Annotated in this window: 45 protein-coding genes (1 of these 45 only partly in view); 8 read left to right on the top strand and 37 right to left on the bottom strand. The window is 68.3% G+C overall.

Annotated elements, in window-relative coordinates; genetic code table 11:
• Window positions 1-270: 270 nt before the first annotated feature.
• The 26 genes from ENE75_RS00715 to ENE75_RS00590 all read right to left on the bottom strand — a co-directional run bounded on the left by ENE75_RS00715 (window position 271) and on the right by ENE75_RS00590 (window position 27,029).
• Window positions 271-1,221: a polysaccharide deacetylase family protein gene (locus ENE75_RS00715; RefSeq protein ID WP_199232181.1), complete on the bottom strand. Its 951-nt coding sequence runs from the start codon at window positions 1,219-1,221 to the stop codon at window positions 271-273.
• A gap of 9 nt (window positions 1,222-1,230) precedes the next feature.
• Window positions 1,231-2,649, bottom strand: coding sequence for a putative O-glycosylation ligase, exosortase A system-associated (locus tag ENE75_RS00710; protein ID WP_128194616.1), 1,419 nt, complete (start codon window positions 2,647-2,649; stop codon window positions 1,231-1,233).
• Complete coding sequence (locus ENE75_RS00705; RefSeq protein ID WP_128194614.1) at window positions 2,642-4,021, bottom strand: phenylacetate--CoA ligase family protein; 1,380 nt, start codon at window positions 4,019-4,021, stop codon at window positions 2,642-2,644. Before ENE75_RS00705 ends, ENE75_RS00710 begins: the two co-directional genes overlap by 8 nt.
• The gene (locus tag ENE75_RS00700; RefSeq protein ID WP_199232180.1) at window positions 4,018-5,112 is read right to left on the bottom strand and encodes a glycosyltransferase family 4 protein; all 1,095 of its coding nucleotides are present in this window, start codon (window positions 5,110-5,112) and stop codon (window positions 4,018-4,020) included. The genes ENE75_RS00705 and ENE75_RS00700 overlap by 4 nt, the downstream gene beginning before the upstream one ends.
• Window positions 5,109-6,323: a TIGR04063 family PEP-CTERM/XrtA system glycosyltransferase gene (locus ENE75_RS00695; protein ID WP_128194609.1), complete on the bottom strand. Its 1,215-nt coding sequence runs from the start codon at window positions 6,321-6,323 to the stop codon at window positions 5,109-5,111. The genes ENE75_RS00700 and ENE75_RS00695 overlap by 4 nt, the downstream gene beginning before the upstream one ends.
• A gap of 13 nt (window positions 6,324-6,336) precedes the next feature.
• Window positions 6,337-8,295 carry an XrtA/PEP-CTERM system amidotransferase gene (locus ENE75_RS00690; RefSeq protein ID WP_128194607.1) on the bottom strand — a complete coding sequence of 653 codons (1,959 nt, stop codon included), beginning with the start codon at window positions 8,293-8,295 and terminating at the stop codon, window positions 6,337-6,339.
• 224 nt (window positions 8,296-8,519) lie between these two features.
• Window positions 8,520-8,813 (bottom strand): type II toxin-antitoxin system RelE/ParE family toxin, encoded by a 294-nt coding sequence (locus ENE75_RS00685; protein WP_128194605.1) that lies wholly within the window; start codon window positions 8,811-8,813, stop codon window positions 8,520-8,522.
• Window positions 8,810-9,034: a hypothetical protein gene (locus ENE75_RS00680; protein ID WP_128194603.1), complete on the bottom strand. Its 225-nt coding sequence runs from the start codon at window positions 9,032-9,034 to the stop codon at window positions 8,810-8,812. The genes ENE75_RS00685 and ENE75_RS00680 overlap by 4 nt, the downstream gene beginning before the upstream one ends.
• An 83-nt stretch (window positions 9,035-9,117) precedes the next feature.
• Window positions 9,118-9,339 (bottom strand): hypothetical protein, encoded by a 222-nt coding sequence (locus ENE75_RS00675; RefSeq protein WP_128194601.1) that lies wholly within the window; start codon window positions 9,337-9,339, stop codon window positions 9,118-9,120.
• 50 nt (window positions 9,340-9,389) lie between these two features.
• Window positions 9,390-10,550 carry a TIGR03088 family PEP-CTERM/XrtA system glycosyltransferase gene (locus ENE75_RS00670; RefSeq protein WP_128194599.1) on the bottom strand — a complete coding sequence of 387 codons (1,161 nt, stop codon included), beginning with the start codon at window positions 10,548-10,550 and terminating at the stop codon, window positions 9,390-9,392.
• Window positions 10,547-10,744, bottom strand: a complete 198-nt coding sequence (locus ENE75_RS00665) for a DUF2283 domain-containing protein (protein WP_128194597.1) — start codon at window positions 10,742-10,744, stop codon at window positions 10,547-10,549. The genes ENE75_RS00670 and ENE75_RS00665 overlap by 4 nt, the downstream gene beginning before the upstream one ends.
• Complete coding sequence (locus tag ENE75_RS00660; RefSeq protein WP_128194595.1) at window positions 10,741-10,977, bottom strand: hypothetical protein; 237 nt, start codon at window positions 10,975-10,977, stop codon at window positions 10,741-10,743. The genes ENE75_RS00665 and ENE75_RS00660 overlap by 4 nt, the downstream gene beginning before the upstream one ends.
• A 25-nt stretch (window positions 10,978-11,002) precedes the next feature.
• A complete protein-coding gene (locus tag ENE75_RS00655) occupies window positions 11,003-12,283 on the bottom strand; it encodes a nucleotide sugar dehydrogenase (protein ID WP_128194593.1) in 1,281 nt (426 codons plus the stop codon).
• Window positions 12,284-12,318: 35 nt separating this feature from the next.
• Complete coding sequence (gene xrtA / locus ENE75_RS00650; RefSeq protein WP_199232179.1) at window positions 12,319-13,833, bottom strand: exosortase A; 1,515 nt, start codon at window positions 13,831-13,833, stop codon at window positions 12,319-12,321.
• The gene (locus tag ENE75_RS00645; RefSeq protein ID WP_128194589.1) at window positions 13,830-15,011 is read right to left on the bottom strand and encodes a TIGR03087 family PEP-CTERM/XrtA system glycosyltransferase; all 1,182 of its coding nucleotides are present in this window, start codon (window positions 15,009-15,011) and stop codon (window positions 13,830-13,832) included. Before ENE75_RS00645 ends, xrtA begins: the two co-directional genes overlap by 4 nt.
• 2 nt (window positions 15,012-15,013) lie before the next feature.
• Complete coding sequence (locus tag ENE75_RS00640; RefSeq protein ID WP_233258868.1) at window positions 15,014-16,051, bottom strand: FemAB family XrtA/PEP-CTERM system-associated protein; 1,038 nt, start codon at window positions 16,049-16,051, stop codon at window positions 15,014-15,016.
• 10 nt (window positions 16,052-16,061) lie between these two features.
• On the bottom strand, window positions 16,062-16,967 hold the full coding sequence (locus tag ENE75_RS00635) for an XrtA system polysaccharide deacetylase (protein ID WP_128194585.1): 906 nt from the start codon (window positions 16,965-16,967) through the stop codon (window positions 16,062-16,064).
• A 3-nt stretch (window positions 16,968-16,970) separates the two neighbouring features.
• Window positions 16,971-18,140: an XrtA/PEP-CTERM system-associated ATPase gene (locus ENE75_RS00630; RefSeq protein WP_128194583.1), complete on the bottom strand. Its 1,170-nt coding sequence runs from the start codon at window positions 18,138-18,140 to the stop codon at window positions 16,971-16,973.
• A 3-nt stretch (window positions 18,141-18,143) separates the two neighbouring features.
• On the bottom strand, window positions 18,144-19,691 hold the full coding sequence (locus ENE75_RS00625; RefSeq protein ID WP_158288816.1) for a TIGR03016 family PEP-CTERM system-associated outer membrane protein: 1,548 nt from the start codon (window positions 19,689-19,691) through the stop codon (window positions 18,144-18,146).
• A 10-nt stretch (window positions 19,692-19,701) separates the two neighbouring features.
• Complete coding sequence (locus tag ENE75_RS00620; protein WP_128194579.1) at window positions 19,702-20,667, bottom strand: XrtA-associated tyrosine autokinase; 966 nt, start codon at window positions 20,665-20,667, stop codon at window positions 19,702-19,704.
• 20 nt (window positions 20,668-20,687) lie between these two features.
• Window positions 20,688-22,268 (bottom strand): XrtA system polysaccharide chain length determinant, encoded by a 1,581-nt coding sequence (locus ENE75_RS00615; protein WP_128194577.1) that lies wholly within the window; start codon window positions 22,266-22,268, stop codon window positions 20,688-20,690.
• A gap of 35 nt (window positions 22,269-22,303) precedes the next feature.
• Entirely contained in the window at window positions 22,304-22,951 is a 648-nt protein-coding gene (locus ENE75_RS00610; RefSeq protein WP_128194575.1) for an XrtA/PEP-CTERM system exopolysaccharide export protein, read from the bottom strand.
• 147 nt (window positions 22,952-23,098) lie between these two features.
• Window positions 23,099-23,956 (bottom strand): ThiF family adenylyltransferase, encoded by an 858-nt coding sequence (locus ENE75_RS00605; RefSeq protein WP_128194572.1) that lies wholly within the window; start codon window positions 23,954-23,956, stop codon window positions 23,099-23,101.
• 25 nt (window positions 23,957-23,981) lie between these two features.
• Window positions 23,982-24,647, bottom strand: a complete 666-nt coding sequence (locus tag ENE75_RS00600) for a class I SAM-dependent methyltransferase (protein WP_128194570.1) — start codon at window positions 24,645-24,647, stop codon at window positions 23,982-23,984.
• A gap of 238 nt (window positions 24,648-24,885) precedes the next feature.
• Window positions 24,886-25,719 (bottom strand): flocculation-associated PEP-CTERM protein PepA, encoded by an 834-nt coding sequence (gene pepA / locus ENE75_RS00595; RefSeq protein ID WP_128194568.1) that lies wholly within the window; start codon window positions 25,717-25,719, stop codon window positions 24,886-24,888.
• Between the two features lie 461 nt (window positions 25,720-26,180).
• On the bottom strand, window positions 26,181-27,029 hold the full coding sequence (locus ENE75_RS00590; protein ID WP_128194566.1) for a class I SAM-dependent methyltransferase: 849 nt from the start codon (window positions 27,027-27,029) through the stop codon (window positions 26,181-26,183).
• A gap of 182 nt (window positions 27,030-27,211) precedes the next feature.
• On the opposite strand from ENE75_RS00590, the gene ENE75_RS00585 reads away from it, so the two are divergent.
• From ENE75_RS00585 to prsT, 8 genes are all read left to right on the top strand, one after another.
• A complete protein-coding gene (locus ENE75_RS00585) occupies window positions 27,212-28,024 on the top strand; it encodes an outer membrane lipoprotein-sorting protein (protein ID WP_128194564.1) in 813 nt (270 codons plus the stop codon).
• Between the two features lie 89 nt (window positions 28,025-28,113).
• The gene (locus tag ENE75_RS00580; protein WP_128194562.1) at window positions 28,114-29,322 is read left to right on the top strand and encodes a DUF1302 family protein; all 1,209 of its coding nucleotides are present in this window, start codon (window positions 28,114-28,116) and stop codon (window positions 29,320-29,322) included.
• 4 nt (window positions 29,323-29,326) lie between these two features.
• Window positions 29,327-32,035, top strand: a complete 2,709-nt coding sequence (locus ENE75_RS00575; RefSeq protein WP_128194560.1) for an MMPL family transporter — start codon at window positions 29,327-29,329, stop codon at window positions 32,033-32,035.
• A 184-nt stretch (window positions 32,036-32,219) separates the two neighbouring features.
• Window positions 32,220-33,416 (top strand): IS256 family transposase, encoded by a 1,197-nt coding sequence (locus tag ENE75_RS00570; protein WP_128194558.1) that lies wholly within the window; start codon window positions 32,220-32,222, stop codon window positions 33,414-33,416.
• A gap of 281 nt (window positions 33,417-33,697) precedes the next feature.
• On the top strand, window positions 33,698-35,077 hold the full coding sequence (locus tag ENE75_RS00565) for a TIGR03013 family XrtA/PEP-CTERM system glycosyltransferase (RefSeq protein ID WP_128194556.1): 1,380 nt from the start codon (window positions 33,698-33,700) through the stop codon (window positions 35,075-35,077).
• 85 nt (window positions 35,078-35,162) lie between these two features.
• The gene (gene prsK / locus ENE75_RS00560; RefSeq protein WP_128194554.1) at window positions 35,163-37,292 is read left to right on the top strand and encodes an XrtA/PEP-CTERM system histidine kinase PrsK; all 2,130 of its coding nucleotides are present in this window, start codon (window positions 35,163-35,165) and stop codon (window positions 37,290-37,292) included.
• Between the two features lie 10 nt (window positions 37,293-37,302).
• The gene (gene prsR / locus ENE75_RS00555; protein ID WP_199232178.1) at window positions 37,303-38,676 is read left to right on the top strand and encodes a PEP-CTERM-box response regulator transcription factor; all 1,374 of its coding nucleotides are present in this window, start codon (window positions 37,303-37,305) and stop codon (window positions 38,674-38,676) included.
• 58 nt (window positions 38,677-38,734) lie between these two features.
• Entirely contained in the window at window positions 38,735-41,497 is a 2,763-nt protein-coding gene (gene prsT, locus ENE75_RS00550; protein ID WP_158288815.1) for an XrtA/PEP-CTERM system TPR-repeat protein PrsT, read from the top strand.
• Between the two features lie 67 nt (window positions 41,498-41,564).
• On the opposite strand, the gene ENE75_RS00545 is transcribed toward prsT, so the two are convergent.
• The 11 genes from ENE75_RS00545 to ENE75_RS00495 form a co-directional block, all read right to left on the bottom strand.
• Window positions 41,565-43,052 (bottom strand): glutamate synthase subunit beta, encoded by a 1,488-nt coding sequence (locus ENE75_RS00545; protein ID WP_128194550.1) that lies wholly within the window; start codon window positions 43,050-43,052, stop codon window positions 41,565-41,567.
• An 11-nt stretch (window positions 43,053-43,063) separates the two neighbouring features.
• Entirely contained in the window at window positions 43,064-47,788 is a 4,725-nt protein-coding gene (locus tag ENE75_RS00540; protein ID WP_128194548.1) for a glutamate synthase-related protein, read from the bottom strand.
• A gap of 131 nt (window positions 47,789-47,919) precedes the next feature.
• The gene (locus ENE75_RS00535; protein WP_128194546.1) at window positions 47,920-48,591 is read right to left on the bottom strand and encodes a transposase; all 672 of its coding nucleotides are present in this window, start codon (window positions 48,589-48,591) and stop codon (window positions 47,920-47,922) included.
• 53 nt (window positions 48,592-48,644) lie between these two features.
• Window positions 48,645-49,856, bottom strand: coding sequence for a deoxyguanosinetriphosphate triphosphohydrolase (locus ENE75_RS00530; RefSeq protein ID WP_128194544.1), 1,212 nt, complete (start codon window positions 49,854-49,856; stop codon window positions 48,645-48,647).
• Entirely contained in the window at window positions 49,856-50,938 is a 1,083-nt protein-coding gene (aroB, locus tag ENE75_RS00525) for a 3-dehydroquinate synthase (protein ID WP_128194542.1), read from the bottom strand. Before aroB ends, ENE75_RS00530 begins: the two co-directional genes overlap by 1 nt.
• Window positions 50,939-50,990: 52 nt before the next feature.
• Window positions 50,991-51,542 (bottom strand): shikimate kinase, encoded by a 552-nt coding sequence (locus ENE75_RS00520; RefSeq protein ID WP_128194540.1) that lies wholly within the window; start codon window positions 51,540-51,542, stop codon window positions 50,991-50,993.
• Window positions 51,542-53,998, bottom strand: a complete 2,457-nt coding sequence (locus ENE75_RS00515) for a hypothetical protein (RefSeq protein ID WP_128194538.1) — start codon at window positions 53,996-53,998, stop codon at window positions 51,542-51,544. Before ENE75_RS00515 ends, ENE75_RS00520 begins: the two co-directional genes overlap by 1 nt.
• 12 nt (window positions 53,999-54,010) lie before the next feature.
• A complete protein-coding gene (locus tag ENE75_RS00510) occupies window positions 54,011-56,167 on the bottom strand; it encodes a type IV pilus secretin PilQ (RefSeq protein ID WP_199232219.1) in 2,157 nt (718 codons plus the stop codon).
• 68 nt (window positions 56,168-56,235) lie between these two features.
• Window positions 56,236-56,781, bottom strand: a complete 546-nt coding sequence (locus ENE75_RS00505) for a pilus assembly protein PilP (protein ID WP_375138456.1) — start codon at window positions 56,779-56,781, stop codon at window positions 56,236-56,238.
• Window positions 56,778-57,482 carry a type IV pilus inner membrane component PilO gene (locus tag ENE75_RS00500; protein WP_128194536.1) on the bottom strand — a complete coding sequence of 235 codons (705 nt, stop codon included), beginning with the start codon at window positions 57,480-57,482 and terminating at the stop codon, window positions 56,778-56,780. The genes ENE75_RS00505 and ENE75_RS00500 overlap by 4 nt, the downstream gene beginning before the upstream one ends.
• An 8-nt stretch (window positions 57,483-57,490) precedes the next feature.
• Window positions 57,491-57,671: the final stretch of a PilN domain-containing protein gene (locus ENE75_RS00495; RefSeq protein WP_128194534.1), read on the bottom strand. It continues 461 nt past the right edge of the window; only the last 181 of its 642 coding nucleotides appear in the window; the start codon falls outside the window, past its right edge; the stop codon is at window positions 57,491-57,493.

Genomic DNA, 57,671 nt, shown 5'->3' with positions numbered 1-57,671 from the left:
GGCATCGGGCTCCTCCTGAGCGCCGCCGCCACAACCCGCAACGCCTGTCAGGGCCGCACAGACGAAGGTCCGCCGTGTGATGGGCAGGGTGCCGGACACCCTGCCGCTCGTGGATTTCTGGTCGTTCGACATAATGCTGTGCGCCACCCTGGCCGGAGCCCCCGACGATAGCGACAATATCGTCACCGGCACGTTGGCCTGAACCGGGAAATGGCAACCAATCGAACGAAGCCGTTCACGGCTGTCGCGCCCGGACGCCCGCCCCCAGGCTCAGGCGCCGGCCAGGTTGCGCGCCAGCTGAAGGCCGAAGCCCCAGCGGTCGCTCCGCCAGGGTGTGAAGCGCGGCAGTTCGTGCGCGGGTGTCGTTGCCGTGGAGTACCCCGCCTGCGTGGTGAAGGCCGCATCGAAGCCGCACGCCCGCACGAGCGCGACGTCGCGCTCCACGTAGTCCTGCCCGGGCTTGCCGTTCGGGTAGGCGAAGAGCCGGACCGGTGCGCCGATGATCTCCTGCAGCCTCTGGCGGCCCGCCGTGATCTCGCTGCGTGCGGCATCGTCGTCCAGGGTTCGCAGGATCGGGTGATTGACCGTGTGCGCGCCGATGCGCATGCCGGCCCGGTGCAGCGCACGCACCTGGTCGGAGGTCATCATCAGGTAGTCTGGAAGCGTCACGTCCGAACGGCGTGCGATGGCTGCCACCTGCTCCGACCGCGCAGCGGCAGGCAGGTACTTCATGGCCAGCGTCAGGCTCGCCGCAGCCTGGCGGCGAGCCTCGAGCGTGGAGAGGTCCAACGCCTGGATTCCGGGAATCTGGTGGGCCGACAGGTCCATCGTGTCCGACGGCCATCGGCGGACGAGTTCGATGAGCGTGTCGTTCCACATGCGCCCCCCATCCAGGAAGCCCGTGGCCACGAAGAACGTCGCGTTCAGGCCGTGGCGCGCCAGGATCGGCAAGGCAACGTCGTGGTTGTCGGCATAGCCGTCGTCGAAGCTGATGCCCAGTGCGCGCGATGGCAGCCGCCCTTCGGCCCGCAACTGCACGGCCTCGTCAAGCGGCAGGACATGGAACCATCTGCGTATCCACTGGCAGATGGCGTCGAAGCGACTCGCGTCGACCTCACCCGGGAAGAGCGGATCGGGCTCCGGCACCACCCTGTGAAAGATCAGCGTCGAAAGGCGGGCCCGGCTCCCTGCAGGTGACAGCCACTGGAACAAGGGGCTCATCGGCATGCGTCAGCCGTCCAACCGAGCCCGAACCGGCCCGGGCGAGCCGGTGCCCTGACCGAGCTGCGCAGCGGGCTGCATCGCGGCACCGAGGCCGGCGGCATTCGTGCCGAACCGCTGTGCCCTGTCGATCGGGTCAGCCAGGCCGATGAGTGAACGCCAACCACCGGGCGTGGGCCTGTCGGTCTGCCATGCCTCGCGCTTGACCCATGCATGGGCCACGGACACGATGGCCATCACGTAGTAGGGAAAGTCGTAGTAAGCAAGCTGCAGGAATGCGCCGCCCACGGCGTAGCCAACCAGGCACACCTGCGCCATCGCGCCCAGGTCACCGACCCACTTGATGTCCGGCCTTGCGGATGCCGCGCGGCGCAGCCTGCCAGCAACGAACCATGTAGACACCCAGACAGCGGCGAACAGGAAGAAGCCGACAAAACCGTGGTGCCCGAGCATCTGGAACCAGATGCTGTGCGCCACGGGCTGGCCGAACTCGGTGCCATAGGGCGAGAACGCGTTAAACAGTTCCGAGGACGTGATGTCGAAGCCGACACCGAAGGGATAGTTCTGCGCGATGCGCCACGAAACCCACCACGCGCTCAGACGCCCGAGTGCCGAGGCGTCCTCCTCGTAGGTCTCGATGGTCTCCATGCGCTCCGTCCAGTTGGACGGCATCGCGGCGATCATGACGGCACCCAGGGCCAGCAGCAGCAGGCCATTGCGCACGCGCCGTCCGCCGCGCCACCACAGCACCGTCGTCATGGCGACGATGGCGAGCAGCGCGCCGCGGGAGTGCGAACCCAGCGCCGAAGCTGCGCTCAGCAGCATCAGCAGCGTCAGAACCATTGACAGCCACTTGCGTGACACCTGCATCTGCATGAAGCGCAGGAGCGGGATCGTCATGATGGTGGCCACGGCGAAGTCGTTGTTGCCCTCGATCCAGGAACCGGGCGGGCCCCAGACCCGATATCCACCGCCGGTGGCAATGGTGAACAACCCGCCCTTGGCGCTGAGCAGCGCCACCGACAGCGTGAGCACCCACACCAGGCAGAAGATGTGCTGCTTGCTGTGGAACAGCATCAGCGTCACGAACACCATGACGTTGACCTTGATGACCTTGTCCCACTGAGAGAACTGCCCCGACGGGTCGAGCCCCATCTGCCATGAGAGGGTGATCCACAGGGTCAGCAATGCAAACCAGACCACGGGAGAGGCCTTGAACGGATTGCGCTTCTCCACGGTAAACAGAAGTCCGACCAGGGTCACCCCGGCGGCCAGCATCGCGACAGGTGCCGAATAAGCGAAGCCGTAGGTGTACCTGTGGGGGCTCATCAGGCTGACCCAGACCCAGAGCAGCACGCCGATCCAAGGATGCCGGATCGCCACCATCGCCCACGGGACGATGACGGACATGACGAGGAAATCACGCATGCGGCGCAGCCACCCCGGCCTGAACCTGCGAAGGCACGCGACTGACCACGTACCGGAACTTGCCCGACTTCTCGGCCGGAATGGCGGCCACGCGTTCCACGACGACGTCGACTGCCGAACCCAGCCTGCGCTTGAACCCGGACACGATGGCGGATTCGTCCTCCGAACCGAAACCGGGAGCGACGACCACCTGCACGCGTGTCAGGTCCAGGCTCTCCTGCACGATGCGGAAGCCCTGCACGCTCGGCATGTCACGCAGGATGTAGATGAGACTCAGGCCGTGCATGACGGTGCCGTCCTGTGCAACGACGAAGTCGGTGCTGCGCCCCTGGATCTCGGCCAGCAGAGGCAAGCCCCTGCCACAGGGGCATGCTGCGTCGCTGGTCACGGCCACGTCGCCGGTGCGGTAGCGGATGAACGGGAAATCGCGCGTCGCCAGGTGGGTGACGACGATCTCGCCTGGCTGGCCGGGCGGCAGGGTACGCCCGTCCTCGCCCACGATCTCGACGACGATGTCCTCGGCCGTCAGGTGCATGCCGCCTTCGGGACACTGGTGGGCGATGAACCCGGCATCCCGTCCACCGTAGCCGTTGGCCACGCGGCAGCCGAACACGCGCTCGATGTCGGCGCGCTGGTTGTCGTACAGCCGCTCGCTGGTGACGAAGGCCACGCGGATGCCCAGGTCGTCCATGCGCTGGCCACGCCTTTCGGCATGGCGCGCGATGTGGCTCAGCGCACTGGGGTAGCCGAACAGCATGCGCGGACGCGCCTGGCGGATGCGGGCCACGAAACCGTCGAGCTTGCTTTCGCTCATCTCGAAGGCCGGCAGAAGCTGGGTGCGCATCAGCTTGTCGCGCCAGGCGCGGATGCGGTCCTGGCTGCCCAGTTCGATGGGTGAACCCCAGACCACGATCTCCGGGTCGCCGATGTCCACGCCCCACCAGCGGGTGGCACGCCACTTGGCGGCCACGTCGTGGCTGACCCGTTCGTTGCCGATGTAGAAGATCAGCGGCTCGCCGCTGCTGCCCCCGGTGTTGAAGCGCGCCAGGCCACGGGCCTGCGGGTGCTTCATGGCGTCGGTGTGGGCACGGATGGTGGCCTTGTCCAGCAGCGGCAGTCGGGCGAGGTCGGCCACGCCAGTGACGGCGCGAGGATCGAACTGGCGCTCGGCAAACAGTGCTCGCCAGTACGGGACGTCGGCCGCGGCCACCAGCAGCGACCGCAGACGCTCGGCCTGCCAGCCCAGGATGCGCTCTCGTGACCACCACTGGCTGTCTTCCAGCTCGCGACGTATGCGCACCGTGTCGTGGTGCTTGAGCTTCTCCTGAAGCGGAAACACCAGACCCGAGACCAGGCGTGTGTACGCGCTCATCCTGCCGCCTGCGGCGCCATGTGCGCCACCTCGCGGTAGACCGCGGCCCATTGCGGGCCCACCGCCTCCCATGTGTACGCCTGCACTTCGGTCAGCGCCTGAGTGCGCAGACGCTCATGCAGGCCTTCGTCTTCCAGCAACGCCAGCAGAGCCTGCGCCATGGCGTCGGGGTCGGCCGGGGGCACCAGCAAGGCAGTGCGCCCGTGCTCCACGATGTACGGCACACCTCCGACCCGGGTGCTGACAACGGCCACACCGCTGGCCATGGCCTCGAGCACCGAGTTGGGCATGTTGTCCACGCGGCTGGGGTTCAGCGCGATGCGGCTGGCGCGCAGGCGTGCAGCCATGGTGTCGCGGTCCAACCGGCCAGCGAACTCCACGACCGCTTGCAGGCCCATCGACGCGGCCAGCGCGCGCAACTCGCCTTCCTCGGGTCCCGTGCCTGCCAGTACCAGCCGCGCTCCGGCATGCCGCGCATGCACCTGGGCAAACGCCCGGATGGCCGTGGCGTTGTCGTAGATGGGTTCCAGGTTGCGTGCGACGATGATCTGCGCCTCGCCCACGCGCGCGCCCGGGCGGAAACGCTGTAGGTCCACGATGTTGGGGACGATCTCGGACCGAATGCCATGGCGGGCAAAGACGTCTTGCAGGAAGCCCGAGGGTACGACCAGACGCGCAACGTGGCGCAAGGATGCCCGAACCACGGCGGCCGATTTCGCCAGAAAGGGGCCAGCCTCGCCTCCGCGGTAGTTGACCACCACGGGCGTGCGCCGCACCCGGGCGACCCAGATCGCAGGCGCGGCGAACAGGTGCCACGACCAGCCGGAATTGGCCATCACGTGCAGCACATCCACCCGACCAGCGGCGCGCCAGAGCGCTGCCAGATAGGGCAGCAGGCGGAACAGCGCGCGAACGCCGCGCAGTCTTGCCACCCAGGCCGGGCGGTAACTCGGGTTGGTTGGCACCAGTTCCACACGTGCCTGCGCGGCGCCCAGCAACTCGGCCAGCTGCCGCGTCTGCATGGCCATGCCGCCGGCCGGCGGCGGCAGCGGCCCCACGATGCCGATGCGCAGCCCCGCCACCCCGGTCACACCACGGCCTCGGCGCTGCGCGTCAGTTGCTGGAATGGCGCCACGTAGTGCGCCGCGCTTGCGGCCCAGTTGCGCTCGCGCTCCACGAAGGCACGCCCGGCAGCGCGGATGCGCGGCCATTGGTCGCGTGCTGCCAGCAGCGCACCCACTGCCTGCGCCAGCGCCGCAGGGTCGCCCGCGCGGAAGAGCTGCCCGGTCACGCCATGTTCGATCAGTTCCTTGTGCCCGCCCACGTCACTGGCCACCAGCAGCCGCCCCTGCGCCATGGCCTCCAGCGGCTTCAACGGCGTCACCAGTTCGGTCAGCCGCATGCTGTGGCGCGCATAGACCAGCACGTCCACCAGGTCGTAGTAGCGGTTCACCTCGGCGTGCGGCACGCGGCCGGTGAAGACGACCTTGTCGCCCACGCCCAGCGCCTGGGCCTGCTCCTTCAGCGCGCTGTCCTGAGGGCCACCGCCCACCAGCAGCACGCGCACGTCGGGCCGCTGCGCCAGGATCCGGGGCAGCGCCTGCAGCAGCAGATCCAGGCCTTCGTACGCATAGAAGCTGCCAATGAAGCCCAGCACCGTGGCGCCGGCCAGGCCCAGCGACGCCTTCAGGGCTTCATCAGGCTCGCCGCCGGGTTCGAAGTTCTGGATGTCCACCGCGTTGGGGATCACCGTGACCTTGTCGGCCGCGATGCCCCGGGCCACGATGTCGCGGCGCAGGCCTTCGCAGATGGTGAACACGTGGGCCGCCTGCTTGAGCGCGCGCGTCTCCAGTGCACGCGTGGCGCGGTAGCGCAGGCTGCCTTCGGAGGTGGTGCCGTGGTCCACGGCGGCGTCTTCCCAGAAGGCACGCACCTCGTAGACCACCGGAACACCCAACGCCTTGCCCACGCGCAGCGCCGGGATGGCGTTGAGCACCGGCGAGTGGGCGTGGATGATGTCGGGCCGCAGGTCGCGCACCAGCTGCTCCAGCCGGCGCTGGGTGGCCCGCATCTGCGCGTTTTCGGCAAGTACCGGCAGCCTGGGCGCGTCGGGCGCGGGCGTCCGGTAGAAGTGCCAGCCGTCCACCGTCTCCTCCGGGCCGGAAGCCGCCGTGTGCTTGGGGCTGGTGAGGTGGAAGGTCACCCAGCCCAGCTTGCGTTGCTCGCGCAGCAGGCTCAGCGTGCGGAAGGTGTAGCCGCTGTGCAGCGGGATGGAGTGGTCCAGGAGGTGCAGGATGCGCATGGCCGGCAGACGCTCAGGCGGGCACGGCCACGCCGGGCCTGGGCATGCGGCGCGGCGTGCCGGTCGCATCGGCCACGTTGCGCAGGAACGCCTCGAACATCATCAGCGTCCACAGCGGTGCGCTGTAGTCGCGCGTGCCGTCCTGGTGCGCCTTGACCAGGTGCTGCAGGTAGTCGCGGTCGAACCAGCCGGTGTCGGCCAGGCGCTCGCCCAGCACCGCGTCGCGCACACGCTGCTTCAGCGGCCCGCGGAACCAGCGCGCCAGCGGCACGGAAAAGCCCATCTTCGGCCGGTACAGCACGTCGTCGGGCAGGCTGGGCTCCATGGCCTTCTTGAACAGGTACTTGCCTTCCTGCCCGCGCACCTTCAGGCCCGACGGCAGCGTGGCCAGCCATTCCACCAGCTTGTGGTCCATCAGCGGTTCGCGCACCTCCAGGCTGTGGGCCATGCTGGCGCGGTCGACCTTGGTGTTGATGTCGCCCACCAGGTAGGTCTTGAGGTCCAGGTACTGGATCAGCGCCAGCGGGTCGTCGGTGCCGGCGCGCACGGCATGGTGCGCGAAGACGTGCAGCGCGTCGTAGCCCGACAGCTCCCGCTTGAAGGCCGGGCTGTAGAGCTGCGCGCGCATGGGCCCGCGCAGGATGCTGACGCTGTGGAAGTAGGCCTCCACCGAGTTGCGCGCCATGCCTTCGAAGGTGGTCTTGGCGCGGAAGACGCGCGGCGCCCAGTCGGCCTTGGGGTAGACGCGGCCCAGCAGCCCGAACAGCGGCTGGCGGATGCTGGCCGGCATGGCGCGGCGCATGCGCTCTTCCATCATGTGCAGGCGGTAGCGGCGGTAGCCGCCGAAGCTTTCGTCGCCGCCGTCGCCCGACAGCGCCACCGTCACGCGCTTGCGGGCGAGCTGGCAGACGCGGTAGGTGGGGATGGCGCTGCTGTCGGCGTAGGGTTCGTCGTAAAGGCGCGCCAGGGTGTCGATGAGGTCGAAGTCGTCGCTCTGCACCGTCTCCACGTAGTGGTCGGTGTGGTAGCGGTCGGCCACCATCTGCGCAAAGGCGCTTTCGTTGAAGGCCGGGTCGTCGAAGGCGATGCTGCAGGTCTGCACCGGCGTGCTGGACAGGCCGGCCATCGTGGCCACCACGGCGCTGCTGTCCACGCCGCCGGACAGGAACGCGCCCAGCGGCACCTCGGAGATCAAGCGCAGCTTGACCGACTCGGCCAGGCGCTCGCGCAGTTCCACCAGGGCGTCGGCCTCGCTGATGGGGTTGTCCAGCGTGAAGGCCACGTCCCAATAGCGCCGCGGCGGCGGGATGGGCGCGCCACGGCGGATGCACAGCGAATGCCCGGGCTCGAGCTTCAGCGCCTGCAGGAACACGGTGCGCGGCTCGGCGACGTAGCCGAGAGCGAAGTACTCCTCCAGCGCCAGCGGGTCGATCTCGCGCCGCAGGCCGGCGCCGCGTTCGTCGCGGTAGGCCAGCAGCGATTTCAGCTCGCTGCCGAAGAGCAGCATGCCGTCGTCCAGCACCGCGTAGTACATGGGCTTGACGCCCAGGCGGTCGCGGGCCATGAAGAAGGTCTGGCGGTTGCGGTCCCACAGGGCAAAGGCGAACATGCCGCGCAGGCGCTGCACGCAGTCCTCGCCCCAGGCCTCCCAGGCGTGCACGATGACCTCGGTGTCGCTCTTGGTGCGGAACACGTGGCCCAGCGCCTGCAGCTCGGGGATCAGCTCCTGGAAGTTGTAGATCTCGCCGTTGAAGACGATGACGACGGAGTGGTCCTCGTTGAACAGCGGCTGCTGACCGGTGGCCACGTCGATGATGCTCAACCGCCGGTGGCCGAAGCCCACGCCGGGCTCCAGGTGCAGGCTGCCTTCGTCCGGCCCGCGGTGGGTCTGCGACTCGTTCATGCGGTGCAGCACCGGGTGCGCGACTGGGCGCGCCTGGCGGGTGTCGAAGATGCCGGTGATGCCGCACATGGCTGGGGGTCCGCTTCCGCTGTCTGGGCCGGCCCGGTGGAGGTTCGGGCGAAGCCGGCATGGTAGGACAGGCACCACGGGGGTCGGCCATTGCCGGACCTCGCGGCTGGGCCGCCGCATGACATCTGCCACGCTGGGCCACTCGGTAGTCAGTGTTCCGGTGCATTGCATCGCGGGCGTCGCCCGAGCCGCCGTCGGATTCGCGGCTCACGTTCTACCGCGTGCTACCGGCGGGACTCGCCGTGCTCGGGATCCCGGAGATGCCCCCGGACCACCAGGATGCGGACCTGTCCAGCCGTTTCGCTATAGATCACCGAGTATGGAAAGTCGCGAAGCGGATGAACCCGTCGACGCTCATCTACAGGCGTGCCGATGCCGGGAAACTCGACAAGGAGCCGGGCCACACGCTCGAACTCACCGAGAAACCGGTGCGCGAGCCTAGCGCCGCCCTCACGGCGGTAGAACTGCGCCGCGGCAAGGAGATCCTGCTCCGCGCCCCGGTGCAGGCTGAACGTCATGCCAGACTGGCGCGGACCCTGGCCATCGCCTCGGGCCCTTGGACAAGGACAGAGGCGTCTGCGTCCGCTTCCGCGTCACGCTGCGCCGCCAGTGCGTTCCAGCGTGTATCACGCTCGCGATCGGCATCGAGACTGCGGATGACCTGATCGAGCAGGCGCGCACGGTCCGATGCCGACAACTGCAGCAACTGCTGCGCAAGGAGTTCGATGGGTACCGTCATGGTGCGGCTCCGATGGGTTGGCCCATTAGCTTGCCACAACGCCGGGACGACACCACGCATCCGTGCCCGCTTGGGCGGGCCAATCAGCGGGCGTTCATCTCGTCACGGCCGGGCATTCCGCCAACTTGCAGTTGGCCCCGCAACTGCCCCAGCACGTCGTCGCTGCACTGAAGACGCTGGTGCGCCAGGGCGTATCCCGCCAACCACACCCTGAACGCAGCGCTGAGCGTGGTCTGTTCGCTGCGGGCACGCCGACGCGCGGCTTCGATGACGCGTTCGTCAGCGCGCAGGGTGATTCTCTTCATGGCGGGAAGCGTACACGGTTGCCGTCGAGACCGTCACGGCGCACGGCGCATCACCGCGTCTCGCGCCAGCGACCTGGCATGGTCGATGCGTACAGCTGCTGGTACGCCCCCACCATCGCCTGCAGGCTGAAGCGCCGCTCCACGTCCGCCCGGCCTGCACGCCCCATCTCGGCCGCACGCTCCGGGTCGCGGGCCAGCGCCACCAAGGCCGCGGCCAGGGCCTCCACGTCGTCCGACGGCACGATGTGCCCGGTGACGCCTTCGGTCACCAGTTCCGGGTTGCCACCCACCGCGGTGGCCAGCACCGGCAGGCCGCTGGCCATGGCCTCGAGGATCGTGTTGGAGATGCCTTCGCCCAGCGACGGCAGCACGAAGGCGTTCAGGCGCCGCATCAGCGCCGGCACGTCGCTGCGTTCGCCGGGCAGCCAGGCCAGGTCGGCCGCGCCGGTTTCCTGCAGCAACTGCGTGCAGGCGGCGCGCAGCGGGCCGTCACCCACCAGCGCCAGGCGCAGGCGGGGGCGCAGGTCGGGCGCCAGCGCCAGCGCGCGCACGAAGGCGCGTGCCAGCAGCGTCTGGTGCTTGACGGTCTGCATGCGGCCCACGGTGCCCACGACGAAGTGGTCGCCGGCGAAGGGCCAGCCTTCGGGCAGCGCGTCATCGGCCGTACGGGGGTGGAAACGGTCGGCATTCACGCCGTTGTAGATCTGTTCGATGCGGCCGGGCGCGATGCCGACGCGACCACTCAGGTAGCCCGCCAGGTCCTGCGACAGCGCCACGTAGCGGTGCACGAAGGGCGAGTACAGCCGGCGGATGCGCTGGTGGCGGACGCTGGAGCCGTCCAGGTCCTCCACGTCGCGCCCGTGTTCCCCATGAATGCGCACCGGCACGCCAGCGGCCCAGGCGGCGGGCTGCATTTCCAGCGCCGCCAGATTGCGCGTGTGCACGATGGCCGGCCGCAGCCGGCGCATCAGGCGCCACAGTTGCGGATAAACCTTGAACCCCTGCCCCGGCGGCTTGTGCAGGGCGATGCAGTCCACGTCGGGGCGCCGCAGGCGGTGGCGGAAGTCGGTGACCTCGGTGAGCGCGATCACCACGTGCCGGAAGGCCTGCGACGGCAGGTGGTTGATCAGGTTGACGACGCCGTTTTCCAGGCCGCCGGTGTCGAAGCGGTGGAGGATGTGGGCGACGAGGGGGGGCGCCGGCTTGCTCAAGCCGCGATGCGCTCGAACGCAAAGTTCGACAGTTCGGCACGCTGCTGCGCGTGCTCGATGGTGATGGCCACCATGCGACCCTGCTCGTCCACGTCGATCAAGGTGTTCTCGTCGACGTCGCGTGTCTCGGCCACGGTCGCGTCACGCAACTCGATGTACAGCGTGTCGGTATCCTCGAAATAGCGGACTCTCATGGCGTGAAACCTCTGTCGAAGAACGCGTTATGCACGGTTTCGCCGTCATCCAGCAACACGACGCGGAGGTATCGGCCCTCTGCCTCAACGATCGGTGCCCAGCGACGGATTCGCCCGTCGGATTGGACCACTTCCGCGGTCGGATGTCGCACCACCCGCTGAATCCACTCGTCTTGGATTGCAGAGCGATCCGGGCGCTGCCTGGTTGCTTCGAAGTATCGGGTGACCTTCATGCCCAGGCAGCGCGGCGCCGCACGGTCACAACCGCCAGAGCTTGTACCCCGCCCCCGTGATCGCCGCCGGGTCGAACGCCGCCTTCACGTCGATGAACGCCCCGCCCTTGATCAGCTTGCGGCCCAGGTCCTCCACTGACATGACCTGGTATTCGCGGTGCGCCACCGCGGCGACGATGGCGTCGGCGCGCGGCAGGTCGTCCCAGGCCTCGAGCCGCACGCCGTACTCGTGCATGGCCTCCTCGGGGTCGGCCGTGGGGTCGGTGACGTGCACGTCCACGCCGTAGCTCTGCAATTCCTTGATGATGTCGATGACCTTGCTGTTGCGCAGGTCGCCGCAGTTTTCCTTGAAGGTCAGGCCCATGACGTTGACCTTGGCGCCCTTGATGTAGGAGCCCGCGGCGATCATGTGCTTGATGGTCTGCTCGGCAATGAACTTGCCCATGCCGTCGTTGATCCGCCGGCCGGCCAGGATGACCTGCGGGTGGTAGCCCAGCATGTCGGCCTTGTGGGTCAGGTAGTACGGGTCCACGCCGATGCAGTGGCCGCCCACCAGGCCGGGCTTGAACTTCAGGAAGTTCCACTTGGTGCCGGCGGCCTCCAGCACCTCGCTGGTGTCGATGCCCAGCTTGTCGAAGATGATGGACAGCTCGTTCATCAGCGCGATGTTGAGGTCGCGCTGCGTGTTCTCGATGACCTTGGCGGCTTCGGCGGCCTTGATGCAGCTGGCGCGGTGCACGCCGGGCTCGACGATCATCTCGTAGGTCTTCGCCACCGTCTCCAGCGTCTCGGGGGTGTCGCCACTGACGATCTTGAGGATCTTGGTCAGCGTGTGTTCCTTGTCGCCCGGGTTGATGCGCTCGGGGCTGTAGCCGACGAAGAAGTCCTGCTTCCACTTCATGCCGGATTCCTTCTCCAGCACGGGGATGCAGACCTCTTCGGTGGCACCGGGGTAGACGGTGCTTTCGTAGACGACGATGGCGCCCTTCTTCATGTGGCGGCCGGCACTGGTGCTGGCGCCGATGAGGGGGCGGAAATCGGGAATGTGCGCGTCGTCCACCGGCGTGGGCACGGCCACGATGATCACGTCGGCCTCGCCGAGCATCTTGGGGTCGTCGGTGTAGACGGCCAGCTTGCCGGCCTGCACCTCTGCGTCGGTCAGTTCCCGCGAGGGGTCGCTGCCGCGCTGGCAGGCCGCGACCTTGCTCTTGGCGATGTCGAAGCCGATGGTGCGGACCTGCTTGCCGAATTCGACGACCAGCGGCAGGCCGACGTAGCCGAGGCCGATGACGGCGATGGTGGTCATGGAATCAACTCCCTCGAGGAACTGGTTGAACGCGGTCAGCGAGTGTCGCGCGTTTGTTGCAGTGCAGTGTCCAGGGCAGGCAGGTGCAGGCGTGCAAATTCCGCCAGAGTGGCGTCTGCATCCGCCCCGCCAGGGGTGGCCATGAGTACGACGGCGCCGTCATCGGGCTGGCCGGCCAGGCGCCCAAGCGCCTGATGCACCTTGGCGCGCACGTCGGACGCCGTCCAGTCGCTGCCCGTCCAGTAGAGGCGCCAGACACGAAGCTCGCGACCAGCGGAAGCGCCCAATGGCACCCGTTCTTGCAGGTCATGGGCCAAGACCGCCGGGAGCGGGCCCGCAGCACCCATCCCGCGCTGGCGCAGCACCTGCCAGCCGTCCTTACGGTCACCCGCCAGACTGTGCACGGACGTGACCAGCTTGCGCTCGTCGGACTGGTCGCGGAAATAGGCCACCCACAGCCAGACGGGTGCCGTCGGGCCGGTATAGTGGGTTTCGGCCATAACGCTGGGGTTCACGTAGCCGGGGCGCCAGGGCATGGGCGTATCACCCGCCTGCCACGGCGACGCAGGTGCCGGCAGCGCGACCAGTGGCATCGCGGCCGGCTCGCCATGGGTCAGACGCCATGCCCAGGCCTGGGTGGCTGCAACGACCACCAGGATGACCATCGCCACGGGCCAGGCGGCTTTGCGAGCCGGCTCGGGCCGGGCGGCCGCGTCGACCGGCTCGACCTCCGGTTCGCTCCAGCGTGCGCCAATGAAGAACATCAGGCCGATGACGACGCCGAAGAACACCCAGCCGTAGATCAGGTGGTCCACGCCCACGGCCAGTTGGTTGCCCGACAGGTGCCCGATCATCACGATCATGTAGGCGCGCAGCCAGTTGGCCACGATGGGCAAGAGGATGGCCACGCCCATGAAGATCAGCCGGCGGCGCATGGATCGGTAGTTCAGGTAGGCGAACAGGGTGCCGACCATGAACGACGCGATCAGGTAGCGCACGCCGCTGCAGGCCTCCACCACCGACCAGTTGCCCGACGGGATGACGAAGTTCAGGCCTTCGCGGTACACAGGGACGCCAGTGGCACGCAGGGCGGCCACGGTGAAGTCGGCCGTCCAGTCCATCAGCACCGGCTGGGTGAACTCCCCGAACGGCACTGCGAAGAACAGGAAGGCCAGCGGGAACGCGAGCACCCGCGCCACCGCCCAGCCGAACAGGGCCGGCACCGACAGCACGATCAGGCCGACGAGCGCGAACTGGCTGACCACACCCACCGCCGCCAGGTCGCCCAGCAGCCAGGCGAAACAGGCCAGCAACAGCGGCACCAGCATCCAGGGCACGGGCGCCGACGGCGTGACCGCCAGCAGGTTGCGCTGCCGCCAGGCCAGCCACAGCGAGATGGGCGGGACGAGGAAGGCGTGGGTGAAGGTCTCCGACCGCGACCAGATGCTCACCATGGCCAATGCGGTGTCCCGCATCAGCCAGAGCATGGCAGCCAGCAGCAGCAGGCCAGGCAGCCAAGGGGGCATGGAACGGGCGGTGTGGGCAGTCATGCGGGCTCGAGACAGCGATCGACGGGTGCGAGACGAGGCGACCACCCGTAGCGCGACACCACACAGGCGCGGGCCTGCCGCCCGATGTGCTCGCGCTCTTCGGGTCGCGACAGCCACGCATCGACCTGCGCGATGTAGTCGGCCGGATCGCTGGCGGCCGCCAGATCGTGCCCGGGCACGGCCTCGATGGCCTCCACGCAGGTTGCCGCCGCCACCACCGGCCGCGCCATCGCCATGGCCTCCAGCACCTTGTTCTGCACACCGCGCGCCAGGCGCAGCGGCGCCACCACCACGGCGGCGTGCTGAAGCCAGGGCCGCACGTCGGGCACGGTGCCGGTGACGCGCACTGCGTCGCCCGCCAGGGCCTGAACAGCCGCCGTGGGGCTGCGGCCGACGATGGACAGGCGCAGCCCGGGCCAGCGGGCGCGCAGCGCCGGCAGCATCTCGGCGGCGAACCAGGTCACGGCGTCCACATTGGGCCAGTAGTCCATGGCGCCGGTGAAGACCACGGGGACCTCACCGGGGTCGTAGGGGTTGGGGCGCGCCGGGTCGGGCGCAAAGTACGTGGTGTCCACGCCATTGCCCACGGCCTGCACGCGGCCGGCGCATTCAGGCGCCAGGCCCGTGAACAGCGCCACTTCCTTGTCGGTGACGAAGAAACTCTGCGTGGCCTTGACGGCCACCGCACGCTCGTAGGCCAGCAGTTCGCGGCCTTCGCGACGGTACAGCCAGCTCAACGGCCAGCGGTGGTTGCCGGCATAGTCCGCCCACTTGGCGGAATCGACGTCCACGAAGTCCACCAGCACCGGGCCGCCGAAGCCCTCGGCATAAGGCGCCATCGACGACGAGAACACCACCGCCGCATCGGCCTGCTGGGCACGGGCCCAGGCCATCAGTTCGGCGTTGCGGTAGTAGGCCAAGGTGAGCGGCTCACCGCGCAGCAGGCCTTGCAGGCTGGCCAGCCTGGCGCGCCGCGGGTGCAGGCGCACGGCCTTGACGTCGGCGCACCACTGGCGCACGGTAGCCACATGCGGCTCGTCGTCCGGGTCGTCCACAAAGGTACCCAAAAGCACGTCATGACGCTCGGCCAGGTGGCGCAGCAGGTGGTAGCTGCGCACCTTGTCGCCCTTGTTGGGCGGGTACGGCAGGCGGTGCACCAGGTACAGGATGCGCGCCATGTCTAGCCGAGGCTCCTGACGACAAAGGGCCCCAGCCAGTTGGCCACCGGCAGCGGCAGCTTGCGCCACGTCTCGATCATCAGCTTGTACTTGGCGTTGGCCGGGTTGTTCTGCGGGATGGCCTCGCGCTTGTACAGGCGATATTCGTAGTGCAGCGGCTGCGGCTCGAAACCCCAGTTCTTCTTGAAGGCGTAGGGCCCGGTGCCGACCTTGCTGCGGCCGTAGTCGAAGGTCTTGAAGCCCTGGGCACAGGCATGGCGCATCAGTTCCCAGTACTTGAAGTCGTTGGCTGCCAGGTCGCGAGCCGCTTCGTCGTCGCCGGCGTAGTAGGGCAGGATCTCGTCGCGGAAGTGGAAGCTCAGCACGCTGCTGAGCAACTGCCCCTCGGCGCTGGTGACGGTGAGCACGCTGCAGTCCGGCCCGAACAGGCGGCGCAGCGTCTCGAAGTACCGCTTGGGCAGGGCCGGCGTGCCGTGGCGGTGCACGTTGCTGGCATACAGCGCGAAGAAGCGGTCCACGCCGTCGTCGAACGTGGCCACCAGGCCGTTCTTGATGCCCTTGCGCACCATGGCGCGCTGCTTGCGCGGGATGGCCAGCATGTTGGCCTCCTCGTCGGGCAGGATGGGCTTGCGGAAGGTGACGTACAAGTCCTGCCGCGGCCAGCCGTCGTGCTGGCGCGTCAGCTGCCGCAGCTCCAGGTGCTCGGCCCCCAGTTGCTGGGCGATGCGCTGGGCCTCGGCCTCCAGCGCCTGCGCGGCGGCTTCGTCGCTGGCCGCCACGCCGGCGTAAACGCAGAACGGCAGGCTGACCAGGGCATGGCCGAACAGCAGGCTCTTGACCTGCGCCAGCGGCAGCACGCCGACGATGGCGCCGTCCTGCTCGGCATAGAGATAGAAGGTGGGGTGCCCGAAGACCTCGTGCATCACCTGCTGCCACGCTGCGCGATGGAAGAAGGTGGCCTCGGGGCAGGCGAAGACGAAGGCGTCCCAGCGTGCAGCGGCGGCCGCATCGCCGGGGTTCAGGCGGTGGATGGTGGCCACGCGGCGGGCCCTAGGCGGTGACGGACGAGACGGCGGCCGGCCGCGGGCCGGCGGCGCCAGCGGTGGCGTGCGGCGTGGCGCCATCCAGGAAGATGCGGTCCATGCGGCCCCAGCGGAAATCCCGCAGCAACTGCTGCAGCCGCTGCTCGGTGCGGCCGATGTTCACGTAGTGCCGGAAGCGCGTCTTGGCGTCGATGCCGGGCACACGGGGCTGGCCGGGGTCGATCTCCCAGGGGTGCATGTAGAAGATGGCGGCCTGCCGGTCCTGCCGGTTCACCCGCTGGATCATCCAGCGCGACACCGGATACGGGAACAGCCGGAACCAGCCGCCGCCACTGGACGGCAGGTTGCGCTGACCCAGGCGCACGGTGGTCACCGGCACCTCCAGCAGGCCATTGGGCCGCCGGTGCGCGAAGCGTGGCGCGTCGGGCATGCCGTAGTGGTCGTGCCGGATGGGGTAGAGGCTGGAGCTGTAGGCGTGGCCGGTCTCCAGCAGCGTGTCGAAGGCCCAGAGGTTGCCGTGGCCGATGGAGAAGCTCGGTGCGCGGTAACCACGCACCGCCACGCCCCCCAGGTCTTCCAGCAGGCCCTTGGCGCGCACCAGGTCCTCGCGCAGCGCGGTGCGGTCCAGGTCGCTGGCGCGTTCGTGGCCATAGCCGTGGCTGGCCAGTTCATGGCCACCAGCGACGATGCGCCGCACCACCTGCGGGTAGCGCTCGGCCACCCAGCCCAGCGTGAAGAAGGTGGCCTGCACTTGCCGCGCGTCCAGCAGCTGCAGCAGACGGTCGACGTTGCGCTCGACGCGACAGTCGCGCGTGGGCCAGTCGCTGCGCCGGATGTACGGCGCCATGGCCGAGACCTGGAACCAGTCCTCGACGTCGATGGTCAGCGCGTTGGTGATCGCGGGCGCGAGCATGGGTCAGGCGCCGTCCTTGTCGGAAGGCGACGGTGAGGGCTGGGCAGCCGGCGCCGGTGCGGCCGTGCCCTGCTGCTTTGCGGCGCTGACCAGCTTCTGCAGCATGGACAACGTCTGGACGTTGATGCGCTCCAGACGCAGCAGGCTGCGTTCCAGGCGCTGCATCTGGTCCAGCCGCTGTTCGGCCGACAGGCGGTTGAGCTGCTTGCTCATGCTGTCGGCGGTGGCCGGGTCGACCTTGAACTTGGACAGGTCCAGGTCCAGCGGCATGCCGCCCACCGAGCCGGCGTAGAGCTCGCCCGGCACGCTGTCGCTGGGCAGCGGCGCGGGCACGGACACGCCTTCCTTGCGCGGCGGCACGGCGTTCTCGGCCTCGAGTTCCTTGACGACCTCGTTGACGTCGTCGGCGCTCAGGTGCGTGCGGCCGTTCAGGAAGCCCAGCAGCAGCACGCGGTCGCAGACGGAGTTGATGCGCCGTGGGATGCCACGCGTGGCTTTGTAGATGGCCTCGTGCGCGCCGTCGCCCCAGCTGGGCTTGTCGGTGCTGCCGGCGCACTTGAGTCGGTGCTCGATGTAGGCCTTGGTCTCGGCCTGGTCCAGCGGGCCGATGTGGCAGGTGGCCGCCACGCGCTGGCGAAACTGCTCCATCTCCGGGCGCTGCAGGATCTCGCGGAACTCCGGCTGGCCGATCAGGAAGCTCTGCAGCAGGGCCTGGTTGCCGAACTGGAAGTTGCTGAGCATGCGCAGCTCCTCGATGGCGCGCATGCTGAGGTTCTGCGCCTCGTCGACGATCAGCAGGCAGCGCTTGCCCTGGCTGGTCTGGCTGATCAGGAAGGCCTCGAGCGTGATCAGCAACTCGCTCTTGGGCACGTCCTTGACCTTGAAGCCGAAGGCCGCACCCACCATGCGCAGCGTGTCTTCCGCGCCCAGCTGGGTGGTGACCAGGTGGCCGGTGACGACGTTGCTGCCGTGCAGTCCCTCGATGAGCGTGCGCAGGATGGTGGTCTTGCCGGCACCGATCTCGCCGGTGATGACGACGAAGCCCTCGTTGCGCGAGACGCCGTACTCCAGGTAGGCCTTGGCGCGGCTGTGCTGCTTGCTGCCGAAGTAGAAGTTCGGGTCCGGGATCAGCTGGAAGGGCTTGCTGGTGAGCCCGTAGTGGGTTTCGTACATGGCTCAGAACCTCGTGCTGAACGCGGCCGTGACGGCGTTTTCGGTGTAGGGCTCGGTGTCGCTGTCGTACGCGGCGTGGCGGACGGTGAGTGACAGGGTGGACTGGCGGCTCAGACGAGAGTTCCAGCCCAGGGCCACGCTGTCCAGGTTGTTGCTGCCGGCAGCGGCCAGGGAGCGCGAACGCTGGCTGCTCACATTGAAGTTCAGGCCGGTGGTAGGCGTCAACCGGTGAGTGACCGTGACGCTCAGGCCGCGCTGGCGCACCGGGCCGGTGGCCAGGTCGTCGTCGGCCCCGGACAGGGTGTCGCCGCGTTCGCTGGTGGTCTGGAACACCGCGGCCGTGAACGTGGTGCGCACCCCGCTGAGCGCAAAGCTCAGCTCCTGTCGGCGCTGGATGGTGACAGCGCCGGTGACGAATCCGCCACCGCCCAGCAGGGTGTCGGGGCTGACGCCGTTGCGCTCCAGGAAGCTGCGCACCAGCAGGTCGCGGGCCACGGGGTCGGGCTCCTGGGAGGCGAACAGCTCGAAGAACAGCGCGTAGGCGGTGGTCTGCGAACCGCTCCCGTTGCTGGAGCTGCCGTCGTTGACCGACCGGCTGTCGCTGTAGCGCCAGACACTGCGCCGGAAGCGGTGCTCCAGCGCGACCTGGTGGGCGTCGCCGAACTGGCGGCGGTCGCCGTCGATGCTGACGCGGGTGCGGGGCGTGGGCGTCCAGAGTATGCCGGCGCCGTAGTTCTCGGACTCGCGGCTCTCGAGCGAAGCCAGGTCGGAGCGCTCGACGCCGCCGCGCACGCTGACCTGCAGTTCGGCGTCCGGGCGCACGATGAGGCTGGCAATGGCGCGGTCGGTGGTGGTTTCGCGGCCACCATCGAAATCACTGATCTGGCGCGAACCGGTGAGCGACCAGCTGATCACACGACCAGCCGCTGCCGGCGACAGCGTCAGCGAGGCGCCGGTGCTGCGCGAACCCACCTGGGTGCCGCCGTCGGTGCGGGTGGCATTGCCGCTGGCCTGCACGGCCACCACGCCGCCCAGCACGCCGCGCAGCACCGGCTGCAGCGACAGCGTCCGGACGTCCGACTGGTTGTTGGTGGTCAAGCTGCCGTCGACCGACTGCACGCCAAAGGCCGACGTGGGCTGGCGGCTGATGCTGGCGCTGGCGTTGAGGTCCAGGTGGTTGGGCACCAGTTCGGCACGGCCGCTGGCCGACAGGCGGTGCTGGATCTCATTGGCGGCACTGTCGCGAGCGTGCAGCACACCCACCAGGCCGTAGTCGAACACGCCTTGCACGCGACCGGCACGGCTGGTGACGCGCAGGCCAGGGCTGATGGACGTGATGGCCTCCGAACTGCGGCCGTCGGCGGCCGTGGCACCTTTGGCGCGGTAGCTGTCGGTCAGCGTCTGGGTCACCGACAGGGCTGGCGTGACCTCCAGCCTCGGCCGGGAACCGGCCTGCTGTGCGATGGCAGCACCGGACACGGCGCCCGCCAGCACGGCAACACAGGCCATTGCCAGCGCACGCGGCACCAGGCCTGGCGCCGAACTTGGCATCGGCACGCTGCTAACCACCTGCCTTGGCGTCGGCCGGTGCGGCAGCGGCATCGCCAGAGGCGCCTTGGCCGTAGCCATAACCGTAGCCATAACCGTAGCCGTAACCCTTGCCGTAGCCGCCACCACTGCCGCGCGCCTTGTTCAGCACCATCATCTTGACTGGGCAAGTCTCAATGGCCGCCAGGGCATGCTGCACGTCCGCCTGCAGCGTGCGCCCGGCATGCACCACGACTACGATCTGGCCCATGTGCGTGGCCAGCACGCGGGACTCGGTCGTCAGCAACAGCGGCGGCGAGTCGAAGATGATGATCCGGTCGGGGTAACGGGTGGCCATGTCGTCGAGCAGGTCGCGCATGGCATCACTGGCCAGCAGTTCGGTAGCGCGCGGATGGGGGGTGCCGCTGGGCAGCAGGGTGAGCTTGTCGATGTTGGTGCGCAGCAGGCAGTCGGGCACCGTGGCCTTGGCTTCCAGCACGTCCAGCAGGCCCGGGCCAGGCTCCAGGTTCAGCATGCGCAGCACCGACGGGCGGGCCACGTCGGCGTCCACCAGCATCACGGTGTTGTCCAGCTCCGCGGCAATGCTCATGGCCAGGTTCACCGACGTGAAGCTCTTGCCCTCGCCCGGCAGCGCGCTGGTCACCATGATCAGGTTGCCGTGCTTCAGCGGCGCCGCGCCCTTGCCCATGGCGTTGACGATCAGCGGGCGCTTGATGACGCGGAACTGATCGGCCGTGGGTGTGCGAGGGCCATGCGGCGTGGCAAAGCCCTGGGCCTGCAGTGCGTCGAGGTCGATTTCGACCTGGCGCGACTGCGGCGCCGGCTCGGCTTCCGGCTCGGGCTGCGCCACCGCAGGCGCGGCCGGCAACCCGGGCAGGGTCGCTGCCGGGACCGACGGCGACGCCACCACCGGCACGTCCACCCCCGCCTGGCGGAGCTGTTCCAGCCGCTGGGCGGCCTGTTCGATCAAGCTGCTCATGGTTTCGCTCGGGCGCGCGCTCAGCGGCCCGCCATCACGGCCATCACGGCCAGGCCGGCACCGAACAGCAGCACCAGGCTGCCGGTGGCACCGAAGAAACGCAGGCGGTCCATGCGCTCGCGGCGGCGCTCGGCATCACCCAGCACGACAGACACCACGCCCAGCAGCGGCAGGCCGGTCTTCTGGCGCAGGTCGGTCACGTCGTAGAAGGCCGGGCGCAGCTGGCTGGCGACGAAGGCGGTGAACAGGCCCCCGGCAATGGCAGCCACCAGCACCAGCGGCAGCAACATCAGGCGGTTGGGCGACACGGGCTTGGGTGACACCCGGGGTGGGTCGATCAGGCGGAAGTCGGCTACGCCAGCGGCGGACTCCAGGTCGCCGGACATCATGGCCGCCTGCCGGCGGGAGACCAGGTTGTCGTAGTTCTTCTTGGTGATCTCGTAGTCGCGGTTGAGCTGCGCGGCCTCGGCTTCCAGCTGTGGTGCCGTGCGCACGGCAGCGCGCGCGGCCTCGAGGCGGGCGCTGTACTCGGAAACCCGGGCCTGCAGGGCCGCCACCTGAACTTCCGACGCTGCCAGCATGCGGTTGAGCTCCTGCGACACCAGGCTCTGCGCCTGCGCGGCCGGGCCGGACGTGCCCGCCGTGGCCAGCAGCTTCTTGCGCTGCGCGGCCATCTCCTTGGCCTTCTGCGCCTCGAGGTCAGCGATCAGCCGCTTGGTGTTGACGACATCCGGGTGCTGGTCGGTGAACCGCTGCAGCAGGGCGTCGAGATTGCGCTTCTGCGCCTCGATGCGTCCGTCGAGCTCAGGCGTCGAGACCTGGATGGCCGATTCCTGCAGAAGGCTCTGGGTGACGATGTTGCCCGACTGCGACTTCTCCGCCGCCAGCTGGGTCTTGGCGGAATCGCGGGCACGCTCGGCTTCACGCAGCTGGAGCCGGGCATCTTCCAGTTGCCGGCTGAGCCCGGCCATGCGCGCAGCAGCGTCCTGCCCATCAGGCGACTGCATGTCCAGGTTGCGCAGCCGGAACTCCTTCAGCCGCGCCTCGGCTTCCTCGAGCTTGGCCTCGAAGTTGCGAATCTGCTCGTCCAGGAACACGCGGGCGGAATCGGAATCCTTGCGTGAGGCGCCCAGACTGGATTCGACGAAGATCGAGACCAGCGACTGGATCACGCGCTTGGCCTTGTCCTGGTCGTTGTTCTTGTAGCTCAGCGCAAAGAGATTGTCGCGCGCGGTGCTGGCGATGCGGATGTCCTTGGCCAGATCGGTGAACAACTGGTCCTGCTGTGCCTTGGACTGGGCGCCCAGGTCCAGGTCGGCCATGCGCACCAGCTTTTCGAGGTTCGGCCGGCTGATGAGGGTACGGCTGAGCATGCCGATCTGCTGCTCGATGTTGGGCTGCACCGCCAGACCGGCCATCAGGGGCTTGAGGATGGACTGCGTGTCGACGTAGATGCGAGCGGACGCCTCGTACTGGTTGGGGATGCGGAACACCACCACCGTGGCCACCGCGGCCACCAGCCATGCGACCAGCACACCCGCCCAGCGGAAGCGCCACATGCCGCGGGCGATGCCGGTGACCTGGGCCAGGATCTCTTGCATGGACGAACTCCGTTACTCGCGCTGCAGCAGTGCGGTCAGAAGAAGCTCTGCGGGATGATGAGGATGTCGCCGGGGCGCATCTCGACGTTGGCAGACACGTCTCCACGCTTGATCAGGTCCTTCAGGCGCACGGAGTACTGCTTGCCGTTGTCGGCCGTGCGCAGGATGCTGGCGCCGTTGCCGTCGGCGAAATCGGTGAGGCCGCCGACGGCGATCATCACGTCCAGCAGTGTCATCTGCTGCTTGTAGGGCAGGAACTGCGGGCGTGCCGCCTCGCCCACCACGCGGATCTGCTCGCTGTACGGGCCGACGAAGCCGGTGACCATCACGGTGACGATGGGGTCGCGCACGTATTTGCCGAGCACAGCCTCGACCTCGCGAGCGATCTGCACCGAGGTCTTGCCCTGGACCACCATTTCGTCGACGAGCGGGGCCGAAATCTTGCCGTCGGGCCGCACCGGCACCGCCATCGACAGTTCTGGGTTGCGCCAGACGACGATGTTGAGGTTGTCGCCTGCACCGACCACATAGCTGTAGTCGCTGCTGGCGGCCGACGCCGGAGCCGGCGGGAACGCCGGGGCCGTGCCGGCACACCCGGCCAGGATGCCGATGGTGGCCACGCCGGCCAGCAGGCGGCACAGCCGGGAAGATGGGGACAGGGACAACTTCGAGGGGAATCGCATGGGGGCAGGTCTCCGAGAATGGCCGTTCGTGGCCTGTCCGGGCAGGTCTCGAATCATGGCACAGGGTATGCATGTGGCGCGCCCCGCCCCACCCCCCAGAATGCCAGCGCGGCGTGACATAGCCCCGCTGGATCCCGGTGATCCGCCTCAGTTCAAGCGAAGGCGGGGGCGGATCAGCGCCAGCAGCAGCCGCTGCAGGGGGTTGGCGTTGCCGCCGGGACGCCAGGTGAAAGACAGGCGCTGGCGGTAGGCGTCGAACTGCATGGCCCAGGGCGCCGGGCGCAATGGCCCCCGCCCGAGCAGGATCTTGAGCACGGCGGTACCGGTGACGCCAGCACAGAGGTCACAGGCCATCACGGTGGACGGGCCCTTGTGGGCGGCGAAATCCACGGCCTGCGGCGCGACGAGGTAGGGCCGCTGCAGCATGGCCGGGGACAGCCCGGCGATGAAGCGGGCGTACTGCTCGGTGGTGTCGCAACCCTCGAGCCGGAAGTACTGCTCGAAGCTCATGCCGCCGGGCTTGAAGTAGAGCAGCGACACGCCCATACCCAGCGGCGCCGCCGTGACGGCCGGGATGCCACGCTCGTGGCAGGCCTGGAACAGCATCCGGCGCGCGTCTGCCGCGAAGAAGTCGATCCCGTCGACATAGACGTCCACGCCGTCGAGGAAGGCACCGAGGTTGCCTGGGGTCACCCCGTCTGCGAACGATCGAATCTCGGCGGCGGGGTTCACGTCCCGCGCCATCCTGGCGATGACTTCGGACTTGGCTTGCCCGATGGTGGAAACGAAGGCGCCGGCTTGACGGTTGAAGTTGTGGACCTCGAAGCGGTCGAAATCCGCGATGTGGAAGGCCCCGAGACCCAGCCTGGCCAGCGTGAGCACATGGGCACCGCCCACGCCGCCGAGCCCGGCCACGGCCACCCGCATCGAACGCAACCTGGCCTGCTCTTCTTCGGTGACCCAGCCGATGTTGCGCGAGAAGGCCGCGTCCTGGTCGAATGGCATCCTGAACCGGTCCAGGGGGTGCGCCTCAGGCGGGCTTGCGGGCCAGGACGTCGTAGCAGTTGCCGCCGACGCGCTCGTTCACGATCTCGAAGCCGGCGGCCAGGATCCGCCGGCGAATGTCGTCCCGCTCGTAGGGCGTGTACAGGATGCCCTTCTTCATGCCCCACCGGTTGATGGCACCGGCGATCTGCCTGAAGGGCCAGATGCCGCGCGGGTACAGCAGGACGTTGGCAGCCATGGTGCCGCCGGGCCTGAGGACCCGGAAGACGCCACGCAGCCCGCCATCGACATCAGGCAGGCAGTGGATGGCGTTGGCGACGTTGCAGGTGTCGAAACTCGCGGCCTCGAAGGGCATTTCGGCGGCGTCGGCGTGGAGGAAGGTCATGCCGGCCTCGTTGCGGAAGCGGTGGACAGCACCGGCCAGCATGGACTCGGCGTAGTCGACACCGACGATCTCGACCTGGGGCAGCTTCTTCCAGCGCCGCCACTTCAGGAACAGTTCCAGCAACGTGCCGGTGCCGCAGGCCAGTTCCAGATGCCGCGGGCCGAAGTTCGGGCCGAAGAAGGCCAGTTGCGTTGGCAGTGTGCTGTTGTAGGCGAACGTCAGGATGAAGAAGCCGCGGACGTCGTACCACCAGGGGTCGGACTTGTAGGCGGCGGCGATCTCTTCGCGGGTCTTGTTCCCTGGCACATTGCCTCTCGCTCGGGGTCGGAATCAAACGCCAGGGGGGCCATTCGGCAACCACAGGCAGTCGGAAGTCATTGTCTGCCATTCGGGCCCGGTTTGAACACCTGGGCGGGATTCGTTGGGATGCACCATGCCGAGCGACCTGGTTCGACGAGTCAGCAGGCAAGGGCGAAACGAAGAAGGGGTGCCCGGAGGCACCCCTTGGTAACTGCCCGCCAAACAGACGGGCGGCAAAACAGGATCAGGCCTTGCGGCGACGCGCAACGCCGGCACCAAGCAGAGCCAGACCGGCGAGGGCCAGCGTGCCGGGCTCGGGGATGCGGAACTCGGCGCTCAGGTCACCCTGGATCTCGAAGAGGCCAGGCGCGACGGTTTCGACGGTACCGTCGTTGATGTCGCCGTCGCTGTAGACACGGATGTAGAACGGACGCGGCGCGATGAAGAAGTCTTCGCCGGTGGCCGTCAGCACGAAGTCGTCGAACAGCACAGCGAAGCCGTCACTGCCCGCACTGGCGCTCGTGGTCCCAGAACCCGAAAGCAGCGTCGTTGACGAGGCGAGAAGGACATCGCCTGCACCTGCGCCGGTGAAGGCCAGCGTACCGTTGTCGATCCCAGCCAAAGACAGGTCAGCGTCCTGGTTCGCGTCCATGAACAGGCTCAGCGTCGCGCCGGTGGCAAAAAATGAGTTGGCACCGGAGACGAAGCCCGTCGCCTGAACCACCGCATACAGGTTGTAGTCATTGTCCAGACCCGTGCCGTTGATGCCGGCGCCATTCATGCCAACAAACGAGTTCCAGTCGGCCAGGATGGTGGCGGCAAAATTCAGCTGCGGGCCAACGAAGAAGGCTTGGAATTTTTCGACGTACGAACCGTTCAGGTTGCGGACCTCGAAGCCGGTTTCACCGGCCTGAGCGCCTTCGCCGAAGCAGGCCACTTGGTTGCCGGTGATGCCATCCGTCGGGTCGTAGCCCGTGGTGTCGACGCAGAAAGGCGTGCCGGCCGCGAAGGCTTGGCTGGCGCCAAACAGAAGAGGCACCGCCAGCGCGATGGCCTTGAGAGACTTGGAAAGGGACATGTCGGTGCTCCTTGGGGACAGGACTGTAGGTCAGACGGTTCTCAACTAGCAACGCCTGTGCCAGCAGAAAAACTTCTTAAAAATCAATGACCTGCGATCTGACCCCGCGTCACTCACCAAGCGCTGTAAAGAATCCCGACGTGCCGCGACATGGCGATCGTGACAGGAAGCATGGCCGGCGCCTCCGTGCAGCGCTGCCGGGTTCGCAGGGTCCGCAGGCTTCGCGAAGTACGACGAAAGGCAGGTTCCGGCAAGCCATCACCGTCGCTTGGGGCAAGCCGGCGCGCCCGGGCAGTCAATGGAGCCGAAATCGCTCCCCCCCTGGGACAACAGGCCCACACACGCATTGGCGAACCAGAGGCTCATTGGCTGTGCTCGACTCGACATGCATGCGAACCCCCATGCCGCGTGCTCAGGCGACAACCTGGGACATCAAAGGCCGTCAGGTGTCCGGTCCGGATTCAGCGCGCCCGCTGCATGTGCTTCAGCATCGCAGCTTCCAATCGAATCGGCATGCCACAGCGCTGTCGCATGCTGCTGACGAAACTCATCACGTTCGCTGCCGGCTGGCACCGGTCCGACGTGCGGATGAAATAGAAGAAGTCGATGAACTGACTGGAGTGGATCGTCAACGGCCGAGGCACCGCACGCCGGACCCGCGTCACAACCTCGTCGACGGGAAACGCTGCATCCAGCGAATGTTTGTAGTCCACGGCCGTCACACGAGGCGCCTTGCGCGCCACGTCGGCCACCAGGAGCGCGCGAGCCTCGGCCGAGCGCACCAGGCCGAAATCGAAGACGTACAGGCCGCCATCCGGCTTGAGCAGCCGCTCCGCCCGCTCGAAGACACGCTCCAGGCACTCCAGGTCCGGCAGGTGGTGCAACGCCGACGTGGTGATGACCATGTCCACCGTGCCCGGCGTCAGGCTGGGCAGGTCACGGATGTCCTCGCACAGGGTCTCGACATTGCGCAGGCCCTTGGCGGCAGCCGACTCGGCCAGCACGTCCAGCATGGGCTGTGACAGGTCGGCACCGATGAAGCGGCATTCCGGGTACAGAGGTGCGAGTTCCAGCAGCAACGGGCCGGGGCCGCACGCCAGATCGACGACCGTGTCGCCCGGGCGGATCATGCTGGCCAGCTGCGTGAGGTGGTACATCTGCAGCGCCGAGGTCGGCCCACCCCACTCGTAGGCCTTGACGTAGGCGCGGATCTGCTCCGGGTCCTCCATCGCCTCGCTGGGTTCCGGGACGCGTTCGGGCACGCCGCGCGCGCGCCATTCATGCCAGATCAGTTTGTGGATGGGGAGCATGACAGGTCCGATGCGAAGGCAAGACGGGCAGACTCTGCAAGGCGCCGCCTCAGGCGCCCGGCACCGCGGATAGCCCGTACATTATGGGTACCCCTTTCGGCAGATTGCCCGATTCCAGCGGTCGTGTCGTCGCCAGGCGATGCCAGACGGCCCGATGTCGCATGCCAGGGATCCGACAGGCCATGACTTCTCACACGAACGACGCCCGCCGCAGGCTGCTTGCCACGCTACCTGCGCTCGCGCTGACCCCCCTGGCGCGCGCCGATGACGCCAGTGCCCTGGCCGATGCGGTACACGGCCGGCCGGTCGGCCGCGACGTGACCACCCTCAGCCGGATGGAACTGGCCGAGCGCGGCCGAGAGCCACGTGTCCGGCGGCTGGTCACCTACCGGCTCGACCGTGGGCGGGGCGAGTCGGCCTACCTGGCCCGCTTTCTGGACCCCAAGGACATTGCCGGTGTCGGCCTGCTCAGCCTCACCCGTGCCGATGGCAGCACGGACCAGTCGCTCTTCCTGCCGGAACTCGACCGTGTGCGCAAGGTGTCTGGCGACCGCAAGGGCGGGCGGTTCGTGGGCTCGGACCTCTACTTCGAGGACCTTCAGGAGCGCAAGCCCCAACGCGACACGCACCGCCTGCTGGGCCGCGAGGTGCTGGCCGGCGTCACCTGCGACATCCTGGAGAGCGTTCCGGTCGATGCAGACGACTCGGTCTACCTCAAACGCCTGAACTGGATCGACCGCACCACGGCGATGGCCCTGCGCATCGACTACTTCGAACGTGACCCACAGACGGTCAGCAAGCGGTGGCTCGCGCTGGAACGGCAGCGCATCCAAGGCTTCTGGACCGTCACCACCAGTTCGATGGCCGACCTGGCCCAGGGCAGCGAAACGAGGCTCATCGTCGAATCGGCGCGCTACGATCGAAAATTGCCCGACCGGTTGTTCACGCCTCGTGCCCTGGCCGACGAGCGCTATGAATCGGAGTTTCGACTGTGACTGATCAGACGCGATACGGTGCCGCGTTCGCAACCTGTGGCGCCCGGTGGCTGGCCGCACTCGCGCTGGCCACGACCAGCGCCCTGCCCGTGGGTGCTCAGGACCTGCGCCTCGGCGTAGAGGATGTCTTGCTCGAGGCCGGCGTGTTTTCGGACACCACGGATGCGCGCACCATGCTGACGCTGCGTGCGACCCCCTCCGCCAGCGGGCGGATTGGGCGCGACTGGGAATGGCGCGCAGGTGTGCGCCTCGGTGCAACGCGGCAGTCCGGCGGCCCGCTGCCGCATGACGACCAGGATGCGGTATTGGCCGACACCTGGGTGCGCTGGCGTACCGGCGACACCAAGCTCACGGCCGGCCTGCAGACCGTGCTGTGGGGCCGGGTGGACGAGGTGCCCCTGATCGACCGCGTCAGCCGCGTCGATGCCAGCCGCCTGTTGCTCGACAACCTCCCCCAGCGCCGACTGCCGCAACCCATCGTGCGTTGGGAGCAGGCGTTCGATACGATGGAATTGGACGTCGTGCTGATGCCGTCGTTCCAGGGCGCCAAACTGGCCGACAGTCGCAATGTCTGGAGCCCCGTGGATCAGCAGCGGGGGGTGATCCTGGGCATCGCACCGCCGCCAGCGCTGGCGGCCTTCATCTCGTCGGCGGACCTGCGTGATGACGACAACGGCCATGGCGGTGCTGCCGTGCGCCTCACCCAGACCGGGGCAGGCGACATCGACTGGGGCCTGACGGCCGCACGTACCCGGCAGTCCCTGCCCTACTACGTGGCGGACCCCGTGGCGGGCACGCTGACCGCCACGCACCCGTTCCAACGCTTCCTGGGCGCCGACCTCGAGTTCAATGCCGCTGGCGCCACCTGGCGCAGCGAACTCGGGCTGACCTGGGACGCGCGTGTGACGGCAACCTCAGGGCAGGCCTTGAAGGTCCGCACCACGGAATGGGTGGGGGCGGTCGAATTCTTCCCGGGCGGAGAAGACCTCCGCATGAACCTGCAACTCGCTGCCCGCAAGGCGCACACCGGCGCCGACGTGCTGGAACTGCGCGAATACGCGGCACTGGGGGGCGAGGTGGAGGACTCCTTCGACCAGGGCCGCTGGAAGCTGGCGATGCGGTTCAACCTGGGCCTGAACGTGCACGACGTCTACCTCGGCCCGCGGGTGACGTTCTCCGGGTGGGAACCGCACGATGTGTTCCTGGCCTATCACCACTTCCGCGGTGAAGCGCGAACCCTCGGCGGCTTTCACCGCGACCACAGCCTGCTGACGCTGGGGCTGCGCACCCGCTTCTGACACCATGACCCGGCCGGGATGGACGTTCTGGCGCCGCCGCGAGGACGGGCGCTACAGGCTCCTGCCTTGGCCGGTGGCCTTGCTGATCGTCGTCGCCATCCACGTGGCGTCGCTGTGGCTGCTGCCCCGTCTGGTGCTGAACAACGCGCCCGAGGTGTACTACCAGGGTGAATCGCCCGCGGTGCAGTTGCGGGACTCGCTGCGGCGGGACTTTCCCAGCGACGAGGCCCTGACCGTCATCTTCCAGGGCCCGGACCTGTACTCGCGCAACGTGTTGTCGCGGTTGGACGAACTCGGCTCGATCCTGTCGCGAGACCCGTTGGTCGAACGCGTGATCTCGGTGACGACGATGGAGCGTGTCTCCGGCTCGGAGGACGGCTTCGCCGTCGGGCCGCTGATCGATGCACGGCGCCTGCGCCGCGACGACCCGGCAGCGCTGCGCGAGCGGGTCCTCGGCGACCGTTTCGCACCGGGGCTTTTGGCATCACGCGATGGCACGGTGCTGGCCATGGTGGTCCGGCCGAAGGGCATGGAAACGAGCGCAGACCGCGTGGCGCTGAAGGTGGCCGTGGCACTGGCCATCAACCAGGTCGGGCTTCGCGGGCACTACGCCGGTGATGCCGGCCCGGTGACGCTGGACGTGGCCCAGCTTGAGTCGATGATGCAGGACACGGTGCGATTCGTGCCGTTGACGGTGGTGGTCGGGCTTGGCCTGCTGTTCTGGGTGGTCGGCCGAGTGCGCCCCGTGGTGATCGGCGGCTTGGCGATGTCGACTGCGGTGCTGCCGCTGGTCGCGGGCATCGCCGCGTCGGGGCAGCCGTACACGATGGCCAGCGCCATCCTGCCGAGCCTGCTGTCGGCCTACACACTGGCCACGCTGATGCACCTGTACGCCGGCGTGCAGCGCGCCCAGGGCGCCGGGCTCACCCGTGGCGCCGCGGTGGATCGCGCGCTGGGCGAGACGCTCAAGCCAGGGCTGTACAACGTGCTGACCACGGGGGCGGGGCTGCTGAGCCTGATCTTCGTGCCCATCCCGCCCATCCAGCTGTTCGGCGTGGCCGGCGCCATTGGCACGGCGCTTGTCTTCGTGACGGTGTTCGTGCTCGTGCCGCCGTTCCTGGCTCGATGGGACAACCGGCGCTGGCCCCAGCGCCAATCGGCCATGGGACGGTTCGGTCGCATCGCCGCACGCCTGACATTGGCCGGCATGCGCCGGCCCAAGACCACTGTCGCCGTCGCGCTGCTGCTGGTGGCGGCCGCCTTCCCGTTCACGCGGGAGGTGAAGGTCGAGTCAGACGTGCTCACGTTCTTCTCTCAGGATCATCCGGTCAACCGACATGTGCGCCTGGTGGAGGAGCAGCTCGCCGGCGTGACGACGTTGGAGATCTCGCTGGACGGCCAGGGCCGGGACAGCTTGCAGAACGTGCAGACCCTGCAGGCTGTCCGCGACCTGCAACGCTGGATCGAAGACCTGGGTGAGGTGGACCGGGCATCGTCGATGGTCGACATCGTGGAGGAGATGCACTGGGCGATGAACGGCGAGAAGCCTGCCTTCCGTGACCTGCCCCCCAGCGACCGACTGCTGCGCCAGTACCTGCTCGTCTACGATGGCAGGGATCTCTACGAAGCCGTCAACCGCGACTTCAGTAGAGCCCGGATCCTGGTCAGCCTGAACGTGCATGGCGCCAAGGAGATCGCGCAGGTCATCGACGTCATCCGCGGCCACGTGAACGCTGCGCCGATTCCGGGCGTCGAGGTGGACATCGGCGGTTTCGGCCGCCTGTTCGCGGACCAGGTCGACCTGCTGGTCAGCGGCCAGCAGAACAGCTTCGCAGGCGCCTTCCTGCAGATCTTCATCTTCATGGCGGTGCTGTGGCGCTCGATGTCCGCATCGCTCATCTGCATGGTGCCCAACCTGGCGCCACTGTTCGTCATCTTCGTCCTGATGGGCGCCCTGGGCATCCACCTCGACCTGGCCACGGTGATGATCGCCGGGGTGGTGCTGGGCATCACGGTGGACGACACCATCCACCTGTATCACGGCTACCGGCAGCGGTTGCGCAACGGCATCTCCACGCCCTTGGCCATCGTGAAGAGCTACCAGGGTTCAGGGCGCGCCGTGCTGGCGATCTCCGTGCTGCTGACGGCGCAGTTCGGCCTGCTGGCCAGTTCGGCCTTCATCCCGACGGCGAACTTTGGCCTGATGACCGCCGTGGGGCTGCTGGCGGGCCAAGCCGCAGAGTTGTTGCTCCTTCCCGCACTTCTCGTGCTGAAGGACGGGCGTCGCCGCCAGACAGCGGGCCGACCGAACCTGCGTGATGCAGCATCACGGCCAGTCCGGCCGCCGGTGGCGTCAGAAACGCTATGGCCCCCTGCAGCACAGGAAACATCGGCTCATCCCGACGACAACGCGCAGGAGCCTGCCCACCTGCCCACATCCAAGGATGCGCCGATGGTGGTGGTCTGTCGCGGTGAGGCCTGCAAGGCGCGTGGTGCCGATGTGGTCTGGCAGACCTGCCTGGATGCGTACGTGTCGGCCAAGGCACGAGGGGTGACATCAGGCGCATTGCCGATCGAGACCGCCTGCCTGAGACGCTGCGAAGAAGCGCCCGCCGTCAGCTGGTGTGCCTCGCCCTCTCGCATTGAAGGGGCGGACACCTCGAGCCTGGCCGAACTGGCGTCCGGGCACGTCCGCCGGGCGGCCTCCGGCTGAACCGGCATCGGTCTCGGGCCGGCGATCGGGCCACGCCGTTGATGTCCCAGGAAGTGGTGTAAGTCCAACCACTGCGTAGCGGCTTGCCGCGAAGCTGTGGCGGCCATCCCGCAAGGGGTGGCCATCGTGGTCCCGGATAAGGTTGAGGTGCGACCCACCAACCTGTTCCTAGGAGATCTCCACGATGACCACCGCCACTATGGCATTGACCGAACTCGCCGAGAAGGGAGCCGACATCGACGTGCTGCGCCAGATGGTGCAGTTCATGGCCCAGCGCCTGATGGAGCTTGACGTCGAAGGGCGCTGCGGCGCCGGCTACGACGAGAAGAGCCCGGAGCGCGTCAACAGCCGCAACGGCTACCGCGACCGCACCTGGGAGACGCGCGCCGGCAGCGTCGAGCTGCGCATCCCCAAGCTGCGCCAGGGCAGCTACTTCCCCGAGTTCCTGGAGCCGCGGCGCACGGCCGAGAAGGCGCTGACAGCCGTCATCCAGGAGGCCTACGTCCACGGGATCTCGACCCGCTCGGTGGACGACCTGGTCAAGGCCCTGGGCATGAGCGGCGTCTCCAAGAGCCAGGTCAGCCGGCTGTGCGGCGAACTCGACGAGCAGGTCGGCGCGTTCCTCAACCGGCAGATCGAGGGCGACTGGCCCTACCTGTGGATCGACGCGACCTACGTGAAGACGCGCGAGGCCGGGCGCATCGTGAGTGTGGCGGTGATAGTCGCTGTGGGCGTCAACACCGATGGCCAGCGCGAGGTGCTGGGCCTGAAGGTCGGCGCCAGCGAGGCCGAGCCGTTCTGGACCGAGTTCCTGCGCAGCCTGAACCGCCGCGGCCTGCGGGGCGTCAAGCTCGTGATCAGCGACAGCCACGAGGGCATCAAGGCCGCGGCCAGCAAGGTCCTCAAGGCGACCTGGCAGCGCTGCCGGGTGCACTTCATGCGCAATGCCCTGGCGCACGCCGGCAAGACCCAGCGGCGCATGGTCAGTGCGGCCATCGGCACCGTCTTCGTGCAGGACTCGGCCGACAACGCCCGGGCGCAGTGGCGCAGCGTGGCCGATCAGCTTCGAGGCAAGTTCCCCAAGCTCGGCGCCTTGATGGACGAGGCCGAGAACGACGTGCTCGCGTTCATGACCTTCCCAAGGGCGCACTGGTCGCAGATCTACTCCACGAACCCGCTGGAGAGACTGAACGCAGAGATCAAGCGCCGCACCAACGTCGTGGGCATCTTCCCCAACGACGCGTCGATCGTCCGTCTGGTCGGCGCCATGATGCTCGAGCAGAACGATGAGTGGAGCCTGAACCGGCGCTACATGCAGCTTGAGGGCCTGCAGACCCTCAGCGATACTGTTCCCACTCGGCTGTCGGCAGTAGCCCGCTGAGTACCGCGCATCTCAGCTCTCTCCGGGCTGTGGACTTACACCATGCGCTGGGACACGACCGCCACGCCCAGGTCGTGCAGGAATCCCGCGCTCAACGTCGGGTTTGCGGCCGGCATGCCGGAGTGCGGACTAGATCACGCTCGCTGTCACGTTGAGCGTTGAAACTCGTCGAATCGCACCGCGCCCCCTCGCTCCGGGGATGTGCACCCCTGTCGACCGTTCTTACATTCCGCCCCAGATCGCGGGCAAAAGAGCGCCGGCAACTGCACCGGACGACAACCATGATCAGAATCTTCAATCACTACCTTCACCGCCAGACCCTGCTACGCGTGCTCTCGGACCTGGGCTTCATCCTCGTCGCGATGCTGGTGGTGTTCTTCACGCAGACCGGCAGCCTGGAATCCGTGCTGCCGGTGGCTGGCCCGCAGTTGGTGTCGCTGGCCGCCGGCATGTTCCTGATCAACGGCGCGTCGGGCCTGTACCAGAAGGCCCCCAACTTCACGATGCCGCAGGTGGTGGCACGTGCCGCACTGGCCCTGCTGCTGGCGCTGCCGTTGACATGGCTGCTGTTCGGCCTGCTGCCGGTGGACTTCGAGCAGCGTAACGCCGTGCGGGTGGCTGCGATGGTCGGTGTGGGCATCGTCACGCTCCGCCGTGTGTACGCCACCGCGTGGTCCAGCAGCCACACGCGCACGCGCATCCTGGTGCTGGGCTGCGGGCCGGCGGCGCAGCTGGTGACGAACACGCTGCGCGAGTCCGACCCGCATGCGCTGGTGGTGGGCTACTACCCCAGCCCGAACGAGAGCGAGTGCGCTGTCGACCGCAACATGGTGCTGTCGGCGGAGCGCTCGCTCAGCGCCACTGCCGAAGAGCTGGGCGCCGACGAGATCGTGGTGGCGCTCACCGAGCGCCGGTCCGGCGCGATGCCGCTGCGCGAACTGCTGGACTGCAAGCTGGTGGGCGTGAAGGTGCACGACATCAACACGCACTTCGAAAAGACGCTGGGCCAGATCCGCCTGGGGTTCGCCAACGCCGGCTGGATGATCTTCGGCGACGGTTTCGACCAGGGCTTTGGCCGCAGCGCCGTCAAGCGCGTGTTCGACATCCTGACGGCGCTGCTGCTGATCGTGCTGTCCGCGCCGATCATGCTGGTGGCGGCCGTCGTCATCAAGCTGGACAGCCGCGGCCCGGTCTTCTACCGCCAGGAGCGCCTGGGCCAGGACGGCAGGCCGTTCATGGTGACGAAGTTCCGCAGCATGCGCACCGATGCGGAGAAGGACGGCAAACCGCGCTGGGCCACGGTGCACGACGACCGCGTCACACGCGTGGGCAACTTCATCCGCAAGACGCGCATCGACGAACTGCCGCAGCTGTTCAACGTACTCAAGGGCGAGATGAGCATGGTCGGCCCGCGGCCGGAGCGCGCCTACTTCGTGGAACAGCTGACGCAGCAGATCCCGTTCTTCGCGGTGCGCCACTCGGTGAAGCCGGGCGTGACCGGCTGGGCGCAGGTGCGCTATCAATACGGTGCCACGGTCGAGGACTCGATCGAGAAGCTGCAGTACGACCTGTACTACGTCAAGAACCACTCGCTGTTCCTTGACCTGATGATCCTGTTCGAGACGGTGGCCGTGGTGCTGACCGGCAAGGGCGCGCGCTGAACGCGCCGGCCAGGCTGCCTCGGATTCCCCTGCTGGTGTTCCCTGGGATGGCTGCGCCGCGGCCGCCTGTGGTCTGATGCACGGCATGAGCGACGCCGACGGCTTTCAACTCGCATTGCTGGGCTTCGGTGCCGCCGCGCTGGCCTATGGCGCGCTGGCGGTCCGCCTGATGCTCAGCGGCTACCTGCGACCACAGGCGGGCGCGCCTGCCAGCTGGTTCCTGGCCGCGGTGGGTTTCAGCGCCGTCTGGGGTGTGGCCGGCACGGCCGCGGTGTGGGCCCCCGGCGCGGTCGGCGAGGTCTCCGCCGCCGCGGCGGACCTGCTGCGCTACGCCGCCTGGTTCGGCTTTCTGCTGGCGCTGCTGAAACCCGGGCTGCACGAGAGCCCGGGCGGCGAGGTGCGCCGACTGCCCAGCGTGGCCTGGGCAGCCTGCGGCCTGGCGGCCGCGGCGCTTGTCCTGCCTCGCCTGATCGACGACGAGCGCGTGGCGCGTGCCGGCCTGTTCGCCTGGCTGGCCCTGCCCGTGCTGGGCCTGCTGCTGGTGGAACAGCTCTACCGCAACCTGGCGCGGGACGGCCGCTGGGGCGCCAAGCCGCTGTGCCTGGGCCTGGCCCTGGTCTTCGCCTACGACGTCTACATCCATTCACAGGCCGTGCTGTTCGGCAGCTTCGACCTCGATGCCTTCAGCATCCGCGCCGGCATCCACGTGCTGGCGGTGCCGCTGCTGTTCCTGGCGGCACGCCGCATGTCCGACTGGCAGGCGCGGCTGCAGGTGTCGCACCGGCTGGCCTTCTACTCCGCCACGCTGCTGCTCGGGGGGGCCTACCTGCTGTTCGTCTCCGGCATCGGCTACTACGTGCGCTTCTTCGGCGGCAGCTGGGGCCGAGCGCTGCAACTGGCGGTGCTCTTTGGCGCGCTGCTGGTGCTGGCGGTGCTGCTGATGTCGCAGACCGCCCGTGCCAAGGTGCGGGTCTTCATCAACAAGAACTTCTTCGCCTACCGCTTCGACTACCGCGAGGAATGGCTGCGCTTCACGAACACCCTGTCGGCCGCCGTGTCGCCGCAGGAGATGGGCGCGTTGGTGATCCGGGGCCTGGCCGACATGGTGGAGAGCCCCGGCGGCAGCCTGTGGATGCGCAGTGCCGACGGTAGCCGGTTCGTGGAGACGGCGCGCACGCACCGCGTGGTGCCGGCCGACCAGGAAGCGGCCGACTCGGCCTTCGTGCGCTTCATGGCGGCAGAAGGATGGATCGTCGACCTGGACGAGGCGCGCCAACACCCGCAGCGCTACCCCGGCATGACGCTGCCGGCGTGGCTGCCGCCCGGAGGGGCGGTGTGGGCCGCCGTACCACTGATGGTGGGCGAGGAAATGACGGGCTTTGCGCTGATCGCGCCACCGCATGCCGGCGCCGCGCTCGACTGGGAGGTGCGCGACCTGCTCAAGACCGCCAGCCGCCAGGCCGCCGCCTTCCTGGCCCAGCTGCACGCGGCCGAGGCGCTGCTGGAGGCGCGCAAGTTCGAGGCCTTCAATCGCATGTCGGCCTTCGTCGTGCACGATCTGAAGAACATCGTGACGCAGTTGTCGCTGATGATGAAGAACGCGAAACGGCTGCACGACAATCCCGAGTTCCAACAGGACATGCTCGCCACGGTGGAGAGTTCGCTCGACAAGATGCGCCAGCTGATGCTGCAGTTGCGGGCAGGCCAGGCCGCGCCTGGGGGTACCGCAGGCGTGGAACTGGCACCCATCGCGAAGCGCTTGGTGGATGCCGCCGCGCAGCGCGGGCGGACGCTGGAACTCGAACGCGTGGAGCCCGTCAACACCCGTGGTGATGCCGCGCGCATCGAACGCGTGCTCGGCCACGTGGTGCAGAACGCATTCGATGCGACGCCCGACAGCGGGCGGGTCTGGCTGTCGGTGGCACGCGTGAGCGGTCAGGTGCACGTGGTCGTGGGTGACACCGGCCTGGGCATGACGCGCGATTTCATCGAGAACCGCCTGTTCAAGCCCTTCGCCAGCACCAAGACGGCAACGAGCGCCGGGGTGTCGGGCGGCATGGGCATCGGATCCTTCGAGAGTTTCCAGTACGTGCGTGAACTCGGCGGCCAGATCCTGGTCGACAGTGAGCCGGGCCGCGGCACGGTGTTCACCCTGGTGCTGCCGCTGCTGCAGACCACCACGGGTTCCGACCTGCAGATGACCGCCCCCGCGTGAAGCCGACCGCATGAGTGCCGACAAGCTCCCCCCGCTGATGATCGTCGAGGACGATCTGGCGCTGCAGAAGCAGATCAAGTGGTCGCTGGACCGCTTCGAGTGCGTGACCGCGAACGACCGCGCCAGCGCACTGGCGGCGCAACGGCGCCACCAGCCGGCCGTGATCACCATGGACCTGGGCCTGCCGCCCGACCCGGACGCCACCTCCGAAGGGTTCCGCCTGCTGGAGCAGCTGCTCGAGGCCGACCCGCATGCCAAGGTCATCGTGCTCACCGGCCAGAACGACCAGGCCAACGCCCTGCGCGCGGTGGCGCTGGGCGCCTACGACTTCTTCGCCAAGCCCTTCGAGCCGGAACTGCTGGGCCTGACCATCGACCGCGCCTACCGGCTGTGGGAACTGCAGGCCGAGAACCGCCGCCTGCAGGCGCTGCAGCACCCCGACGCGCTGGGCGGGCTGATGACGCGCGATGCGGACATGCAGAAGCTCTGCCGCCTGATCGAGCGTGTGGCCGGCAGCGACGCGACGGTGATGCTGCTGGGCGAAAGCGGCACCGGCAAGGAGGTGCTGGCCCAGGGGCTGCACCAGGCCTCCAAGCGCAGCGGCAAGTTCGTGGCCATCAACTGTGCCGCGATCCCGGAGAACCTGCTCGAGACCGAGCTCTTCGGCCACGAGAAGGGGGCCTTCACCGGTGCCACGAAGACCACCCTGGGCAAGATCGAGACGGCCCATGGTGGCACGCTGATGCTCGACGAGATCGGCGACCTGCCGATGTCGCTGCAGGCCAAGCTGCTGCGCTTTCTGCAGGAACGCACCATCGAACGCGTCGGCGGACGGCAGGAGATCCCGGTCGACGTGCGCGTGGTCTGCGCCACGCACCAGAACCTGAAGGCGCAGATCGCCGACGGCCGCTTCCGGGAAGACCTGTTCTACCGGCTGGCCGAGATCGTGGTCGACATCCCGCCGCTGCGCCAGCGCACGGGAGATGCGGTGCTGCTGGCGCACGCCTTCCTGCGCAGGTTTGCGCAGGAACAGCGCCGCGGCAGCCTGAGTTTCAGCGAAGACGCCGTGCGCGCCATCGAGGCGCACGCCTGGCCGGGCAACGTGCGTGAGCTGATCAACGTGGTCAAGCGCGCTTCGATCATGGCCGACGGGGCGCGGGTAACGGCACAGGACCTGAACCTGCCCGTGCCCGATGCGCCCGCGCCAGAATCACCGGCGGAACACGCCGACCTGGACCTGCGTCGCATCCGCGAGCAGGCCGAACGGGATGCCGTGGTCACGGCGCTGGCGCGGTCCAACGGCAACGTGCTGCGTGCGGCGGAGATGCTGGGCGTCAGCCGGCCGACGCTGTATGACCTGATGCACCGGCTGGCGATCAAGTGACGCCGTACCGTACACACGAACACAGACACGAACACAGGGGAGTTCGACGATGAAACGCATGCACCGCCTGCTGGCACCGACGCTTCTGGCGTCTCTGCTGATGGTTGCCTGTGGTGGCAAGGATCCAGCAGAACTGGTCGCGTCTGCAAAGGGGTTTGCCGAGAAAGGCGACCACAAGGCAGCGATCATCGAGTTGAAGACGGCGATCCAGGAAGCGCCTGACTTGGCCGAGGCGCGCTTCCTATTGGGCGAGTCGCTGCTAGCCAGCGGTGACGTTGCCGGTGCGGCGCTGGAATTGCGCAAGGCACTGGACCTCCGGCATGATGAAAACGACGTGGTGCCACCCCTGGCGCGCGCCTTGTACCTGCAGGGCGACTTCCAGCGCCTGCTGGAGCAATTCGGCACCACCGTGCTCAGCCAGCCGCTGGCCGAGGCCGACCTGAAGGTCACGCTCGCACGCGCCAATGGCGGGCTAGGGCGGCGCGAACCGGCACGCCGAGCCATCGATGCAGCGCTCAAGGCAATGCCGGAGTACGGTCCGGCCAAGATCTTCGAGGCCCGGCTGCAGGCCGATACCGGCGACGTCGATGGCGCGCTGGCCGCGCTCGACAAGCAACTTGAGCGCACGCCGCAGGACGCGGAAGGCTGGCAGATCAAGGGCGACCTGATGATGTACGGCAAGCGCGACCTGGATGGCGCGCTGGCGGCCTACCGCCAGGCCATTGCGGTCCGGCCTACTCACGTGGTGTCGCATGCTGGTGCGCTGACAGTGCTGCTCGCCAAGGCCGACGCCGATGGCGCCAAGGCGCAGTTGGAGGGTCTGCAGAAGATCCTGCCAAAGCACCCGCAGACGCTTTTCTTCGCCGCCAGCGTGGCCCTGCTCAACGGTGAACTCGACAAGGCCAAGGAGATCGGTGATCAGTTGCTGCGCGTGGCGGCCGACAACGCCCGCATCCTGCAACTGGTCGGCGCGATCGAGTTCGAGCGCAAGTCCTGGATCCAGGCAGAGACCCATCTCGCCAAGGCGGTTCAACTGAACCCGAACCTGGACATGGCCCGACGCATGCTTGCCGGCACCTACCTGCAGCGGTCGGAGCCTTCGAAGGCCCTGTCCACATTGCAGCCGCTGACCGAGAAGCCCAACGTTTCCGCCGCCATCTACAACCTCAAGGCGCAGGCGCACCTGCAGGCGGGGGAGTTGGCCGAGGCGGAAAAGGCATTTGCCGCGGCCACGAAGATCAACCCGGACGATGTGCGCAACCGCACCGCGCTGGCGCTCAGCCGCGTGATGCGCGGTGACGACAACGCGGGGCTGGGTGAACTGCGCAGTCTGGCAGCCAGTGCAGACACCACGGTGGCTGACCTGCCGCTGATCGCGACCCTGGTACGGAAGAAGGACTTCAAGGGCGCCATGGCGGCGATTGACGCACTGGAACGGAAACAGCCGGACAAGCCGATTGCCGCCAATCTTCGGGCCAGGTTGCTGATCCAGCAGGGTGACAAGGCAGGCGCGGAGAAAGCCTTCCGTCGTGCCCTGGAGATCCAGCCCACGTTTTTCCCGGCTGCCGCTTCGCTGGTGCAACTGGCGTTCCTGGACAAGCGCCTGGACGAAGCGCAGAAAATCCTCGACGACTTTCTGAAGGTCGCGCCGACAAACACACAGGCCCTGATCACCAGTGCGGCGCTGAAGGTGCGGACCGGCGCGGCCCGCGACGAGGTACTGGGCATCTTCACACGCGCCATCCAGCAGGCGCCCACCGAACCCATGCCCAGGCTGGCGTTGATCAACTACCAGTTGAACACGCAGGACGTGAAGGGTGCGTTGAGCACAGCGCAGCAGGCTGTCGCAGCTCTGCCTGACAACCCGGGCCTACTGGACGCACTCGGTCGTGCCCAGGCCGCTTCCGGGGACACGAACCAGGCTCTGGCGTCGTTCGGCAAGCTGGCGCAGATGGTGCCTACTTCCGTGGCACCGCACCTGCGCGTGGCCGATGTGCAATGGGCCGCGAAGAACCAGGAGGCAGCGATCCAGGCGCTGCGCCGGGCGTTGGGCGTCGACGCCGACAACCTGCAGGCGCAACGCTCGCTGGTCGATGCCTACCTCGCCTCCGACAAGACCGCGGACGCCGTAGCCGTGGCGCGCCAGGTGCGAAAGCAACGGCCCCAGCAGGACGTTGGCTACCTGCTCGAAGGTGGCATCGCCGCCTCACAACGCCAGTGGCCGCAGGCCATAGCGATCTACCGTGATGGCCTGAAGTCGGCGCCCGACTCCAGCGAGCTGGCCACACGCCTGCACGTTGCGCTCGCCGCCGACAAGCAGGACGCCGAAGCCGCCAGGCACGCCGCCGATTGGCAGCGTCGACATCCTGACGATGCGGCGTTCCGCTTCTTCCTGGGCGATCTGGCCCTGGCACGCAAGGACCTGACAGCCGCCGAGGGTCACTACCGCGACGTGCTGCGCATCCAACCTGAGAACGCGCTCGCCCTGAACAACGTCGCCTGGCTGATGGCTTCCACGAAGAAGCCCGGTGCAGTGGCGATGGCCGAGAAGGCCGTGGCCCTGCTGCCCGACCGGCCCGTGATCATGGACACGCTGGCGCTGGCACTGGCCTCGGAAGGGCAGAAGGACAAGGCCGTGGACATCATGCGCCAGGCCGTGCGGCTGGAGGAGAAGAATCCCTCCCTGCGCTTCAACCTCGCCAAGCTGCTCATCGATGCCGGCGACAAGTCGGCGGCGAAGACCGAGCTGGAAACGCTGGCCAAGCTGGGCGACAAGTTCCCGCGCCAAGGTGAGGTCACGGCGCTGCTGAAGACGCTCTGAGCCCTGGCGCCGAAAGCACGACGGCCCGCTGCTGCGGGCCGTTGTCTTTGGTGCGAACGCGCGGCGCTCAGCGCGGCAGCGCCGTCTCCCCCATCAGGAAGCGGTCCACCTCGCGCGCCGCCTGCCGGCCCTCGCGGATGGCCCACACCACCAGGCTCTGGCCGCGGCGCATGTCGCCGGCGGCGAAGACCTTGGGCACGTTGGTGGCGTAGCCGGTGGAGTCGTCGGTGCCGGCCTTGGCGTTGCCGCGGCCGTCACGCTCCACGCCGAAGGCCTCCAGCACCGGCGAGACCGGGTGCACGAAGCCCATGGCCAGCAGCACCAGGTCGGCGGGCCATTCCTTCTCGGTGCCGGGCACCTCGACCATCTTGCCGCCCTGCCATTGCACGTGCACGGTCTGCAGCGCCTTCACCTTGCCCTTGTCCTTGCCGGTGCCGGCGATGAAGGCCTTGGTAGCGATGGCGAACTCGCGGCTGCAGCCTTCCTCGTGGCTGGAGCTGGTGCGCAGCTTGTACGGCCAGTAGGGCCAGGTCAGCGGGCGGTCTTCCTCTTCCGGCGGCTGCGGCATCAGCTCGAACTGGGTGACGCTGGCCGCGCCGTGGCGGTTGCTGGTGCCCACGCAGTCGCTGCCGGTGTCGCCGCCGCCGATGACGATGACGTGCTTGCCGGTGGCCATGATCTGGCCCTTGAGCTTGTCGCCGGCCACCACCTTGTTCTGCTGCGGCAGGAACTCCATCGCGAAGTGCACGCCGTCCAGGTCGCGGCCGGGCACCGGCAGGTCGCGGCTGACCTCGCTGCCGCCGGTCAGCAGCACGGCGTCGAAATCGGCCTGCAGCTGTTCGGCGCTGATGGTTTCCTTGGCGTCGTTGGTGACCTTGCTGCCGGCGCCGTCGGCCGGCATCGCGCCCACCAGCACGCCGGTGCGGAAGACCACGCCCTCGGCCTCCATCTGCGCCACGCGGCGGTCGATGTGGCTCTTCTCCATCTTGAAGTCGGGGATGCCGTAGCGCAGCAGGCCACCGATGCGACTGTTCTTCTCGAACACCGTCACGTCGTGCCCGGCGCGCGCCAGCTGCTGTGCCGCGGCCAGGCCGGCCGGGCCGCTGCCGACCACGGCGACTTTCTTGCCGGTCTTCGCGTCAGCAGGCATCGGCGTCACCCAGTTCTCGGCCCAGGCGCGGTCGATGATCGCGTGCTCGATGCTCTTGATGCCCACCGGGTCGTCGTTGACGTTGAGCGTGCACGCCGCCTCGCACGGCGCCGGGCAGACGCGGCCGGTGAACTCAGGGAAGTTGTTGGTGCTATGCAGCACGTCGATGGCATTGCGCCAGTCGCCGTGGAAGACCAGGTCGTTGAAGTCCGGGATGATGTTGTTGACCGGGCAGCCGCTGTTGCAGAACGGCGTGCCGCAGTCCATGCAGCGCGCGCCCTGGACCTTGCTCTGCTCCTCGCTGAGCCCGATGACGAATTCCTTCCAGGTCTTCAGCCGCTGCGGCACGGGCTCGTAGCCCTCTTCCAGCCGCTCGAACTCCAGGAAACCGGTGACCTTGCCCATCGTGTTGCTCCTTACTTCGCGGCGGCCGTAGCCGCCGGCGCCTTGGCCTTGTCCACCGCTTCGACGGCCTGCGCCTTGGCGGCACGCTCGGCCAGCGCGCGCTTGTACTCGTGCGGGAAGACCTTGACGAACTTCTGCCGCGCCTCGGCCCAGCGGTCCAGCAGTTCGCGCGAGCGCAGACTGCCCGTCCAACGGTGGTGGTCCTCCACCAGCTTCTTCAGCACGGCCTCGTCGGCCTGCCCCTGATGCCAGGTGGCCGCGTCGCCGGCCTGTTCCGCTGCGGGCAGCACCTTCTCCAGCGCCACCATCGCGGTGTTGCAGCGGCTGGCGAAGCTGCCGTCCTCGTCGTAGACGTAGGCGATGCCACCGGACATGCCGGCCGCGAAGTTGCGCCCGGTGCGGCCCAGCACGGCCACGGTGCCGCCGGTCATGTACTCGCAGCCGTGGTCGCCCGTGCCCTCCACCACCGCGCTGGCACCCGACAGGCGCACCGCGAAGCGCTCGCCGGCCACGCCGCGGAAGAAGGCCTCGCCGCGCGTGGCGCCGTACAGCGCCGTGTTGCCGATGATGATGTTCTTCGTCGCGTCGCCGCGGAAGTCGATGCTCGGGCGCACCACCACGCGGCCGCCGCTGAGGCCCTTGCCGGTGTAGTCGTTGGCGTCACCGATCAGGTACAGCGTGATGCCGGTGGCCAGGAAGGCACCGAAGCTCTGGCCGCCTGTGCCTTCCATCTGCATGAAGATGGTGTGGTCGGGCAGGCCTTCGGGGCGGTGGCGGATCAGCTCGCCGGAGAGCATGGCACCCACCGAGCGGTTGACGTTGCGCGCGTCCTCCATGAACTGCACCTTCTCGCCTCGCTCGATGGCCGGGCGGCAGCGCTCGATGAGCTTGAGGTCCAGCGCCTTGTGCAGGCCGTGGTCCTGCTCCTCGGTGTGCATCCTGGCCACCTCGGTCGGCACCTCGGGCAGGTGGAAGACGCGGCTGAAGTCCAGGCCCTTGGCCTTCCAGTGCGCGATGCCCTTCTTCATGTCCAGCAGGTCGGCACGGCCGATCAGCTCGTCGAAGGTGCGGATGCCGAGCTGCGCCATGATCGTGCGCGCCTCCTCGGCCACGAAGAAGAAGTAGTTGACGACGTGCTCGGGCCGGCCGGCGAACTTCTTGCGCAGCACCGGGTCCTGCGTGGCCACGCCCACCGGGCAGGTGTTGAGGTGGCACTTGCGCATCATGATGCAGCCCTCGACCACCAGCGGCGCGGTGGCGAAGCCGAACTCGTCGGCGCCCAGCAGCGCGCCGATCACCACGTCACGTCCGGTCTTCATCTGGCCGTCGGCCTGCACGCGGATGCGGCCCCGCAGGCGGTTGAGCACCAGGGTCTGCTGCGTCTCGGCCAGGCCCAGTTCCCAGGGCGTGCCGGCGTGCTTGATCGACGACCAGGGCGACGCGCCGGTGCCACCGTCGTGCCCGGCGATGACCACGTGGTCGGCCTTGCACTTGGCCACGCCGGCGGCGATGGTGCCCACGCCCACCTCCGACACCAGCTTCACGCTGACGCTGGCCTTCGGGTTGGCGTTCTTCAGGTCGTGGATCAGCTGCGCCAGGTCCTCGATGGAGTAGATGTCGTGGTGCGGCGGCGGGCTGATCAGGCCCACGCCGGGCACGCTGTAGCGCAGGAAGCCGATGTAGTCGCTGACCTTGCCGCCGGGCAGCTGGCCGCCCTCCCCGGGCTTGGCGCCCTGGGCCATCTTGATCTGGATCTGGTCGGCGCTGACCAGGTATTCGGTGGTCACGCCGAAGCGGCCCGAGGCCACCTGCTTGATCCGGCTGCGCAGGCTGTCGCCGGCCTTGATGGGCACGTCGGCTTCGACCACGTCGCTGCCCAGCACGCCGGCCAGCGAGGTGTCCTGCGCGATGGGGATGCCCTTGAGCTCGTTGCGGTAGCGCTTGGGGTCCTCGCCGCCTTCACCGGTGTTGCTCTTGCCGCCGATGCGGTTCATGGCCACGGCCAGCGTGGCGTGCGCCTCGGTGCTGATCGAGCCCATCGACATGGCGCCCGTGGCGAAGCGCTTGACGATCTCGCTGGCCGGTTCCACCTCTTCCAGCGGGATGGCCTTGCTCGGGTCCACCTTGAACTCGAACAGGCCGCGCAGCGTCATGTGGCGCCTGCTCTGGTCGTTGATGATCTGCGCGTATTCCTTGTAGGTGTCGAACTTGCCCGCGCGCGTGCTGTGCTGCAGCTTGGCGATGGCGTCCGGCGTCCACATGTGCTCCTCGCCGCGCGTGCGCCAGGCGTACTCGCCGCCAGCGTCCAGCATGCGGGCCAGCACCGGGTCGTTGCCGAAGGCGGCCACGTGCAGGCGCAGGGCTTCCTCGGCCACCTCGAAGATGCCGATGCCGCCGACCTGGCTGGCGGTGCCGCGGAAGTACTTCTCGACGAAGTCCTTCTGCAGGCCGATGGCCTCGAAGAGCTGGGCGCCACAGTAGGACATGTACGTGGACACGCCCATCTTGGACATGATCTTCGACAGCCCCTTGCCCACCGCCTTGATGTAGTTGGCAATGGCCTTGCCGGCCTTCAGGTCGCCCGGCAGGTCCTTGTGGATGTGGACCAGCGTCTCCAGCGCCAGGTAGGGGTGCACGGCCTCGGCACCGTAGCCGGCCAGCACGGCGAAGTGGTGCACCTCGCGCGCACTGCCGGTTTCGACCACCAGGCCGGCGTTGGTGCGCAGGCCCTCGCGCACCAGGTGGTGGTGGATGGCCGACAGCGCCAGCAGTGCCGGGATGGCCACGCGCTGGCGCGTCATCGCGCGGTCGCTGACGATCAGGATGTTGTGGCCGCCCTTGATGGCGTCCACAGCCTGCGCACACAGCGAGGCCAGCTGCGCTTCCACGCCTTCACGGCCCCACTCGACGGGATAGGTGATGTCGAGCTCGACGCTCTTGAACTTGCCCGAGGTGTGGCGCTCGATGTCGCGCAGGCGCGCCATGTCGTCGAAGTCCAGCACGGGCTGGTTGACCTCCAGGCGCATCGGCGGGTTGACCGCGTTGATGTCCAGCAGGTTGGGCTTCGGGCCGATGAAGCTGTTCAGGCTCATCACGATCGCCTCGCGGATCGGGTCGATCGGCGGGTTCGTGACCTGGGCGAACAACTGCTTGAAGTAGTTGAACAGCGGCTTGCTGCGGTCCGACAGCACGGCCAGCGGGCTGTCGTTGCCCATCGAGCCGATGGCTTCCTCCCCATTCGCCGCCATGGGCGCCATCAGGAACTTGATGTCCTCCTGCGAGTAGCCGAAGGCCTGCTGGCGGTCGAGCAGCGACTCGGCAAAGGCGCGCGGACCGGCGGTGACCTCCACCGTGTCCAGGCGGATGCGCACGTTCTCGATCCACTGCCGGTAGGGCTTGGCGGCGGCGAACTGGGTCTTCAGTTCCTCGTCATCGATGATGCGGCCCTGGTCGAAGTCGATCAGGAACATCTTGCCCGGCTGCAGGCGCCACTTCTTGACGATCTTGTTCTCCGGGAACGGCAGCACGCCGGATTCCGAGGCCATCACGACCAGATCATCCTCGGTCACGCAGTAGCGTGCCGGGCGCAGGCCGTTGCGGTCCAACGTGGCGCCGATCTGCTTGCCGTCGGTGAAGACCATCGCCGCCGGGCCATCCCAGGGCTCCATCATCGCGGCGTGGTACTCGTAGAAGGCGCGGCGGCGCTCGTCCATGCCCTCGTGCTGCTCCCAGGCCTCCGGGATCATCATCATCGCGGCATGGGCCAGCGGGTAGCCGGCCATCACCATCAGCTCGAGCGCGTTGTCGAAGGTGGCGGTGTCGCTCTGGTGCTCGAAGCTGATGGGGTAGAGCTTGGGCAGGTCATCGCCCAGCACGGGCGACTTCATCACGCCCTGGCGGGCGCGCATCCAGTTGAAGTTGCCCTTGACGGTGTTGATCTCGCCGTTGTGCGCCACCATGCGGTACGGGTGCGCCAACGGCCATTCGGGGAAGGTGTTGGTGCTGAAGCGCTGGTGCACCAGCGCGAAGGCCGAGGCGCTGCGCGTGTCGGCCAGGTCCAGGTAGTACTGGCCCACCTGGTGCGCCAGCAGCAGGCCCTTGTAGAGCACCGTGCGGCAGCTCATGCTGGGCACGTAGTACTCGCGGCTGTGCGTGAGTTGCAGGCGCTGGATGGCGCTGCTGGCGGTCTTGCGGATGACGTAGAGCTTGCGCTCCAGCGCGTCGGGCACGATGACGTCGGGGCCGCGGCCGATGAAGACCTGGCGCATGACCGGCTCCTTGGCGCGCACGGTGGGCGACATGGGCATGTCGCGGTCCACCGGCACCTCGCGCCAGCCCAGCAGCACCTGGCCTTCGGCCTGGATGGCGCGCTCGAGCTCCTGCATGCAGGCCAGGCGCGATGCGTGCTCCTTGGGCAGGAAGACCATGCCCACGCCGTACTCGCCCGGCGGCGGCAGGTCCACGCCCTGCTTGGCCATCTCGGCGCGATACAGCTCGTCGGGGATCTGGATCAGGATGCCGGCGCCGTCGCCCATCAGCTTGTCGGCACCCACTGCGCCCCGGTGGTCCAGGTTCTCCAGGATCTTCAAGCCCTGCTGGATGATGGAATGGGCCTTCTGGCCCTTGATGTGGGCGACGAAGCCGACGCCGCAGGCATCGTGCTCGTGCTGGGCGGCATAGAGGCCCTGGGCGGCCAGTTGGTCGATCTCTTCGCGGCGGGGGGCGGCCATGGTCATGGCGGTCTCCGGGGCAGGGTGCAGGGACGGCGAATCTATCGCAGTGCAGCAAAAGCGGCAATTGAAATCAATTGGGGTCAGAGTCGATATGCCAGATCATCCATCTCCTCTGGACTTAATTGGGGACACAGTCAGTCCGAAACCACCCTGCGAGGCCGTCCAGGTCGGCGCGGCTGCGCCGGGCGGCCCGTCGCGGCTTCGAGCTCGGCGGTGAACGCCGGCGAGCCGATGGCCCAGGCACCATGCACGGCCCGTGCCAGCAGGGCGCCCGTGGCCGGGTCCGGCCCCTGCTCCAGCCGCTGGCGCCAGGCCAGCTCGCGTTCGAACGGGGTGTTGCCCAGGGTCCAGAACACGGGCGCGTCGGCCAGCAGCGGGTCGCGCGTCTGACCCAGGTGGTGCGGCCCGCTGCTGGGCTGTTGTGCACGCCACGCCGCATGCTCCACGTGCAGTATGCAAGCGAGCAGCCACTCACCGGTTTCGACCACGGTGGCGCGGTATCGCCCGGCCCACAGCGCGCCGTGGCGCCCATGGCGTCGGTTGAAGGCCTGCACGTAGCGCCGGCCCAGGGCCTGCATGAAACGGCCCAGGCCGTCGGTGGTTTCCGGGCACAGCACCAGGTCCAGCGCCTCCGGCAGCACACCGTAGGCCCAGATGGCCACCCGGTACTGGACCGACAACTCCCGCATGGCGCCACGCAGCGCCTGAACGTCGGCGGCGTCCAGGGTCAGCGGCTGGCCGTGCACGGTGGCCTGGCGCACGCAGTGCGCGTGGCCGGCCAAGGTCAGGCGCGGCAGGCGGGCCATGTCGTCAGCCGGCGGTCATGCATGCCGACAGCCACTGGCAGGACTCACGGTGCCTAGAGCACATCGCCGTCGAACACCCGCCGGCCGGTCAGGCGGTGGTGCTCGCGCAGGGCAAAGCGGTCGGTCATGCCGGCGATGTAGTCGGCCACCGCGCGCGGCAGGTCGCGTTCGGCCTTGGCGGCATGGTCGGGCGGCAGTTCTTGGGGCGCGCCCATGTAGGCCTCGAAAAGCTCGCGGACCACGCCCCGGGCACGGTCCGTCATGGCGGTGACCTGCGGGTGCCGGTACAGCGCAGCGAACAGCAGCCGCTTCAGGCTGGCACTGTCGCGCCGCATGTCCGCGCTGGCGCGCACCAGTGGCCCGTGCTCACGCCCCAGCGCGCGCGCCGCATCGGCATCGGGCGGCGCCAGCGCCGCCAGCGTGGCACGTGTGTGGTCCACCACGTCGTAGACCTGGGCCGACAGCATGTGGCGCAGCGTCTCCGCCAGCCAGCGGCGCGGCTGCTGCGTCAGCGCCGGGTGGGCCGCCAGCGCCTGAGCACGGAAGCGGTCGAACAGCGGCTGGCCCTGCAGCTGCTCCACCTGCAGGAGGCCGGCGCGCACGCCGTCGTCGATGTCGTGCGCGTTGTAGGCGATCTCGTCGGCCAGGTTGACCAGTTGCGCCTCCAGGCTAGGCTGGGTGCCGTCCAGGAAGCGCCGGCCGACACCCCCCGGCTCCTCGGCCTCCAGGCGCTCGGCGGTGGCGCGCGGGCAGCGCTTGAGGATGCCTTCGCGCGCCTCGAAGCTGAGGTTCAGGCCGTCGAACGCGGCGTAGCGCTGCTCCAGCCGGTCCACCACGCGCAGGCTCTGCAGGTTGTGCTCGAACCCGCCATGCGGCGCCATGCAGGCGTCCAGCGCATCCTGGCCCGCGTGGCCGAACGGCGTGTGGCCCAGGTCATGGGCCAGGGCGATGGCCTCGACCAGGTCTTCGTTGAGCCGCAGCAACCGCGCCATCGAGCGGCTGATCTGCGCCACCTCCAGCGAATGGGTCAGCCGCGTGCGGAACAGGTCGCCTTCGTGGTTGATAAAGACCTGCGTCTTGTAGACCAGCCGCCGGAACGCGGTGCTGTGCACGATGCGGTCGCGGTCGCGCTGGTGCTCGGTGCGCGGCGCGGGCGGTGGTTCGGGGTGACGGCGGCCCCGGCTGCGGGTGGGGTCGCTGGCCCAGGGCGCCAGGCCGCCGGCCAGCAGGCCCGGAGGATCGATGGGGCCGGCTGTCGGGTGCATCAGCCGCCGTGGGCGCGCAGCACGTCCGTCACCAGGGCGTCGGGCGCCGGGCGCATCGACGCCTTGCCCGGCGCGTCCAGCAGCACGAAGCGGATCTCGCCGGCCTCGCTCTTCTTGTCCATGCGCATCAGCGACAGCCAGCGCTCGGCGCCCAGGGCCGGTGGCTGCACGGGCAGGCCGGCGCGGCGGACGAGCGCGGTCAGCCGGCGGACGAAGGCCTCGTCGACCCCGCCCAGACGCGCAGACAGCGCCGCAGCCAGCACCATGCCGCAACCCACGGCTTCACCGTGCAGCCATTCGCCGAACCCCAGCCCGGCCTCGATGGCGTGGCCGAAGGTGTGGCCGAAGTTCAGGATGGCGCGCAGGCCGGCCTCCTTCTCGTCGGCGCCGACCACCTGCGCCTTGATCTCGCAGCTGCGTCGCACCGCGTGCGCCAGCGCCGCCGGCTCGCGGGCCACCAGGGCGTCGAGGTGCGCCTCGATCCAGTCCAGGAAGGCCATGTCGGCGATCGGGCCGTACTTGATCACCTCCGCCAGGCCGGCCGAGAACTCGCGCGGCGGAAGCGTGGCCAGGGTGTCGAGGTCGCAGAGCACGCGGCGCGGCTGGTAGAAGGCGCCGATCATGTTCTTGCCCAGCGGGTGGTTCACCGCGGTCTTGCCGCCCACCGAGGAATCCACCTGCGCCAGCAGCGTCGTCGGCAGCTGCACGAAGGGCACGCCGCGCATGAAGCAAGCGGCCGCGAAGCCGGTGATGTCGCCCACCACGCCCCCGCCCAGCGCGAAGAGCACGGTCTTGCGGTCGGCGCCCTCGGCCAGCAGGTGGTCGAAGATGAGGTTCATCGTCGCCCAGTCCTTGTGCGCCTCGCCGTCGGGCAGCGTGACCTGGGTGACCCGTGCGTACCGTGTGCCGAGCTGCTGCACCACCTGCTGCGCGTACAGCGGCGCCACCGTGGTGTTGCTCACCACCACCGCCAGCGCGGCCTTCGGCAGGCCCGCCCAGGCCGCGGGGTCAGCCAGCAGGCCGGGGCCGACGAGGATGTCGTAGCGCTCGTGGCCGGTGTCGACGGTGACGATGTCTCGCATGCCGCGAGTGTAGGCGGGGGCCGAAGCCGCCCCGCTGCCGCGACCGACAGCGTCAGCCGTGGCCGATGGTTGCCGGCACCTGCGAAGGGTCGACCAGCCCGGCCAGCTCCAGCTGCATCAGCACCATGTTCAGCAGCGCCGGCACCGAAGGTCGTGGCGTTTCGACCACGTAGTGCGCGGTGCGCCGGTACAGCGGATCGCGCTCGCGGAACAGCGTGCGCAGCTTGAACAGCGGGTTGCCGCCCTGCAGCAGCGGGCGCTGGGTGTCATGGCGCAGGCGCCGTGCCAGTTCCTCCGGCGTGGAGCGCAGGTAGAAGACGGTGCAGCGGCCGTGCAGCGCATCGCGGTTCTCGGGGCGCAGCACCGCCCCACCGCCGGTGGCCAGCACCAGGCCATCGGCCTGCGTCAGGCGCGCGATGACCTTCTGCTCGACATCGCGGAAAGCGGCCTCGCCCTCACGGTCGAAGTACTCGCGGATCGAGCAGCCGATCTGCTGCTCGATCTCGGCGTCGCTGTCGGCAAAGTCACGGCCCAGTTGGCGGGCCAGTTGCCGCCCGACCGTGGACTTGCCACAGCCGGGCATGCCGACGAGGGCGATGTTCACTACTGCGTGTCGGTGCAGACGCCGGTGGGCAGTCCGGTCGAGCTGCCGCGTCCGTAGGGGCTGATGCCGAAGGCCGGGAACACGTTCTCGTTGGTCAGCGCATTGCCGGGGACCGGAAGGTTGCCCAGACCGTACAGGTTGCCCACGTAGCGCGCACGCGCTTCCGTGCCCGACACCCCGGAGGCGGTGACCGTGATCACGAAGTCGACCCAGGTGCCGAGGTTGCGGCCGTACTCGATCTGCACGATGGCCAAGCCGTTGGCGTCGGTCTTCGACGAACCCACCATCTTGATGGCCACGTCGGCCTTGCGGGGGTCGATCTCGCCATTCCAGTTGAGGTCCTCGCCGCGGGCCGCCAATGCCGGCGCCGCACCGCCCACTGCACCCGCCTCGCGGATACCGTTACGGTTGGCGTCGTCGTTCGGACAGACCGGCTGTGTGGTCGTACCCGCTCCGGCAGCCCAGGCCGTGCCGTTCCAGGTGTAGTGCTCGGTGTTGGCCAGGGTGAGCTGCTGCTGCCAGAAATCACCGTTCCAGAAGTAGAAGCCCTTGTAGAAGCCTGTGAGGTCGACCGATGGCGTGATCTGCACATCGGGCTTGGCCTGCCCCGCCGCGTCGACCACCATCACCACGAACTCCTTGATGTAGGTGAGTTCGGCGGCGCCGGACTTGATCAGTTCGTTGGTGCGGATGTTGACCGACAGCGCCTCGCTGGCCACCGTGATGGTGTTGGTGACCTGGTTCGGGCAGGGGTCGGCCGCGAAGTCCCAGTCGTTCAGCGCATAGCAGGCCCGGATGGTGACCCCGTTGGTCGGGCTCGACCGGGTGCCCGCGCGGAAGGTGCCGGTGGCCACGCCATTGGCGTTGGTGTAGGCATAGTCGCCACCCACCCACGAGACCTGGCCGTCGGAGTTGTTCACGTTGTCGGCGAGGTCGAACCGCACACGCACGTTCTGGACCGGCGTGTTACCCGCCTTGACGAACAGGGCCCGCAGTTGGACCTGGTTGTCGGTGCTGCTGTCGGCGTTGATCGAGACCACGCTCGGACTCGGCGTCAGCGAGGCCGACTCGACGGGCCCGACCGCGACTGGCACCGACCCCGTTCCGGCTGCCTGCACGGTGACCTGGATGTCTTCCGGCAACGAATACCCCGCAGCGCTGGCGGTGACGACGACCGTGCCCGCCGCTGCCGGCGCGGTGTAGCTGTAGACGAACTTGCCGCGCGCATCGGTCGTGCCGGTGGCGCTGCCGAGTTGCGGTGACGTGAGGCTGACCAATTGGTCCGGCATGGCCACGTCGTTGACGTCCACGAGCGTGAACTCGATCTGGTTGCCGGTCGAGCCGGTGTTGACGATGGGCGCAAACGCGGCCGTGAGCTTCGCGCCGATGACCCGGAACGACGCGGAGCGGGTCAGGCTGCCACTGGTGGCCGTCACCGTCACCAGGCGGTTCGAACGGTCGGCGCCGATGCCGATGTCGGCCGTCACGATGCCGGCACTGTTGGTGACCGATCCGCTCACCGTGGCCACGGCACTCTCGTCCACGCGGATCGTGACCGGGATGCCCGGCAGCGCGTTTCGGTTGCTGTCCACGGCAGCCGCCGTCGCCCGCAGTGTGGTGGTGCCGGCATTGGGCAGGCTGGTGGCGCTGAGGCTGAGGCTCAGGTCGGCCGCCACCGGCCCAGGCGTCGTGACGGTGTCGGTGACTGTCAGGTTGGCCGTGCGTGTCAGGCCCCCGGCCACGGCCGTGACCACCATGGTCCGGTTGACCGTCGAGCCGCCGATCCCGATCTGCGCCGTGAGCACGCCGTTGGCGTTCGTCACCGTGCCGCTGGGCGCTGCGGTGCCGCCGTTGTCGACGGTGATGGTGACCCCGGTGTTGGGCAGCACGTTTCGCCGGGCATCCAGCGCCGTGACCGTGGCCACCACCTGCTCGGCCCCCGTGTTCACGATGGTCGGGGCGCTGAGCGTGAGGATCAGGTCGGAAGGCAGCACCGTGGAGCCGCCCGTCGCCGTCACCTGCAGGGCCGCGGTCTGCGTCAGCGCGCCGCTGGTGGCGGTCACGGTGATGGTGCGTTCGGAGAAGTCCGAGCCGATGCCGATCGTTGCGCTCAACACCCCGCTGGAATCCGTGACAGTGTCGTTGGCGATGACAACACCACCATTGTTGACGGAGACCGTGACCGGCACGCCGGCCACCGAGTTGCGGTTGCCATCGACGGCGATCACCGACGCGACGACCGACTGGCTACCGTCGTTGGTCACGCTCTGTGCGCCGAGGATGAGCACCAGTTCCGTGGCCCGGGGCGTTGCCACCGTCCCACCGCCGCCGCCGCCACCACTGCAGGCCGTGCCGCCAGTGACTTCCTGGCAGGTGTCGGAACCACCTCCGCAGGCCGCGAGGCCCACGACCACGGCCGCCAGCGCGGCCCGCAACATCATGCGAATCATGTTCACGCGCCCTCGCCTTTAACGCACCGACGTCCGGTCGGAGACGATCTTCGGGGTGATGAAGATCAGCAGTTCGGTCCGCTGCGAACTGCGGGTGTTGTTCTTGAACAGGTTGCCCAGCACCGGGATGTCACCCAGCAGCGGCACCTTGTTCTCGGTGGTGCTGTCCTCCTGCTGGAAGATGCCGCCGATGACCACGGTGCCGCCGTTCTCCACCAGCACTTGGGTCTGCACCTGCTTGGTATTGATGGCCGGGCCAGCGGTGGTGAGGTCACCTCGGCTGTCCTTGTTGACCAGCAGGTCCATGATCACGTTGCCCTCGGGCGTGATCTGCGGTGTGACCTCCAGGCTCAGCGTGGCCTTCTTGAACGAGATCGACGTGGCGCCGCTGCTCGTGGCCTGCTGGTAGGGGATCTCCTCGCCCTGCTCGATGCGGGCCTTGGTCTGGTCGGCCGTCAGCAGCCGCGGGCTGGAAACGATCTTGCCCTTGCCGTCGGCCTCCAGCGCGGAGAGCTCCAGGTTCAGGAAGCGGTTGGCCGACGCGTTGAACAGCGACAGCGCAAAGGTGGCCGCGCTGGCGCCGCCCAGGCTGCTGGTGTTGGCCGGCAGGTTGACCATCTGCGTGTTCGTGAAGTCGATCGGCAGCGCCACCTGGCCGGTCTGCGCGCCCACGGCGGTGTAGTTGCCGCCCACGGTGATGCCGGCGCGCTGCGGGCGGGTCAGATCCACCGCGCCGAGCTTGACGCCCAGGGCACGGCCGAAGCTGTCGTCGGCCTCCACGATGCGCGCCTCGATCAGCACCTGGCGCACCGGGATGTCGATGCGGGCGATCAGGCTGGTGACCTCGTCGAGCTTGCTCGGGATGTCGGACACGAAGAGCTGGTTGGTGCGCTGCTCGAAGAGCACGCTGCCGCGCGGCGACAGGATGCGCGTGGCCTGCTGCTGGCCGCCACCGCCGCCGCCCTGGCTCTGGTTCTGCCCGGTCAGACCGCGGGCCACGTCCTCGGCCTTGGTGTAGTTGAGCTGGAAGGCCTGGGTGCGCAGCGGCTCCAGTTCCTCGATCTTCTTGCGTGCCTCGAGGTCGAGCTGTTCCTTGGCCGCGAGTTCGTCCTTCGGCGCGATCCACAGCACGTTGCCGTTCTTGCGCACGCCCAGACCCTTGCTCTGCAGGATGATGTCCAGGGCCTGATCCCAGGGCACATCCTTCAGACGCAGCGTGACGTTGCCGGTGACGGTGTCGCTGGTGACGACGTTGAAGTTGGTGAAGTCTGCGATGACCTGCAGCAGCGCGCGGACCTCGATGTTCTGGAAGTTCAGGCTCAGCTTCTCGCCCTGGAAGCCCGGGCCCTGGGTGAGCTTGTTCGGGTCGACCTTGACCGGGCGCACTTCCAGCACGAACTGGTTGTCGCTCTGGTAGGCGCTGTGTTCCCAGTCACCGGTGGGCTCGACCACCATGCGCACGTTGTCGCCGCTCTGGAAGGTGGAGACACTCTGCACCGGGGTGCCGAAGTCGGTGAGGTCCAGCCGGCGGCGCAGGGTGTCGGGCAGCTTCGCGCGGAGGAACTCGACGACCAGGCCCTTGCCCTGCTGTCGGATGTCCACGCCCACCTGGGTGCTGGGCAGCGTGACCAGCACCCGGCCGGCGCCGTCGCCACCGCGGCGGAAGTCGATGTCGCGCAGCGCCAGCGACTGCTGGTTTTGCGACGGGGCAAACTGCGTCGGTGCCGGCGCGGCGGCGGCGGGCGCGGCCTGCGTCGGGGCGGCTGCCGCCGGTTGCGCCTCGGCCACCTGCGTGCTGCTGCCGAGCACGAGGATCAGCGCATTGCCTTCCAGGCGTGCCACGTAGTTGGCCGCCTGACGCAGCATCAGTACGAGGCGCGTGCGCTCGCCGGCCTGGGCGACGTTCACCGACCGCAGGTTGCCCTGGTTGATCTCGACCGCACTGCGGCCGAGGTCGTTGCCCACCCCCGGCAGGTCCACCGCGATGCGCGGGGGCGTCTGCACCGAGAAGCCGGCCGGCACCGCGGCCAGCGGTTCCTTGAGCTCGATGCGCAGGACATCGGTACCGGCCTGCTGGCTGCTCGTGATCGACTGGATCGCGTTCTGGGCCCAGGCAGCCAATGGCAGGCTGCAACCGAACACCAGCGCGGCCAGCCCGGCCCGCCACTTCTGCATGATGCGCTTCTCCTCGGGAATGCTGGCCTGTCGCGTCGTCGCTGCGCCCACGGCGCCGTTGTAGGGTTTCATCGCGCAGACTCCTGCAGTTGCAGGCTCGCGCTGCGCTCGATCCACTCGCCGGCGGCGTCCTGCACGATCTCGCGCAGGGTCACGCCGGTCTCGTCGATGCGCGTCACGCGACCGTAGTTCTGGCCCAGGTAGTCCCCCACCTTGACCTGGTAGAGCAGGCTGGCCACGCGCAGCAGCGCGAAGGGCCGGCCGTCGCGGCTGACGCTGCCCACCATCGACATGCTGTCCAGCGGGTAGGACTCCAGCGGCTCCTTGCGGCGGTTCAGCTCGGACGCCAGCAGCGAGTTCGGCTGCCGCGCTTCCTGCTTGATGGCCACCGACAGCTTCTGCGTGCTGAACGGGTCGACGTCGGCGACGCCGGTGTACGACTCGGGCACGAAGGCCTTGGGTGCGGCCAGCGGCGTCACGTTGGGTTTGACCTCGCGCCGTTGCTGGTCCATCCAGCCGCGCAGTTCGTCCTCGTTGGCGCTGCAGCCGGCCAGCAAGACACCGGCCGCTGCGGTGGCCAGCACGGCCCTGGGCAGGTTGTGGCGTCGAATCACTTGCGGGCCCTCTTCTGGTTGGCCTTGGACGCGTCGGCCTTGGCCTTCTTCTGCGCGTCGATCTCGGCCTGGTCCAGGTAACGGTAGGTGCGCGCGGTGGCCTCCATCGTCAGCGTGGTGACATTGGGGTCACGGCCCGGGCGCGTGATGACCAGGTTGTGCAGGGTGACGATGCGCGAGAGGTTGGCGACATCGGCCACGAAGGCGCCGATGTCGTGGTAGCGGCCGCTGACGCGCACCGAGATCGGCAGCACCGCGTAGTGGTCCTTGACCTCGACGTTGCCGGGGCGGAACAGTTCGAACTGCAGGCCCCGGCCGAGACCGGCCTGGTTGATGTCGGAGAGCAGCGCGTCCATCTCGGCCTTGCCGGGCAGCTGCTTCTCGAGCTGGATCACGTACTCCTCGACCTGCAGCTTCTGCTTGCGCAGCTCGCCGAGGTTGACGGCCTGGCGCAGCTTGTCGCGGAACTCGCTGCGCAGTGGCTGTTCGCGGGCGATCTCGGCGTCGAGTTCCTCCTGCGCGCCGGAGACCACGAACCACCAGCCGGCCGCCACCACGGCCACGCCCGCCAGCACCCAGGCCGCGACCTTGGGCAGCAGCGGCCACTGGCCGGGCTCGTTCGTGTCCAGCCCGCGGAACTGCGACGCCGCACGGTCGAAGGTGCTGGCGATGTCGATGTTGAAGCTCGATGCTTTGGCCATCGTCGTCCTCACGAAGCCTTGGCCGCTGCGGGCCGTGCCCCCGGCGCCGGCTTGGCCGGTTCGGGCGCCTCCGGGCGCTTGATCGACAGCCGCAGCGTGAAGTCGAACAGACGCCGCTGGTCGGGGTCGCGCTCGCGAGCGTTGCGTTCGCGCCCGGTCAGGCCGGCCGCCTTGATCTCCACGAGCTCG

Source organism: Rubrivivax albus, from assembly GCF_004016515.1.
Taxonomy (GTDB): domain Bacteria; phylum Pseudomonadota; class Gammaproteobacteria; order Burkholderiales; family Burkholderiaceae_C; genus Rubrivivax; species Rubrivivax albus.
The sequence above is the reverse complement of the archived record's forward strand: the minus strand, read 5'-3'. Positions and strand labels throughout refer to the sequence as shown.

Coding starts and splice junctions, on each gene's coding strand:
- ENE75_RS00710 (WP_128194616.1), bottom strand. CDS start 2,649: ATGCGTGATTTCCTCGTCATGTCCGTCATCGTCCCGTGGGCGATGGTG.
- ENE75_RS00645 (WP_128194589.1), bottom strand. CDS start 15,011: ATGGCGCGCATCCTGTACCTGGTGCACCGCCTGCCGTACCCGCCCAAC.
- ENE75_RS00510 (WP_199232219.1), bottom strand. CDS start 56,167: ATGCAGAAGTGGCGGGCCGGGCTGGCCGCGCTGGTGTTCGGTTGCAGC.
- ENE75_RS00605 (WP_128194572.1), bottom strand. CDS start 23,956: ATGCCATTCGACCAGGACGCGGCCTTCTCGCGCAACATCGGCTGGGTC.
- ENE75_RS00705 (WP_128194614.1), bottom strand. CDS start 4,021: ATGAGCGCGTACACACGCCTGGTCTCGGGTCTGGTGTTTCCGCTTCAG.
- ENE75_RS00575 (WP_128194560.1), top strand. CDS start 29,327: ATGACCCGGCCGGGATGGACGTTCTGGCGCCGCCGCGAGGACGGGCGC.
- ENE75_RS00535 (WP_128194546.1), bottom strand. CDS start 48,591: ATGGCCCGCCTGCCGCGCCTGACCTTGGCCGGCCACGCGCACTGCGTG.
- ENE75_RS00530 (WP_128194544.1), bottom strand. CDS start 49,856: ATGCACCCGACAGCCGGCCCCATCGATCCTCCGGGCCTGCTGGCCGGC.
- ENE75_RS00685 (WP_128194605.1), bottom strand. CDS start 8,813: ATGACGTTCAGCCTGCACCGGGGCGCGGAGCAGGATCTCCTTGCCGCG.
- xrtA (WP_199232179.1), bottom strand. CDS start 13,833: ATGACTGCCCACACCGCCCGTTCCATGCCCCCTTGGCTGCCTGGCCTG.
- ENE75_RS00690 (WP_128194607.1), bottom strand. CDS start 8,295: ATGTGCGGCATCACCGGCATCTTCGACACCCGCCAGGCGCGCCCAGTC.
- ENE75_RS00540 (WP_128194548.1), bottom strand. CDS start 47,788: ATGACCATGGCCGCCCCCCGCCGCGAAGAGATCGACCAACTGGCCGCC.
- aroB (WP_128194542.1), bottom strand. CDS start 50,938: ATGCGAGACATCGTCACCGTCGACACCGGCCACGAGCGCTACGACATC.
- ENE75_RS00665 (WP_128194597.1), bottom strand. CDS start 10,744: ATGAGAGTCCGCTATTTCGAGGATACCGACACGCTGTACATCGAGTTG.
- ENE75_RS00620 (WP_128194579.1), bottom strand. CDS start 20,667: ATGAGCAGCTTGATCGAACAGGCCGCCCAGCGGCTGGAACAGCTCCGC.
- ENE75_RS00565 (WP_128194556.1), top strand. CDS start 33,698: ATGATCAGAATCTTCAATCACTACCTTCACCGCCAGACCCTGCTACGC.
- prsT (WP_158288815.1), top strand. CDS start 38,735: ATGCACCGCCTGCTGGCACCGACGCTTCTGGCGTCTCTGCTGATGGTT.
- prsR (WP_199232178.1), top strand. CDS start 37,303: ATGAGTGCCGACAAGCTCCCCCCGCTGATGATCGTCGAGGACGATCTG.
- ENE75_RS00630 (WP_128194583.1), bottom strand. CDS start 18,140: ATGTACGAAACCCACTACGGGCTCACCAGCAAGCCCTTCCAGCTGATC.
- ENE75_RS00610 (WP_128194575.1), bottom strand. CDS start 22,951: ATGCGATTCCCCTCGAAGTTGTCCCTGTCCCCATCTTCCCGGCTGTGC.
- ENE75_RS00635 (WP_128194585.1), bottom strand. CDS start 16,967: ATGCTCGCGCCCGCGATCACCAACGCGCTGACCATCGACGTCGAGGAC.
- ENE75_RS00625 (WP_158288816.1), bottom strand. CDS start 19,691: ATGCCAAGTTCGGCGCCAGGCCTGGTGCCGCGTGCGCTGGCAATGGCC.
- ENE75_RS00680 (WP_128194603.1), bottom strand. CDS start 9,034: ATGACGGTACCCATCGAACTCCTTGCGCAGCAGTTGCTGCAGTTGTCG.
- ENE75_RS00715 (WP_199232181.1), bottom strand. CDS start 1,221: ATGAGCCCCTTGTTCCAGTGGCTGTCACCTGCAGGGAGCCGGGCCCGC.
- ENE75_RS00590 (WP_128194566.1), bottom strand. CDS start 27,029: ATGCTCCCCATCCACAAACTGATCTGGCATGAATGGCGCGCGCGCGGC.
- ENE75_RS00500 (WP_128194536.1), bottom strand. CDS start 57,482: ATGGCCAAAGCATCGAGCTTCAACATCGACATCGCCAGCACCTTCGAC.
- pepA (WP_128194568.1), bottom strand. CDS start 25,719: ATGTCCCTTTCCAAGTCTCTCAAGGCCATCGCGCTGGCGGTGCCTCTT.
- ENE75_RS00695 (WP_128194609.1), bottom strand. CDS start 6,323: ATGCGCATCCTGCACCTCCTGGACCACTCCATCCCGCTGCACAGCGGC.
- ENE75_RS00675 (WP_128194601.1), bottom strand. CDS start 9,339: ATGAAGAGAATCACCCTGCGCGCTGACGAACGCGTCATCGAAGCCGCG.
- ENE75_RS00660 (WP_128194595.1), bottom strand. CDS start 10,977: ATGAAGGTCACCCGATACTTCGAAGCAACCAGGCAGCGCCCGGATCGC.
- ENE75_RS00615 (WP_128194577.1), bottom strand. CDS start 22,268: ATGCAAGAGATCCTGGCCCAGGTCACCGGCATCGCCCGCGGCATGTGG.
- ENE75_RS00585 (WP_128194564.1), top strand. CDS start 27,212: ATGACTTCTCACACGAACGACGCCCGCCGCAGGCTGCTTGCCACGCTA.
- ENE75_RS00570 (WP_128194558.1), top strand. CDS start 32,220: ATGACCACCGCCACTATGGCATTGACCGAACTCGCCGAGAAGGGAGCC.
- prsK (WP_128194554.1), top strand. CDS start 35,163: ATGAGCGACGCCGACGGCTTTCAACTCGCATTGCTGGGCTTCGGTGCC.
- ENE75_RS00655 (WP_128194593.1), bottom strand. CDS start 12,283: ATGACCACCATCGCCGTCATCGGCCTCGGCTACGTCGGCCTGCCGCTG.
- ENE75_RS00545 (WP_128194550.1), bottom strand. CDS start 43,052: ATGGGCAAGGTCACCGGTTTCCTGGAGTTCGAGCGGCTGGAAGAGGGC.